The organism is Acinetobacter sp. ANC 5378, assembly GCF_013004315.1.
Classification (GTDB): domain Bacteria; phylum Pseudomonadota; class Gammaproteobacteria; order Pseudomonadales; family Moraxellaceae; genus Acinetobacter.
Genome location: NZ_JABERK010000010.1, coordinates 1 through 57,671, shown reverse-complemented (window position 1 = coordinate 57,671; position 57,671 = coordinate 1). Strand labels below are relative to the sequence as shown.

At 40.9% G+C, this 57,671-nt stretch carries 49 protein-coding genes; 25 read left to right on the top strand and 24 right to left on the bottom strand.

Going from position 1 to position 57,671, the window contains the following annotated elements; genetic code table 11:
• Positions 1-437: 437 nt before the first annotated feature.
• Together HLH16_RS02665 and HLH16_RS02660 are read left to right on the top strand one after the other, a co-directional pair.
• The gene (locus HLH16_RS02665) at positions 438-1,061 is read left to right on the top strand and encodes a class I SAM-dependent methyltransferase (RefSeq protein WP_171528197.1); all 624 of its coding nucleotides are present in this window, start codon (positions 438-440) and stop codon (positions 1,059-1,061) included.
• A 40-nt stretch (positions 1,062-1,101) separates the two neighbouring features.
• Positions 1,102-1,563: a hypothetical protein gene (locus HLH16_RS02660; RefSeq protein WP_171528136.1), complete on the top strand. Its 462-nt coding sequence runs from the start codon at positions 1,102-1,104 to the stop codon at positions 1,561-1,563.
• 109 nt (positions 1,564-1,672) lie between these two features.
• Here the strand turns inward: HLH16_RS02660 and pta are convergent, their stop codons facing one another.
• The 4 genes from pta to HLH16_RS02640 all read right to left on the bottom strand — a co-directional run bounded on the left by pta (position 1,673) and on the right by HLH16_RS02640 (position 7,193).
• Positions 1,673-3,814 carry a phosphate acetyltransferase gene (pta, locus tag HLH16_RS02655; protein WP_171528135.1) on the bottom strand — a complete coding sequence of 714 codons (2,142 nt, stop codon included), beginning with the start codon at positions 3,812-3,814 and terminating at the stop codon, positions 1,673-1,675.
• A gap of 56 nt (positions 3,815-3,870) precedes the next feature.
• A complete protein-coding gene (locus tag HLH16_RS02650) occupies positions 3,871-5,091 on the bottom strand; it encodes an acetate/propionate family kinase (RefSeq protein ID WP_131290336.1) in 1,221 nt (406 codons plus the stop codon).
• 312 nt (positions 5,092-5,403) lie between these two features.
• Entirely contained in the window at positions 5,404-5,805 is a 402-nt protein-coding gene (locus HLH16_RS02645) for a hypothetical protein (protein WP_171528134.1), read from the bottom strand.
• Positions 5,806-5,927: 122 nt separating this feature from the next.
• Complete coding sequence (locus HLH16_RS02640; RefSeq protein ID WP_171528133.1) at positions 5,928-7,193, bottom strand: glutamate-5-semialdehyde dehydrogenase; 1,266 nt, start codon at positions 7,191-7,193, stop codon at positions 5,928-5,930.
• 302 nt (positions 7,194-7,495) lie between these two features.
• Between HLH16_RS02640 and HLH16_RS02635 the strand changes: the two genes are divergently transcribed.
• Positions 7,496-8,827 (top strand): alpha/beta fold hydrolase, encoded by a 1,332-nt coding sequence (locus tag HLH16_RS02635; RefSeq protein WP_171528132.1) that lies wholly within the window; start codon positions 7,496-7,498, stop codon positions 8,825-8,827.
• Between the two features lie 28 nt (positions 8,828-8,855).
• Here the strand turns inward: HLH16_RS02635 and HLH16_RS02630 are convergent, their stop codons facing one another.
• The gene (locus HLH16_RS02630) at positions 8,856-9,716 is read right to left on the bottom strand and encodes a class I SAM-dependent methyltransferase (protein WP_171528131.1); all 861 of its coding nucleotides are present in this window, start codon (positions 9,714-9,716) and stop codon (positions 8,856-8,858) included.
• Positions 9,717-9,898: 182 nt separating this feature from the next.
• Positions 9,899-10,921, bottom strand: coding sequence for a beta-N-acetylhexosaminidase (nagZ, locus tag HLH16_RS02625; RefSeq protein WP_171528130.1), 1,023 nt, complete (start codon positions 10,919-10,921; stop codon positions 9,899-9,901).
• A 200-nt stretch (positions 10,922-11,121) separates the two neighbouring features.
• Here nagZ and HLH16_RS02620 point away from each other — a divergent pair, with 200 nt between their 5' ends.
• From HLH16_RS02620 to HLH16_RS02585, 8 genes are all read left to right on the top strand, one after another.
• Positions 11,122-13,320: a carboxy terminal-processing peptidase gene (locus HLH16_RS02620; protein WP_171528129.1), complete on the top strand. Its 2,199-nt coding sequence runs from the start codon at positions 11,122-11,124 to the stop codon at positions 13,318-13,320.
• A gap of 478 nt (positions 13,321-13,798) precedes the next feature.
• A complete protein-coding gene (locus HLH16_RS02615) occupies positions 13,799-15,868 on the top strand; it encodes a bifunctional diguanylate cyclase/phosphodiesterase (protein WP_171528128.1) in 2,070 nt (689 codons plus the stop codon).
• Between the two features lie 124 nt (positions 15,869-15,992).
• Complete coding sequence (locus HLH16_RS02610) at positions 15,993-17,585, top strand: peptide chain release factor 3 (RefSeq protein WP_131290311.1); 1,593 nt, start codon at positions 15,993-15,995, stop codon at positions 17,583-17,585.
• 108 nt (positions 17,586-17,693) lie between these two features.
• On the top strand, positions 17,694-18,518 hold the full coding sequence (locus HLH16_RS02605) for a hypothetical protein (RefSeq protein WP_171528127.1): 825 nt from the start codon (positions 17,694-17,696) through the stop codon (positions 18,516-18,518).
• A 67-nt stretch (positions 18,519-18,585) separates the two neighbouring features.
• A complete protein-coding gene (locus HLH16_RS02600) occupies positions 18,586-19,563 on the top strand; it encodes an RsiV family protein (protein WP_171528126.1) in 978 nt (325 codons plus the stop codon).
• Positions 19,563-20,384: a TatD family hydrolase gene (locus HLH16_RS02595; protein WP_171528125.1), complete on the top strand. Its 822-nt coding sequence runs from the start codon at positions 19,563-19,565 to the stop codon at positions 20,382-20,384. Before HLH16_RS02600 ends, HLH16_RS02595 begins: the two co-directional genes overlap by 1 nt.
• 176 nt (positions 20,385-20,560) lie before the next feature.
• On the top strand, positions 20,561-21,295 hold the full coding sequence (locus tag HLH16_RS02590; protein ID WP_171528124.1) for a Bax inhibitor-1/YccA family protein: 735 nt from the start codon (positions 20,561-20,563) through the stop codon (positions 21,293-21,295).
• 161 nt (positions 21,296-21,456) lie between these two features.
• A complete protein-coding gene (locus HLH16_RS02585) occupies positions 21,457-22,263 on the top strand; it encodes an enoyl-ACP reductase FabI (RefSeq protein ID WP_131290296.1) in 807 nt (268 codons plus the stop codon).
• 80 nt (positions 22,264-22,343) lie between these two features.
• On the opposite strand, the gene HLH16_RS02580 is transcribed toward HLH16_RS02585, so the two are convergent.
• From HLH16_RS02580 to rsgA, 5 genes are all read right to left on the bottom strand, one after another.
• On the bottom strand, positions 22,344-23,204 hold the full coding sequence (locus HLH16_RS02580; RefSeq protein ID WP_171528123.1) for an IS982 family transposase: 861 nt from the start codon (positions 23,202-23,204) through the stop codon (positions 22,344-22,346).
• 190 nt (positions 23,205-23,394) lie between these two features.
• Positions 23,395-23,850 (bottom strand): protein-export chaperone SecB, encoded by a 456-nt coding sequence (secB, locus tag HLH16_RS02575; RefSeq protein WP_131290293.1) that lies wholly within the window; start codon positions 23,848-23,850, stop codon positions 23,395-23,397.
• 38 nt (positions 23,851-23,888) lie between these two features.
• Positions 23,889-24,143 carry a glutaredoxin 3 gene (grxC, locus tag HLH16_RS02570; protein ID WP_086175788.1) on the bottom strand — a complete coding sequence of 85 codons (255 nt, stop codon included), beginning with the start codon at positions 24,141-24,143 and terminating at the stop codon, positions 23,889-23,891.
• Positions 24,144-24,165: 22 nt separating this feature from the next.
• Positions 24,166-24,573, bottom strand: a complete 408-nt coding sequence (locus HLH16_RS02565; RefSeq protein ID WP_131290290.1) for a rhodanese-like domain-containing protein — start codon at positions 24,571-24,573, stop codon at positions 24,166-24,168.
• Positions 24,574-24,666: 93 nt separating this feature from the next.
• Positions 24,667-25,725 carry a small ribosomal subunit biogenesis GTPase RsgA gene (gene rsgA, locus HLH16_RS02560; protein WP_171528122.1) on the bottom strand — a complete coding sequence of 353 codons (1,059 nt, stop codon included), beginning with the start codon at positions 25,723-25,725 and terminating at the stop codon, positions 24,667-24,669.
• Between the two features lie 125 nt (positions 25,726-25,850).
• On the opposite strand from rsgA, the gene orn reads away from it, so the two are divergent.
• The 3 genes from orn to HLH16_RS02545 all read left to right on the top strand — a co-directional run bounded on the left by orn (position 25,851) and on the right by HLH16_RS02545 (position 28,271).
• Positions 25,851-26,408 carry an oligoribonuclease gene (gene orn / locus HLH16_RS02555; protein WP_131290284.1) on the top strand — a complete coding sequence of 186 codons (558 nt, stop codon included), beginning with the start codon at positions 25,851-25,853 and terminating at the stop codon, positions 26,406-26,408.
• A 167-nt stretch (positions 26,409-26,575) separates the two neighbouring features.
• The gene (locus HLH16_RS02550) at positions 26,576-27,361 is read left to right on the top strand and encodes a tRNA threonylcarbamoyladenosine dehydratase (protein WP_171528121.1); all 786 of its coding nucleotides are present in this window, start codon (positions 26,576-26,578) and stop codon (positions 27,359-27,361) included.
• A 400-nt stretch (positions 27,362-27,761) separates the two neighbouring features.
• On the top strand, positions 27,762-28,271 hold the full coding sequence (locus HLH16_RS02545) for a pyridoxamine 5'-phosphate oxidase family protein (protein WP_171528120.1): 510 nt from the start codon (positions 27,762-27,764) through the stop codon (positions 28,269-28,271).
• 126 nt (positions 28,272-28,397) lie between these two features.
• On the opposite strand, the gene HLH16_RS02540 is transcribed toward HLH16_RS02545, so the two are convergent.
• Positions 28,398-29,441, bottom strand: coding sequence for a hypothetical protein (locus tag HLH16_RS02540; protein ID WP_171528119.1), 1,044 nt, complete (start codon positions 29,439-29,441; stop codon positions 28,398-28,400).
• 156 nt (positions 29,442-29,597) lie between these two features.
• Here HLH16_RS02540 and pheS point away from each other — a divergent pair, with 156 nt between their 5' ends.
• The 3 genes from pheS (at position 29,598) to HLH16_RS02525 (ending at position 33,406) form a co-directional block, all read left to right on the top strand.
• Entirely contained in the window at positions 29,598-30,578 is a 981-nt protein-coding gene (gene pheS / locus HLH16_RS02535; RefSeq protein ID WP_171528118.1) for a phenylalanine--tRNA ligase subunit alpha, read from the top strand.
• A 153-nt stretch (positions 30,579-30,731) separates the two neighbouring features.
• Positions 30,732-33,113, top strand: a complete 2,382-nt coding sequence (gene pheT / locus HLH16_RS02530; RefSeq protein WP_171528117.1) for a phenylalanine--tRNA ligase subunit beta — start codon at positions 30,732-30,734, stop codon at positions 33,111-33,113.
• Positions 33,110-33,406 carry an integration host factor subunit alpha gene (locus HLH16_RS02525; protein WP_004649746.1) on the top strand — a complete coding sequence of 99 codons (297 nt, stop codon included), beginning with the start codon at positions 33,110-33,112 and terminating at the stop codon, positions 33,404-33,406. Before pheT ends, HLH16_RS02525 begins: the two co-directional genes overlap by 4 nt.
• A 190-nt stretch (positions 33,407-33,596) precedes the next feature.
• Here HLH16_RS02525 and HLH16_RS02520 read toward each other — a convergent pair whose 3' ends face one another.
• From HLH16_RS02520 to trxA, 3 genes are all read right to left on the bottom strand, one after another.
• Positions 33,597-33,857, bottom strand: a complete 261-nt coding sequence (locus HLH16_RS02520; protein WP_131290270.1) for a hypothetical protein — start codon at positions 33,855-33,857, stop codon at positions 33,597-33,599.
• A gap of 420 nt (positions 33,858-34,277) precedes the next feature.
• Positions 34,278-35,546 (bottom strand): transcription termination factor Rho, encoded by a 1,269-nt coding sequence (gene rho, locus HLH16_RS02515; RefSeq protein ID WP_131290267.1) that lies wholly within the window; start codon positions 35,544-35,546, stop codon positions 34,278-34,280.
• 329 nt (positions 35,547-35,875) lie between these two features.
• The gene (gene trxA / locus HLH16_RS02510) at positions 35,876-36,202 is read right to left on the bottom strand and encodes a thioredoxin (RefSeq protein ID WP_086175779.1); all 327 of its coding nucleotides are present in this window, start codon (positions 36,200-36,202) and stop codon (positions 35,876-35,878) included.
• Between the two features lie 258 nt (positions 36,203-36,460).
• Here trxA and ppx point away from each other — a divergent pair, with 258 nt between their 5' ends.
• The 6 genes from ppx (at position 36,461) to HLH16_RS02480 (ending at position 42,124) form a co-directional block, all read left to right on the top strand.
• Positions 36,461-37,981, top strand: coding sequence for an exopolyphosphatase (gene ppx, locus HLH16_RS02505; protein WP_171528116.1), 1,521 nt, complete (start codon positions 36,461-36,463; stop codon positions 37,979-37,981).
• A 50-nt stretch (positions 37,982-38,031) separates the two neighbouring features.
• The gene (locus tag HLH16_RS02500; RefSeq protein ID WP_171528115.1) at positions 38,032-38,856 is read left to right on the top strand and encodes an acetyl-CoA carboxylase carboxyltransferase subunit alpha; all 825 of its coding nucleotides are present in this window, start codon (positions 38,032-38,034) and stop codon (positions 38,854-38,856) included.
• Positions 38,793-40,142 (top strand): tRNA lysidine(34) synthetase TilS, encoded by a 1,350-nt coding sequence (gene tilS, locus HLH16_RS02495; protein ID WP_171528114.1) that lies wholly within the window; start codon positions 38,793-38,795, stop codon positions 40,140-40,142. Before HLH16_RS02500 ends, tilS begins: the two co-directional genes overlap by 64 nt.
• A 28-nt stretch (positions 40,143-40,170) precedes the next feature.
• Positions 40,171-41,001 carry a pyrroline-5-carboxylate reductase gene (gene proC, locus HLH16_RS02490; protein WP_171528113.1) on the top strand — a complete coding sequence of 277 codons (831 nt, stop codon included), beginning with the start codon at positions 40,171-40,173 and terminating at the stop codon, positions 40,999-41,001.
• A gap of 27 nt (positions 41,002-41,028) precedes the next feature.
• On the top strand, positions 41,029-41,598 hold the full coding sequence (locus HLH16_RS02485) for a YggT family protein (protein ID WP_067721822.1): 570 nt from the start codon (positions 41,029-41,031) through the stop codon (positions 41,596-41,598).
• 79 nt (positions 41,599-41,677) lie between these two features.
• Positions 41,678-42,124 (top strand): DUF2314 domain-containing protein, encoded by a 447-nt coding sequence (locus HLH16_RS02480; protein ID WP_171528112.1) that lies wholly within the window; start codon positions 41,678-41,680, stop codon positions 42,122-42,124.
• Between the two features lie 215 nt (positions 42,125-42,339).
• Here the strand turns inward: HLH16_RS02480 and polA are convergent, their stop codons facing one another.
• Positions 42,340-45,105: a DNA polymerase I gene (polA, locus tag HLH16_RS02475; protein WP_171528111.1), complete on the bottom strand. Its 2,766-nt coding sequence runs from the start codon at positions 45,103-45,105 to the stop codon at positions 42,340-42,342.
• Positions 45,106-45,267: 162 nt separating this feature from the next.
• On the opposite strand from polA, the gene HLH16_RS02470 reads away from it, so the two are divergent.
• Complete coding sequence (locus HLH16_RS02470; protein WP_171528110.1) at positions 45,268-47,973, top strand: DUF2339 domain-containing protein; 2,706 nt, start codon at positions 45,268-45,270, stop codon at positions 47,971-47,973.
• Positions 47,974-48,075: 102 nt separating this feature from the next.
• Here HLH16_RS02470 and HLH16_RS02465 read toward each other — a convergent pair whose 3' ends face one another.
• Together HLH16_RS02465 and HLH16_RS02460 are read right to left on the bottom strand one after the other, a co-directional pair.
• Positions 48,076-49,002 (bottom strand): mechanosensitive ion channel family protein, encoded by a 927-nt coding sequence (locus HLH16_RS02465; RefSeq protein WP_171528109.1) that lies wholly within the window; start codon positions 49,000-49,002, stop codon positions 48,076-48,078.
• 8 nt (positions 49,003-49,010) lie between these two features.
• Positions 49,011-49,832, bottom strand: a complete 822-nt coding sequence (locus HLH16_RS02460) for a DUF432 domain-containing protein (protein WP_171528108.1) — start codon at positions 49,830-49,832, stop codon at positions 49,011-49,013.
• A 99-nt stretch (positions 49,833-49,931) separates the two neighbouring features.
• Here HLH16_RS02460 and gspE point away from each other — a divergent pair, with 99 nt between their 5' ends.
• Entirely contained in the window at positions 49,932-51,419 is a 1,488-nt protein-coding gene (gene gspE / locus HLH16_RS02455; RefSeq protein ID WP_171528107.1) for a type II secretion system ATPase GspE, read from the top strand.
• 162 nt (positions 51,420-51,581) lie between these two features.
• Here gspE and HLH16_RS02450 read toward each other — a convergent pair whose 3' ends face one another.
• The 6 genes from HLH16_RS02450 to HLH16_RS02425 all read right to left on the bottom strand — a co-directional run bounded on the left by HLH16_RS02450 (position 51,582) and on the right by HLH16_RS02425 (position 57,261).
• Positions 51,582-53,096 carry a hypothetical protein gene (locus HLH16_RS02450; RefSeq protein WP_171528106.1) on the bottom strand — a complete coding sequence of 505 codons (1,515 nt, stop codon included), beginning with the start codon at positions 53,094-53,096 and terminating at the stop codon, positions 51,582-51,584.
• A gap of 110 nt (positions 53,097-53,206) precedes the next feature.
• On the bottom strand, positions 53,207-53,632 hold the full coding sequence (locus HLH16_RS02445; protein ID WP_171528105.1) for an organic hydroperoxide resistance protein: 426 nt from the start codon (positions 53,630-53,632) through the stop codon (positions 53,207-53,209).
• A gap of 116 nt (positions 53,633-53,748) precedes the next feature.
• Entirely contained in the window at positions 53,749-54,573 is an 825-nt protein-coding gene (locus tag HLH16_RS02440) for a carbon-nitrogen hydrolase family protein (RefSeq protein ID WP_171528104.1), read from the bottom strand.
• 23 nt (positions 54,574-54,596) lie between these two features.
• A complete protein-coding gene (gene gigB / locus HLH16_RS02435; protein WP_086192859.1) occupies positions 54,597-55,115 on the bottom strand; it encodes an anti-anti-sigma factor GigB in 519 nt (172 codons plus the stop codon).
• Positions 55,116-55,228: 113 nt separating this feature from the next.
• Positions 55,229-56,197 (bottom strand): RsbU family protein phosphatase GigA, encoded by a 969-nt coding sequence (gene gigA, locus HLH16_RS02430; protein WP_131290227.1) that lies wholly within the window; start codon positions 56,195-56,197, stop codon positions 55,229-55,231.
• Between the two features lie 110 nt (positions 56,198-56,307).
• Positions 56,308-57,261, bottom strand: coding sequence for an MlaA family lipoprotein (locus HLH16_RS02425; protein WP_171528103.1), 954 nt, complete (start codon positions 57,259-57,261; stop codon positions 56,308-56,310).
• Positions 57,262-57,671: the final 410 nt, after the last annotated feature.

The following is a 57,671-nucleotide window of genomic DNA, read 5'->3' as shown; positions in this document are numbered from 1 at the left end:
TTAACTTATTGAAAATTATTTAATTAATATGATTATTTTGAGCTGTCTTAAATATGGCAATATTGTCATAAATTTGTCATAAAACTTTTACATAATGAGCTCGTCAAATCTAGAGTGTTATAAGTGTATGATTACTGCAGTAGTTTCAGTCGTTGGTTTTTCTTTATATATCGCAGCGACATGGTTTTACGGTCAAAAAGAAGATCAGGCTTAAGCTCTATCTTCTTTTTTTTGCTTTAAATTTTATCAAAATAAAAACATTCTAAATCTTCAAATCTTCAAATCTTCAAATCTTCAAATCTTCAAATCTTCAAATCTTCAAATCTTCAAATCTTCAAATCTTCAAATCTTCAAATCTTCAAATCTTCAAATCTTCAAATCTTCAAATCTCGATCTAAATCTGCGTATACTCTTTTAAAAATATGAAAACATTGATGATGAAAGATCAGTCTGAACTTGCGCAAAATATTATTGAAATTTATAAAAAACATGCACGTACATGGACAGTATTACGTGGTCAATTCCTTTATGAAAAAGCATGGTTGGATCATTTTCTTTCGCTCATTCCAGAACATTCAACAATCCTTGATTTAGGCTGTGGTTCAGCGAAACCCATTGCAGCCTATTTAATTGCCCAAGGTCATTCCGTGGTCGGTGTGGATAGTTCCGATGTCATGATTGAAATGGCACAACAAAACTTTCCTGAACAGCGCTGGATTCAGGCAGATATGCGTCAGATAGATTTAGGACAAAATTTCCAAGGCATTTTGGCGTGGGACAGTTTTTTCCATTTGACTCCTGATAATCAGCGCAAGATGTTTGTTCAGTTTTCTAGATTAGCTGAAACAGGTACAGCTTTGATGTTTACCAGTGGGCCAAGTCATGGTGAAGTGATAGGGGATATGTTTGGTGAGGCTTTATATCACGCCAGTTTGTCGCAAGATGAATATCGACAATTATTAAAAGATTATGGTTTTGAAGTGGTGAAGATGGTCGCGGAAGATCAGGACTGTGCAGGACATACCGTATGGTTGGCAAAGAAAATTGATGAAAAATTCTAAATAAAAATGTGGAACAATAATTAAATAAAGAGCAGTTGGCATGATTAGAATATTATTATTAGGCTACATAACTTTTGGCTTGTTATATTTATTTGTTAAGTTTTGGCCGATTTATTTAGATAAGCCTTTTGATAAAGCACTCCATATATACTGGAATCTAAAGATATTAGATCAACCGTTGAAAGTAAGCTCAATATTTCCTTATAGTGATACTGTTTGTATATTAGGATCTTATCAAAGTCTCACTGATCCCGAATTCCATAAATATTTTTCGAAAAAAATACTCAACGATAACCAAAAGTATTTGGGAAAAATAGCATCTTATCCTGATCAGAGTCTTTACCTCGTAGGCTTTAGAGACAATAAAATTCAGCAAATTTTTAGGTCAAGTTTTTTTGACGCTAACAGTAAAATTCCCTGTATGAAATCTGATGGAAATATTTTTCTCGTTAAAACGAATGATCCAACTATAAGAAAGATAAGAGTCGCCTTAACCGATTAATTTCAGCTAAATCATCCGCTATTTAAAAATAATGGTTGTTATATGGAATCCGCATAAAAAAACCACCCAATTTTTCAATCAGGTGGCATGGAGAACTTGATTTTAAGCGTTATTGAGCAGCTTGTTGCTCTGCCTGAATCGCAGTCAAAGCAATTGTGAACACGATGTCATCGACCAATGCCCCACGTGACAAGTCATTCACCGGTTTATTTAAACCTTGCAACATTGGTCCTACACTCACCACATTCGCAGCACGTTGTACGGCTTTGTAAGTGGTGTTACCGGTATTTAAGTCAGGGAAAATAAACACATTGGCACGACCGGCAACAGGTGAACCTGGTGCTTTTGATTGACCTACACTTTCAACCGATGCCGCGTCGTATTGCAATGGACCATCAATCAGCAAATCAGGACGACGCGCTTTAGCAATACGTGTTGCTTCAGCCACTTTCTCTACATCTGCACCCGTACCAGAAGTACCAGTGGAGTAAGAAATCATGGCAATACGTGGGTCAATACCAAAGGCTTTTGCTGAATCTGCCGATTGAATTGCAATTTCAGCCAGCTGTTCAGCATCCGGATCAGGATTGATTGCACAGTCACCGTAAACGTAGACTTCATCTGGCAACAACATAAAGAACACAGAGGATACTAGTGAGTAATCAGGAGCCGTCTTAATCAGCTGGAATGCAGGACGAACTGTATTCGCTGTGGTGTGTACTGCGCCAGAGACTAGTCCATCAACTTGATCGAGAGCAAGCATCATGGTACCCAGTACAACGGTATCTTGCAGTTGTTCACGTGCTTGTAATTCGTTAATTTTACCTTTGCGCAACGCCACCATTTTTTCGACGTAATTGATGCGAATCAGATCCGGATCGATAATTTCAAGATCATGCGGCAATTCGATATTACGTGCTTTGGCAACCTCAATCACAACTTCAGGTTTCGCCAATAAAACACAGTGTGCGATACCACGCGCTTGGCAAATGGCTGCTGCTTGAATGGTACGTGGTTCATCACCTTCTGGCAGGACAATACGTTTTTTCGCCGCAATTGATTTTTGAACCAATTCGTGGCGGAAAGCAGAAGGGGACAAACGTGGTTTGTATGAACCATTCAGGATTTGTACCAGCCAATCCAGATTAATGTGACTGGATACGAAGCGCGTCACCTGTTCTGCACGTTCAGTATCATCGACTGGAATTTCATTACTTAAATTTGAAAGACTTTGAGCAGTTTCAAAGGTGCTTAATGAAGTATGCAGAATCGGTAGGCCATTTTTAATTGCAGCTTGGCAGAATTCTAGAACAGTTGCATTCGGTTCATGGCGTTCTGTCAACACTAATCCTGCTAGGGGAATACCATTGCAACTTGCCAAACTACTTGCCAATAAAACATCAATACGGTCAGATGCGCTAATGATCAGTTCACCGGCCACAAATTTATTCAGTTCATGTTCAATATTTGAAGCAATTAAACTGCTGTGTAATACACGACGCTGTGAGGCTTCACCCTTGTTAATCCATTCTGCTGAAATATGTGCTGCCAGATCAGAGATGCGCGGAACACTCAGGGTGTTACTAAACGGCACTAAACCAATCACTGGAAGATGTTCAGAACCAATATGCGCATGGGTTTTTTGAATCGCTGCAACAAATTTATTGGTGTCGCTAATTAAGCGGATACTTGGATCAAGCGTGACAGGAATTTGTGCAGAATCTTCAGGCAAACCTTTGGTGCGCATAAAGAGCACACCGGCAGTGCGGTCATTGGCAGCACCGCCTAAACGGCGTAATTGCGTATCCACTTTGTCGGCAGTCGCGACAGGGTTATTCACATCTGCATTGCTCACCACAATGACTTGGGCATCCAAGGCTTTGGCTAAAGTTGCATTAAATTCTGCTGCAAAAGCATCGCGACTGGTCGGGACTAAGCCCATCACAATAATGACATCATGCTGTTTTGCAATTTGGCGATGCAGGCGTACAGCCTCTTCAAGTAACTCATCACTTTCACCCAGACTCAGTCGCTGGATGAGATTTTCATAAGCAATCGGTTCAACCGTTTCGCTTTTGGATAAATGACGATACAGCGCTGTTGTACCATCTATTTGCTGATTTTTTTCTTGTGAAAAAGGTTTAAGAAAACCGGCTTTCACACCTTGGCATTCCAAAGCGTAAACTAGGCCTAGACTGGCTGAAGTTAATCCTACGCCTTCCCCGGTTGGAACTAATAAAATTGTTTTCATAGCTTGATTCTAAATAAAAAGGATTCAATGATGAGCATCATAAAATGTGCGATGGCTTAAGCCATCGCAACATCAGCTTCAAACTTTTTTGCAGCGAATTGACTCACCTCATTCACAACATGCTCAGTTTCTTGCGCGATGCGACCTTCTTCATCAGTAGGAACAACCCAGATTTGCGGACCTGTACCTGCATCGATACGGCCTTCCGTTCCGCGTTTCAAGTTGTCGTTTTGTTCTTTGCTTAAGTTGAAACCGAAATGAGGTAAGTAAGCCATGGTTTTTTCGCGGATATAAGCCGAGTTTTCGCCAATACCGCCGGTAAAGAACAGACCATCAAGACGTGGCAAGCCACAGCTTAAAGCAGCCAGAGATTTAGCGAGACGGTAGCAGAATACTTCAATCGCAATCGTGGCATCTTCATTGCCTTGTTGTGATGCTTCAATCAGGGTACGCATGTCATTTGAAAGATTGTCTGATAAACCGAGCAAACCACTTTCTTTGTTAAGCATCTTGTCAATTTTGTAGAGATCCCAGCCAAGGTTAGCAGCCAGGAAGCTGTGCAAACTTGGATCGACATCACCGCTACGGGTGCCCATAACAATGCCTTCAAGTGGGGTTAGACCCATAGAGGTATCCACACTTTGACCATTCCAGATTGCACAGGTCGAGCTACCGTTACCTAAATGTGCTGTTAACCAGCCACCTTGTTTAAAGCTGCCAGCCAGCTCTGAACCACGTTCAGATACATAGGCGTGACTGGTTCCGTGGAAACCGTAACGGCGGACATTGTGTTCGGTGTATAGGAATTTTGGTAATGCATAACGGAAAGCATGTTCCGGCATAGTTTGGTGGAATGCCGTATCAAATACCGCCACTTGTGGCAGGTCTGGGAAAAGACGTTTGGTTGCTTCAATACCCACTAAATGCGCAGGGTTGTGCAGCGGTGCAAGTGGCGTTGCTGCACGGATTTTTTCAATAATATCGTCAGTCAACAATTCTGCTTTGGTGAGCGTACCACCATGCACGATACGATGACCGATTGCGTCAGGTTTATAATTAGCTAAACGCTCTAAACCTACTTCTAACGCTTCTTTATGATCAGCATTCGGAATACGGATATCAACAGGTTCATTGCCTACAGTCACACCTTTAATCCGCGCTTCAGGCGTACCCAAGTTTTCAGCCAAACCATGGATGCGGAATTCTTGATCTTCAAGCAATAATGCAAATTTAATCGATGAAGAGCCGCAATTGATGACGAGTACTGATTTAGGCATGACGTATTCCTTAACTAAAAATTATCGTACTTGAATTGTTGTATTACCCCTGATCGTTGATATTCATTTTGCTAGGCATCATCCGATCTGTTTAATAGTTGTACCATGTTGGTTTTTATAGCCACAAGCTAGACTTTAGGAGATTAGACTTAAGCACTATCGACCAGTAGGATAATAATAATTAAAATTTATCAGCTGATAGATTTCATTTATTAATAAAATAGTACTGAATTGTAAAGTATGTCTTTGTATGAATTTTAAACATAGCATGGACGATCAATTTTGAGCAGAATATAAGTGTAGTTTTAATGCTTAGTTTTGATACTTTATTTCTGACCAACGTACGATCACATAAGCAATCAGTGCCACCATAAAAAACACCAGCATCATCCAGGCCAAGCCTTGTAGGGTTTCAATAATCGTCCGATAAATTTCCAGTACCCAGCGTTCTTGGGTTAGCTCGATGACAATTTTTTTGTCATTCTCGGTGTAGGTGAGGGGGGTAATGTATTTTTCCATATCGTAAATACGAATGCCGGAAGATGTACCCACGACCATGCCGGCAAATTTGGTGTATTTTGCCCAGGCTTCATGAATCGGATCGTTAATAATTCGAGCCAGAATTTGATTGATAGAATGGGAAAAAATTTTCATTACGGTAAAGGAAACCAGTAATGCCAATACAAATGTGCAGACCATTAAATAATAAAACATCGCATTTTCCCTTTTATGGTTATTTTTATCATCTTATGAAATTTAGCTTAGAGATATTGGAGTGGCTATGTTCAGCCTCATGCTTGAAGCTGAACACGGAATACTTTTATTAAGTGCAGGATTTATTGGCGAATTTGACCATCACCAAACACGATCCATTTTTGCGAAGTCAGACCTTCAAGACCCACAGGGCCACGGGCATGAATCTTGTCAGTTGAGATACCAATTTCTGCACCTAAACCATATTCAAAACCATCTGCAAAACGCGTAGATGCATTGATCATCACTGAGCTTGAATCTACACGGGCCAAGAACTGGCGAGCAAGACTATAGTTTTCAGTAATGATGGCATCGGTATGATGTGAACCATATTTGTTGATATGATCAATCGCCTCATCAATACCGCTGACCACTTTAACCGCCAAAATTGGACCTAGATATTCGGTGTACCAATCTTCTTCGCTGGCAGGTTTCACAGTTGAACCTAGAATGCGCTGTGTTTCACGGCAACCACGCAGTTCAACCTGTTTCTCTGCATACAATTCAGCAATGTTAGGCAAGAATTCTTCAGCGACTTTTTCATCCACCAATAAGGTTTCCATGGCATTACATACGCCATAACGATGGGTCTTGGCATTCAGCGCAATCGGTAAAGCTTTTTGCAAATCGGCTTGTGCTTCAACAAAGACATGGCAATTACCATCCAGGTGTTTAATCACTGGAATACGCGCTTCATTGCTCACACGTTCAATCAGCCCTTTGCCTCCACGTGGAACAATCACATCCACATATTCAGACATGGTAATCAGATGACCGACCGCAGCACGATCAGGTGTGTTAATCACTTGCACTGAAGTTTCAGGTAAACCTGAAGTTTTTAAACCATGTTGAATCGCTTCAGCAATGGCTTTATTTGATTCCAGTGCTTCAGAACCACCACGCAGAATAATGGCATTTCCAGATTTTAGCGCAAGAGATGCAGCTTCAAGGGTCACATTCGGGCGTGATTCATAAATCATGCCGACGACACCTAAAGGTACACGCATTTTACCGAGCTGAATTCCGGAAGGGCGGAAGGCTAAATCGGTGATTTCCCCAATAGGGTCAATCAGGCTCATCACATCTTTTAAACCATGCAGCATGCCTTTAAAGCGTGTGGGGGTAAGTTCTAAGCGATCAAGTAATGCACTGTCCAAATTGCTGTTACGACCTTTGGTCATATCAATTTGGTTCGCAGCTAAAATAGCAGCTTCACTGTCTTCTAAAGCAGTGTAAATTGCAGATAAAGCATTGTTTTTTGTTTGGGTAGAAGCGCTTGCTAACACGCGAGAAGCTTGGCGTGCTTGTTGTCCTACCGTTTGCATATATTGTTCAATTGAATCTTGCATAGCGGTTGATCACTTAGAAATTACACCTTTGATAGTAACAGTCTGGAACAAGACAATGAAGCATCTATCTGGAAAAAAATTTTGAAACTTTTCAAGCGATTCATATTTTTAAATTGTTTTATTTGTAAATTTAGATAAGTGGTCATGGAATAAGTTGCGTGTCAAATCATCCTCTGTATAGAATAAAAAATAATGACATTGATGTCTGATAATTAAAGCAAATGAATGGATGCAGTACAGCGCAGAAATTCTATATTTATTTTCTTGCAAAATAACAATAAGGCAAGAATGGAGGAAGGGATATGAATTCCATGATCCAAATGGACTCGGAAGTACAAGAATCAAACACGAGTTTAGGCTTTTTTGATCTTTACCATAGAAACAGTTTTAAAGAGCCTGCACGTACAACGTGGATCAATGGCTGGAAAATTGAATATATGGCGATTACTCAACCTGAAACGATTCACAATACTCCAATCGTCATTATTGGCGGGGCATTTCAAAATTTCAACTCTTATAAATATTGTGTAGAACAGTTGCTCAGTGCAGGTCCAATCATCCTCATTGATTTACCGTCTATGGGCGCCAATCAACAAATTACCAATCGTGATACCGGCATTTCTGCAGGAACTTTGGAATTACCGGATTTGGCACGTATGCTCGGTGAATGGCTGGATATAGAAAATTTGTCCAAAGTGTCAGTAATGGGGATGTCGCTAGGTTCCGTGGTCGCTTCAGGCTTGGCACATCAACGCCCTGAATTGATTGACCGCATGATTCTGATGGGCGTGATGCAAAAAAACCGTAAAAGCTGGCGCATGTTGCTGGAAGAATCCTTGCATTTAATGAAAGAACAACGCATGGACGAGTTCGGTCAAGCGGTGATTCTGTATTTGGTCAATCATGCCAAAATTGATCAAACCAAAATGTCACCCACTGCAAAACGTTTATTTTTTAAACAGATGGCTGAATTTACTGCAACCGAGCAAGATCGCTATGAAATTAACTGTAGCCGTTTACTACGTTTAACTGATGTGCCAATTCCTGAATGCAAAGTACTAGTAGCTTGTGGTCAATATGACAGTTTTACCTTGCCTCATGAAAATGCAAATTTTGCCTTGCAATGTCCAGACATGGAATTTGCCATGATCGCCAATGCAGATCATGTACCGCAATTACAGCGCCGTAAGGAAACCATGAATTTGTTTGCAACTTTCTTGCAAGGTCAGTCGATCCATACTGTGGATGGTGTTATCCCGATGACACGTGCACAGTTACTGACCTTAGAGCGTCGCGGTGAAGAACGTATTGCGGTACAAAGCCCAATGACGGTATTGACCCATCGTCATTCAGAGTTACAATTGCCCACTCATATTATTGATCTAAACTTCTTTGGGGTTTTACTTGAATTTGCTGAAGGCTTAACTGCAAAAGTTGAGCAATATCCACGTGATTTGGCTTTGCATTTGGAAGATGAAGAAGGTCAATTCAAGATTGAATGTTTGATTTTTGAGGTAGATGCAACACAAATCCGTGCCTTATTTAAACATGGCAGCTTTGAAGTGGCAGAACGCTTATTGCGTTATGTACAACGACAAAAAGAAGCGATGCTGGTACTGGAATCAGTCAGTTAGGCGCTTCCTTATCAAGATGGAAACAGCGTTATTCAACGCTGTTTTTTTTGCTTGCATGAATCATCCAGACCAAATCTCCCAGGTGTTCATCACTAGGTGATTCATTTGTCGACTGCTCTTGAAAATACTGTTGAGGTTGAACAACCGTGATATTTTCAAAACCTGCTTGCTGGAAAAAATCCTGCGCTTGCTGAGGATGAGTAAAATGAAAGCTAAATGCACTCTTGGACATCCATTTCAGTAATTTACTGCTGGCCCAAATAAAATTGGCCAATTTATTTTTGACCGGTTCCGGATAAATATCGGTCAGGTAATGCAGTTCTTTAAAGTCCTGACCGTAATGTGTAATCGCTTGCAGTAACTGCAATAGCATGTCTTTGTTGAAGTAGTTAATCAAACCTTCACTAATCACCACCAATGGCCGAGTGGGGTCAAATACGTAAAAAGTTTGCTCAAAATCAGCAGTGAATAAATCCACCGATAAAACTTCCGGACTATTGGCATCAATCTGTTTCAAGGCTTGAGTTTTGACTTTTGCCATACCGGGTAAATCAAGTTCATGATAATCAATATTGGGAAACTTTTGTCGAAAGTTCCAACCGCGTGGTGATAAACCACTTGCGATTTCAAGTACCTGTAAATCTGGGAATTGCTCAATCAGTTGGGTAAGATGCTGATCAATCATGCGATGGCGTTGTTTGAGCGTGGTACGCATACTGCCGCCGACAAATTTTTCAGCCCAACTTTCTAAAGGGTGAACCAGTTTGGCGAGCATTTTGCCTTTAGAGGTTGCAAAAACGGGGTGTGAGATCCCCATAGTGTACCAAATATAGCCGGTGTAATGCGCAGTAAATGAAATGTGTCGATGTTCTGAAAGCTGTTGTGTCATATCATCCTGACCTGTATGTTTTTGTAGTTTTAAATATATAAGTGAGTGTTGGATAGGCTTCTTATATGACTGATTCGTATCTTTTAAAAGCTAATATCAGCCAATATATGCAAGAAGTCTCTGATTTTATTTTTAATTATCATAAAGAAAAAGGAACACCTTGTCGTGTTCCTTTTATCGCATTAATTCAATGAATTTTTAAAGTTTTCGATCGTATCCCGAACCTGTTTCCATTCAGTACCCAAGTTCAGTGTTTCGCCAACCGTAAGTTCAGGAATTTTACCACGCATACGTTCTAGACGTTCTTGATTCGGTAAAGGCAAGTCATGAATCCCTTCTAAAGCAAGACAAGCCGCTGAACGGTCGTTACAGACCAAGCCCATGTCACAACCGGCTTTAAGGGCAGCTTGAATACGTGCATCAGCACCACCGACCACGCAAGCCGCTTGCATGGTTAAGTCATCCGAGAACAGTACGCCATCAAAGTTGAGTTCCTGACGCAAAATGTTTTGAATCCAGTAGGGTGAGAAGCCGGCAGGGTTGGGATCGACCTGATCGTAAATCACATGCGCTGGCATGAGTGCATCTAGTTGCGGCATCAGCTGAATAAAGGTCTGCATATCCTTGTTGTAAATTTCATCATAAGCACGTGAATCGACAGGTGCTGCCACATGCGAATCGGCTTTAACGGAGCCGTGACCCGGAAAATGTTTACCGGTATTGGCCATGCCTGCACGCTTCATGCCTTTCATAAAAGCACTGGCAAGCGGGACAATATCCTGAATATTTTTGGCAAAGCCACGGTCGCCAATCACATCGCTGACATCGTTTAAGTCCAATACTGGGGCAAAACTGAAATCAATCCCGACGGCAAGCACTTCAGTTGCCATCAGCCAACCACATTGTTCCGCTAAATCAACTGCTTTTTCAGGTTCGGTTAGATAGAGTTCACCCAAACGCCCCATTGCAGGAAGCAGGGTAAAGCCCTGTCTTAAACGCTGTACGCGACCGCCTTCCTGGTCCACGGCAATTAAAATATCGGGTCTGATACGACGCATATGATCTGTTAAAGCACGAACTTGTTGTGGTGATTCTATATTTCGAGCAAATAAAATCATGCCACCTACTTGCGGTGTTCGTAATAGTTCAATATCTTCTTGAGTAAGTTCTGTGCCAGCGATGTCTAGCATCAATGCGCCAATCATATCGGTGTCCGTGTTGGAATTTTATAAAGAAAAAACAATACCCGAATTCTGCAATGATTTGCTACATTTTGACAGTACAGAATATGATAAAACTACACGACATACACATATTAAGTTGTTTAAGATTTTGAATATACTGCATTCATGTTGAAAAATGACGTTGGAATATTGGTCAAAGACCAAGGAAGTAAGAATTATTTATGAAACTTCAGACATTAGCTTGTGCAGTTGCAATTGCGACTGGAGGGTTTTTCTTTACTCATGTAGTAAACGAGGCAATTGCTGCAAATACGACTGTTGCAGTTTCTCAATCTATACAGCCAACGCAAGAACAAGCGCTTGTATCACGCCAACTGGCGACTTTGGTTGACCGTCAGCATTATTTAAATCAGCGTTTAGATGCGGCTACCTCTAATCGAATTCTTGATTTTTATTTAGATAGCCTAGATGCAGATCATTCATTATTTTTAGCACCTGAAGTTGAACAATATAAGAAAAATTATGGTGCCAATTTTGGTGCTGCACTAAAAGCTGGGGATTTATCGGGTCCATATTTAATTCATGCCCAATATCGTGAACGTTTAAAACAGTTTTATCAATTCATGTTGGCTGAGTTGAAAAAGCCGCAAAACTTGAAACAAAGCAATGTCTATATTGATACTGATCGCGAAAAAGCACCTTATTTCAAGTCTGCAGCAGAACAACGTGCACATTGGCAAAAAATGCTGGTGTCGCAACTCATCAACTTAAACATTAGCAAAGAAGAAGAGTCTGCGAAGCAAAAAGCGTTAAAAGCTGATCCGGCTTTAGCCAATGGACAGGATTTAGCCAGCCCAGAGGATTTAACTCCAGTTCAAACCTTGACCAAGCGTTATACCCGTCAACTTGAACGAATTAGCCGTGTTAAAAGTGACGATGTCTTAGACAAAACTTTAAATGCGATGATGTTGACCTATGATCCGCACAGTAACTATTTCCCGCCTGTAGATGCAATGGAATTGAACCGTCAAACCACCTTGCAATTAGAGGGGATTGGGGTTTCGATTCGCCCTGAACGCGGTAATGAGGATTACACCAAGATTGAAACCATCGTCGAAGGTGGTCCGGCCAGTAAGTCCGGTCAGATTAAATCGGGTGATCGTATTATCGGTGTTGCGCAAGACGGCGAAAAAATGGTCGATGTCATTGGCTGGGCAAGTAACGAAGTGGTTGGTTTAATCCGTGGTAAGCGCGGAACCAAAGTCAGCCTGCGTTTACTGGGTGCCGGTGCATCAATGAGTCAGGCACGTACCGTGAGTTTGGTTCGTGATGTGATTCAGGAAGAAGATGCCGGTGTACGTTCACGTACGGTTGATATTAAGCGCGATGGTAAAAACTATACCTTTGGTGTGATTGAAATTCCATCGTTCTATTTAAACTATCGTGCGCGCCGTGCAGGTACCGATTATCGCTCGGTTTCTGAAGATACCAACAACGCTTTAAAAGCTTTGGCTGCGAAAAATGTGGCAGGGATTATTATTGATTTACGTAATAACCCGGGCGGTTCACTTGAAGAAGTTGCACGCATGTTGGGTCAGGTGATCAAGTCAGGTCCAGTGGTGCAAATTCGTGATGGTAGTGGCAATGTCAGCGTGTTTGAAGATGATGATGGCGGTGCACAAACCTATGCAGGTCCACTTGCAGTTATGGTGAACTTGGCGTCAGCATCAGCCAGTGAAATTTATTCTGCGGCTATTCAGGATTATGAACGCGGTATCGTGATTGGTAGTACCACTACCGGTAAAGGTACAGCGCAAGTCCAACTGGATACTTTGGCGCATGGTCAAGCGACCTTAACGCAACGTAAATTCTATCGCGTTACGGGTGGTAGTACCCAAAATAAAGGCGTAGTGCCCGACATTAAACTGGTGGATATCTACAACGAAGAGTTTGGTGAACGTAAAGCCAAGAATGCCTTGAAATGGGATACCATTCCAACTGCACCATTCAAGCGTGAAGGTTCTGTACAACCGTATGTGCAAAACCTGGCGCAAATGTCACAACAACGCGTAGTGGTTGATCCGCAATTTAAATATCTGGAACAACGCAAAGCGATTGCTAAAAAAACTGAAGAGCAAAAACGGGTTGTTCTTGATATTGATCAGCGTAAAGCGGAGTTGAATACGCTGGAACAGAAAACTTTAGAGGCAGAGAATCAGCGTCGTGCGGTGACAGGTCAAAAGCCTTATGCCAATTGGGAAAGCTACCAGGCTTCTATGGATGCATTGGTTGAGTCACGTGCAAAAATGAAGGTAACTCAACGACCTTATTTACCTGAAGAAGAGGCGTTTGTCACAGAGTCTGCCAATATTTTATTGGATTATGCGAAATTACAATCTGCTAAAGCGGCTGCAAACTAAGTTTAAGCATTACGCACTATCTTTTTAAATATGCAAAAAGCCAGTCAGTTCATCTGACTGGCTTTTTATTTGTCTGTGTATTGGTGGTTTTGAATTTGAAATAGCTCATTTTAAAATAAAGGGATAGACAACAAGATGTAATGCATCTGATTGGACTTTTGCTTGTCATTGGCCACCAGATTTTTTAGCAGCGCGGAGTTAGATGGAAAAATATGGAATGCCTTGAACCACAGGAAATATGAACAGTGTGGGGATAATGATCAAAAGTTTGATCTATCTTTAATTAATTAAATAAATAAATTAGTAAAAAAATGAATAGAGTAATAATCACTTGACCAAAATAGAATAGTATTAGATGCTTGTTTTAATTGATTGTTTTTATAAGTACTCTTTAATGAACGAAAAACTTTTGTGAAAGGATAAATGGTATTAATAACGTGGATTAAAACAAGAAAGATAACCTATATGGAAGCTTAATATGGCTCATATAAATTATGATCTTAGTCTCGTGGTAGGTTCAATTATTGTTGCTGTTTTGGGCTGTTATTTTGCAGTGTCGATTGAACAATCATTATTCCGTGGCTTAGGTCAGAAATATGAAAAAATTCTTCTTGTTATAAGTGGTTGCATGTTGGGTGCTGCAATTTGGTGTATGCACTATATGGGGGTGCTCGCCTGTGATTTACCTGCTGAGTATTCTTTTGACTACGGCCTTACTTTCCTTTCTTATGTGATCGCGTTTATCGCATCTACCTTTGCGGTTTGGCTAACCACCCGAGCAACCTTACCATTTTTACGTCTTGTTTTAGGCGCGATCCTGATGGGCTTGGGCATTGCAGGGATGCACTATACCGGAATGATGGGTTTGATCGTTGATCAACATCAAATTTATTATGATCCACACTTAACCATTTGTTCAGTCTTGATTGCCATTATTGGTTCTGGTTTAACGTTTTGGCTGACCTTTAAATATAAAAAGGCAGTACATAAATTGCCGCATATTAAAACCTCTATTGTTTTCATGATGGCACTCACCATTGTGGGTATGCACTATACGGGTATGGCCTCTGCCGCTTTTTATGCGATTGATGCGAATCCACTGGTTTCAAATGATAAAACTGGACAAGGGTTAATTTTATTTAGCATCATCTTTGTAAGCAGTTTAATCCTGGTTGCTGCATTCACCGTAGCTTTATTAGAACTACGCTTGGAAGCGCGCAATAAACAGCTTTCTAAAGCCAATCGTGAGCTTGCCAATCAAGCCGTCCAAGATAATTTAACCAAGTTGCCGAATCGTTTATTCCTGGCTGAATATTCACATTTGCTATTTACTGAGCATCGTTATCGAGATGATAAAATTGCATTTCTTTATATTGATTTAGATCGCTTTAAGGCAGTAAATGATGTATTTGGTCATCATGTGGGTGATCAATTGCTGGTGCAACTCGCTACACGCATTCAGCGCATACTCACAGAAAAGGAAAAACTTCTTCGTATCGGTAGCGATGAATTTTTGATGGTTCTTGAAAGAGCAAGCATTGAACAGGCGATCGAAAAGTCAGAAAAAGTATTGCGGCTGATCCAAGACAGTTTCTTGATTGCCGGCAAAGAAATTAATATTTCCAGTAGTATCGGCATAGCGATGTATCCAAATCATGGAAATAATTTACAAGATTTGCTGATCAATGCCGATGCTGCAATGTTGATGTCTAAATATCAGGGCAGAAATACCTATTCGGTGTTTAATTACAGTGTTGATCAACAAGAAACCAAAAGCCAGACCAAGTTGATCAATGATTTATACAAAGCGGTTGAAGAACAACAATTTATTCTATTTTACCAACCTAAATTTACCACCAGCAGCCATGAAGTTTGTGGTGTGGAAGCATTGATCCGTTGGAATCATCCCAGTTTGGGACTGTTGACCCCGAATATGTTTATCGATGGTGCTGAAAAAACCGGACTCATTATTCAAATGGGCTATTGGGCACTTGAGCAAGCGTGCAAGCAGATTCAGATTTGGGAGCAAAATGATTCAAACTATTTCCCGCTCGCCGTGAATTTATCGGCGGTACAGTTTGAACATAAGCATTTGTTTTCAACTCTTGAGCGCTTATTTGATAAGTATCAAATTCATCCCAATCATTTAGCGATTGAAATTACCGAATCTACCGCGATGCATCATATTGATGCCAGTATTCGCAGTTTTGAGCGCCTGCGTCAGATGGGCATCAAGCTGGCGATTGATGACTTTGGAACCGGACATTCCAGCTTTTTATATTTAAAGAACTTGCCTGTGGATGAATTGAAAATAGATCGAGAGTTTATTCGTGATCTGTGCAAGGGTTCAAAAGATGAAATTATTTTGGAAAGTATTATCCAGTTAGCGATTAAATTAGGTTTGGTGGTTACCGCGGAAGGGGTGGAAACGCCAGCGCAGGCAGACATCTTGACCCGTTTAGGTTGCCAGCAATTGCAAGGATATCTGTTAGGAATGCCGGTGAATGTTGATCGATTGGAAGAGAGCAGATACGCGCTGCCTATTTAAGCTTGCTGAGCTTTGAACAAGTTTAGTTCATTTCAAAAGTTTGATGATCTGCTACAATATCGCCAAATTTTTATATTGATCAGTTCTGATCTTTTACACTGCCATTCTGCAGTAGGTATCTTTCATGAGTTTTAAAGACGAATTAGCGGCACAGGTCGCGAAGCGACGGACGTTCGCGATTATTTCCCACCCCGATGCTGGTAAAACCACCATGACAGAAAAACTGTTGTTATGGGGTAAAGCGATTCAGGTTGCTGGGATGGTCAAAAGCCGTAAGTCAGACCGTGCTGCAACTTCTGACTGGATGGAAATGGAAAAAGAACGTGGTATTTCCATCACCACATCGGTTATGCAGTTTCCTTATAAAAAGCATGTGATTAACTTACTTGACACTCCGGGACATGAAGACTTCTCGGAAGATACTTACCGTACTTTAACTGCGGTTGACTCTGCACTTATGGTGATTGATGGTGCAAAAGGTGTCGAAGAACGTACCATTAAATTGATGGAAGTGTGTCGTATGCGCGACACACCGATCATTTCTTTCGTCAACAAAATGGACCGTGAAATCCGCGAGCCGTTAGAATTGCTTGATGAAATTGAAAACGTGTTAAAAATCCGTTGTGTGCCACTGACCTGGCCAATGGGTACAGGACGTGATTTCGCCGGTGTCTATAATCTTTTAGAAGAAAAATTTTACGTCTACAAAGCCGGTTTTGGTTCAACCATTACCGACATTGAAATCCGTGAGGGTTATGATTATCCAGACTTGCGTGAAAAAGTCGGTGATCTTGCTTTTGCTGCTTTTGAAGAATCTTTGGAACTGGTGCAAATGGCCAATGATCCGATTGATCGTGAGCTATTCTTGCAAGGTAAACAAACCCCAGTCTTGTTTGGTACTGCTTTAGGTAACTTTGCGGTGGATCATGTTTTGGATGCTTTCATTAAGTGGGCACCTGAACCTAAAGCGCATCCAACCAAAGAACGTACTGTAGAAGCCACTGAAGAAGGTTTCACCGGCTTTGTATTTAAAATTCAGGCCAATATGGATCCGAAACATCGTGACCGTATTGCATTCATGCGAATCTGTTCAGGTAAGTATGAGAAAGGTTTAAAAATGAATCATGTCCGTCTGGGTAAAGATGTACGGATCAGTGATGCATTAACTTTCTTGGCGGGTGAACGTGAACAGCTAGAAGAAGCTTGGCCAGGTGACATCATTGGTTTGCATAACCACGGTACCATTCAAATCGGTGATGCTTTTTCATCGGGTGAAAATATTCACTTCACTGGTATTCCACACTTTGCACCAGAAATGTTCCGCCGTGTACGTCTTAAAGATCCGCTTAAATCAAAACAACTGCAAAAAGGTTTGAAAGAGCTTTCGGAAGAGGGCGCGACTCAGGTATTTATGCCGCAAATTAATAATGATTTGATTGTCGGGGCAGTCGGTGTACTTCAGTTTGAAGTGGTAGCGTATCGCTTGAAAGAAGAATACAAGGTTGATTGTGTTTATGAGCCTGTAAACATTAATACCGTACGTTGGGTTTCATGTGATGATGAAAAGAAATTCAACGAATTTAAGAAAAAAGCGCATGACCAGCTTTCGATTGATGGTGGCGGTCATTTGACTTACCTGGCGCCAAGTCGTGTGAACTTGCAACTCATGCAAGAGCGTTATCCGGATATTCAATTCCGTGCTACACGCGAACACTAAACATAACGAAAAATAAAACAGCTTCTTTATGAAGCTGTTTTATTATGTAAAATCATTTATATAGATACATTTATATAGATCAGTCACTTTAGAAAAAGAGTTGTAAGCATGAATGGGAAAATAGTGGGTGCATCAGTGATCGCCATTGGTTTGATACTCAGTGCCTGCGATGCTTCAAAAAAAGAACAACCAGACCCATCACATGAAAAATCTGAAACTTCTGTATTCAAAACCGAAAATGCAGAAGTTTTGCCGTATTTAAATATTCAAGAACAAGATGCAAAAATTGCTTTACCCTTTTGTGAAACCAAAAATTGTATCGATCTGAGTATTCAAACCGTACATACCGAAGATGTCTGGTTAAATGACTGGATTGCGAAAAGCCAGGCGTTGGTGATTCAAGATCAAATCGGCATGAAACAAAATATGAGCCTGCAACAAGCCATCAATGCGTATGTGAAAAAGTCGGATGCATGGCAAGCCGAATTCTCCAAAAATAAAGCTTATGAGCTGTCGATGTATACGCGAATTGCCTATCAGCGTAATCAATATGTGTTGATGCAATTAGGCGTAGATACCAATCAAGAAGGCATTAAGGTTAAGGAACGTTATTATTTCTTTGTGGCCGATCGTAAAAAACAGAAAGCTGTCACTTTATTGCATGTGATTGAACCGAAACAGCAAAACACTATGAATAGCATTGTGCAGCAAGCTTATCAAAAATGGTTAAAGGAACAAACGGCTGAAGTGAAGCAGAAGGCGCCGAAAAAACTGTATTGGGGACAAGCCGACTGGTTCTTTGATCAGGAAGGGATTGGTTTACATTATCGTACCCATGAAATTGTTCAGGATGGAGCACAACTGGATATTTATTTAACCCAACAACAAACGCAACAGTTATTGAAAGTTGATGTTTATCAGCATATGTTCTAGTTATCTATTTTAAATACAGACATCTAACAGAAGTCACTTTATCCGATTAAAGTTATAGGTCAGCCTCATGTTGAAAAATAAAACAATATTTACCATCAGTATTCTTGCGTCAGCGATTGCATTGAGTGCATGCCAGCCTAAACAGACCGAACCTAAACAGGATCAAACACCGGCATCGGAAGCGGTTCAAGCTGAAGTATTAAAATTGGCGGGGGATTCTGAAAAGTTAACTTTAGATTTGCCTGAGTGTGATGGCAATAGTTGTCCTGAAATTTCGATAGAACGTCTTTCCAGTAACCAGGCCTTTATTGATGAATTCATTGACCAGCAAATTTTAAAACAGCTGGATCATATTTTAGATATTTCTCCGAAGTTGGCAAAAGAAAAACAACAGGCAACAACAGCAGAAAATCCGAAAGATTCAAAAGCTCAGGATCAAGCTGCTGAACAGGCCGCATCAGTAGCTATTGAAACGCCAAAGCAAAAACTGGAACAACAAGTTGCACCTTATTTAGTGAATTTCTTGTCCTTGGATAAGGAGTTAAAGGCTTTAAGCGCCAATCACCAAATTAGTTTAATGATCAAGCCGAAAATCTTAAATGCAGATTTGCCTTTAGCGACTGTGGTTTTGAATTCGAGTAGTTATTTGGGTGGGGCACATGGTTCATCATCGCAGCGCTACTATAACTTTGACCTGGAAAAGAAAAAACAGGTTGAGTTGAATGATATTCTGGCGCCAAATCAAAAAGCCGCTTTGGAAAAGAAAGCCCATGAAGTGTTTAAAACTTGGGTGATTGAATCCAAGTTGGCGAATAGTGTTGATGAATATGAACAGGCATGGAAATTCACCTTATCGGATAATTTTTATTTATCCAGCCAAGGTTTGATTTTGCAATATGGCGAATATGAAATTGGCCCTTATGTGGTGGGATTGCCACGTTTGACCATTCCTTATGATCAATTGCAAACTGTGCTGAAGAAACAGTATTTACCTCAGGTTGAAGCGCCGGCAAGTACAGCTACGGCAAATAAAGCTAAATCTTAATGCCTTATCCACTGTTTGATACCCATACCCATTTTGATGTTCCCGATTTTGATCATGATCGGGAGCAACTGGCGCATGCTGCAAAAGCAGTGGGGGTGGAACGGTTAATTTTGATTGGTTTTGTGCAATCCCGCTTTAATGATTTAGTTCAAAGTCAGCATTTTTTAAATCAATTACCGGATGCACCCAAAAGCTATTTAGCTCCAGGTCTGCATCCGGTTTATATCGAACAGCATCAAGCATCTCACCTTGCCGATTTAGAGCGACTTTTAAAAACTGAAGCATGCGTGGCCATTGGTGAAATTGGTTTGGATAGCTTTTTAAAACAGCACAAGCAAGCAGACGCTTTTCAAAAGCAACAAGATTTTTTCTCGGCACAACTTGAATTGGCGCAACAATTTGATAAGCCTGTGTTATTGCATATTCGTAAATCGCATGCTGAAACCTTGTCTATCTTGAAGCAGCATCAATTTAAATTGGGTGGTATTGCGCATGCCTTTAGTGGCGGTATAGAAGAAGCCAAGGCTTTTATTAAACTGGGTTTTAAAATTGGTATCACAGGACAAATTACCAATCCCAATGCCAAGAAATTACATGCCGTGGTTCAGGCGATTAGTGCTGAACATTTGGTCTTGGAAACTGATTGTCCCGATATGACACCTTTATGTTGTCAAAGTTCAACCGAGCAGCGAACCCGCAATACCCCGGTCAATTTACCTTATGTTTTAGCCGGATTGGCACAATCTCTTCATCTTGCACCAGATATTCTTGCCCTACAATTATGGCAAAACTCGCTCAATGCTTTACAGCTTGATGCTTAAAAAATGTTATAAAATAATCTTTTATCCATAAATATTCGTATTTGATTACAGAGTTTGCTATGAATATATTTTGTTGAGTCATCCTGTTTTTATGGAATATTGAAAAGATCCATTTTCTATGGTTAAAACCTGTCTATACTATTTTAAAAATCTAAATGAAAAATAATGAGTGAATTATGCAAAGTAATAACCCCATTTTAACCCGGGTGGAAACCCACAGTGATTATAACCAAACCATGACGGTGCAAGGCGCGATTCAAAAATCTGTGTTATTGACAGTCATTGCTGCTGCAGTAGGTTTGTCTCTGTTTTTTTATAGCTTCATCAGCTTAAATTTATCACTGGCCTATGCGGGTGCAATGGTCGGTGCGATTGGTGGATTGATCTTGGCACTCATCGCTACATTTAAGCCGAATACAGCACCGGTATTGGCGATTCCTTATGCCTTATTTGAAGGTGCCTTTTTAGGGGGAATTTCGGTGATCTTCCAGGTGAAATTTCCAGGCGTACCTTTACAGGCGTTACTGGCAACCTTTATTACCACCTTGGTGATGTTTGCCTTGTATCGCTTTCAAATTATTCGTGCCACAGAAAAATTTAAAGCCGTGGTTTTGTCAGCCTCCATTGCGATCGCAATTGTCTTTGTGGTGCAAATTGTCATGCGTCTGGCATTCGGTTCGAGTATTCCTTACATCTTTGAAAGTAACTGGCTCGGTATTGGCTTTGCTGCATTTGTTGCAGTGATTGCTTCTTTAAACCTGATTCTCGACTTTGACCTGATTGAATCATCAGCTGCACAATACACCCCGAAAGCGATGGAATGGTTGTGTGGTATTGCCTTGTTAGCGACTTTGGTCTGGATGTATTATTCATTCCTGCGTTTGCTCAGTTTGTTACAAGGCGATGATTAATCATCTTAAAAGTAAAATGCATCTAAATAAAAATGCTCCCAGATCGTGGGGGCATTTTTTTATGACTTTTACAGAACATGGTAAAAAAAGGCGCATTATGCAATTTCGCAAATGCTCCAGACTTGGCATTATGCTTGTAAATTATTTTGAGTGAGATTCACATGGCACAAGGACTATTGGCGGGTAAGCGCTTTTTAATCGCAGGTGTTGCAAGTAAGTTATCAATTGCATTTGGTATTGCTCAAGCCTTGCACCGTGAAGGTGCGGAACTCGCATTTACTTATCCAAATGAAAAATTAAAAAAACGTGTTGATGATTTTGCTGAACAATTTGGTTCAACGCTGGTTTTCCCTTGTGACGTGGCAGTTGATGCTGAAATTGACCAGGCTTTTGCAGATTTGGCAAAACATTGGGATGGTCTGGACGGCGTGGTTCATTCAATCGGTTTCGCACCAGCGCATACTTTGGATGGTGACTTTACCGATGTGACCGACCGTGAAGGTTTTAACATTGCCCACGACATTAGTGCATACAGTTTTGTTGCAATGGCACGTGCTGCGAAACCTTTACTTAAAGTTCGCCAAGGTTGCTTGCTGACGTTGACTTACCAAGGTTCTGAACGTGTGATGCCAAACTACAATGTCATGGGGATGGCTAAAGCCTCATTGGAAGCAGGGGTGCGTTATTTAGCGTCAAGCTTGGGTAGCGATGGTATTCGTGTGAATGCCATTTCAGCGGGTCCAATCCGTACATTGGCTGCATCAGGCATTAAATCTTTCCGTAAAATGTTAGATTTAAATGAAAAAGTTGCGCCACTTAAACGTAATGTCACGATTGAAGAAGTGGGTAATGCTGCATTATTCCTATGCTCACCTTGGGCAAATGGTATTACTGGCGAAATTATGTATGTTGATGCTGGCTTCAATACAGTCGGTATGAGCGCAGATTTAATGATGGATGGTGAATAATCATCTGTCAGTTCCCTCTTCCACAGGGAGAGGGTTAGGGTGAGGGAGTTAATAAATAACCTGAATCCTGCTTAAGCCAATCATTCCATGACTTGAATGGTTGGCTTGTTTTGATGACATAATTGGTAAGCACATAAAGAAGCATAAATTCCAGCTAAGTATCCTTCAATGCTTCTCGCTTTACTCGTCACCAAATGATATTTCCCTTTTAACAGGCTGAATAAAGTCTCTATTTTATTGCGTTGTTTTAAGTGATATTCATCTGTATTGGATAAACTAACAGCTTGCATATTCTTTCGGTGATAGGTAATTAAATCAGTACCTTGTGCTTTTAATCTGCTCTTTAATTCCTGACTGATATAGCCACGATCAGCATATAGCTTGGCTTTTAATCCTTCTACCAACCGTTCAACCATTTTAATATCTGCTGTATGCCCATTCGATAAAGCTGTACTGACCATGTCTCCTGACTGATTCATGATTAAATGCAGCTTACAGCCAAAGAACCATCCCATTGAACTTTTACCACGTGTTGCAATCGCTGCTAGAGATTTATGCCGTTGAATGCGCTGATTTTTGCATACAGGTAGTGTCGTCGAATCGATCCATAAATAATGACTCTGACAATCTTTCATCAAGGCAAAATGTAAAGCATGGAGTGCCAATTGATGTGCTCTGATGAGATGAATCATTCGTTGGTAACACGGTAAATATCTAAACAGTTGACTTTGATTTTGCTTTAATGAAAAGAAGAAGGCTTCGAAGTTATTGAAATGAGAGCATTTATACCAAATAGCGATAAATACAATTTCTGAAATTTTCAATTGAGAAGACCGCATTCTCAAACGCTTGTTGTTGTGTTTTAAAAATTGCCAATAGCTTGCTTCAAATTTCTGAAAAAAGTCATCAATGATGCAGAAGAAATATGTAAAATCGAACATGGTAGCTGAAGGCATAGGTGGTGTGGTAACTCCCTAATGGTTTTCAGCCACCTTTTTTTCAAGCTAATTTCTTATCCGCGATTCAGGTTAAATAACCTCTCCCTGACCCTCTCCTCTCAGGAGAGGGAATAAATTGAGAATAAAAAAGACCGCATATGCGGTCTTTTTTATATCAGGTTGGCTTAAATGATTAAGCCTGACCTTCAGCGGCGGCAACTTGAGCACGTTGCATATTCGCTTCGAATTCAGCATCGAAGTTAATTGGGGTAAGCAACAATTGCGGGAAGCTTCCTTTAGTCACCATGTCATTTACCGCTTCGCGTAAGAATGGGAACAGAATATTTGGGCAGTATGCACCCAAGATATAAGGAAGACGTTCTTCTTCAACGCTATCAACCAAGAAGATTCCAGATTGTGTTACATCAACGATGAATGCAGTTTCACCTGCGTTATTCGCTTGAACAACCACTTGTAATGAAACTTCATAATGTGTCGCATCAATTTTTTCTGCAGAAGAAGACAGATTGATATTTAATTCAGGCTGCCATTCTTTGGTAAATACTTGAGCCCCAGGTACTTCAAAAGAAATATCTTTAGTATAAATACGTTCAAGTGCTAATTGTGCTTGAGCTTGTTGTTCACTCATTTTTTAATCCTTAAGATGAGGGTGACTTAATGAAAGTATTAAGCCAATAATTCGTTGAGTTTTCCTTCACGCTCTAAAGCATAAAGTTGATCAAAACCACCGATAAATTGGTCGTTAATAAAAATTTGTGGAACAGTACGGTGATTGGTGCGTTGCATCAGTTCAACACGTACTTCAGGCGCTTCGTTAGATAAATTAATTTCTTTATATGCAACGCCTTTACGCTCAAGAAGTTGTTTTGCGCGAACGCAGTAAGGGCATACAGTCGTTGAATAAATAGTTACTTCAGCCATTAAAATAATCTCCTTAAGCGAATTACTTGCTTTTAATCAGTGGTAAGCCTTGGACTTTCCAGTTGTTGATACCGCCGTCTAAACGGTAGCTATCAGCATGACCCACTTGTTGCAAAGCTGTACCTGCGATTTGACCGAGGTTACAAATAAACACCAGTGGACGATCCGAAGATTTTAACTCTTCAAGATGGCTTGTAATTTGGCTATACGGAATGTTGCGGCTACCGCTGATATGACCTTCACGGAAGTCTTTGGCATCACGTAAATCAATCAGCATGGCATTTTTAGCTTTGACTAAAATACCCAAAGATTGTGGTGAAATCTTACGACCATGGCGTTGTCCTTCTAAAACGAAGAACAAAACGATGAGAACCCCAAGTGTTCCAAACAAGAAGGGGTGATTCCCCATAAATTCCAACCAACGTTCCACAAGTCACCTAAGTACAATTTTAAATTGCGTAGAGTATAGCTCATAAATATGGCGATCAAAATCACCGCTTCAAGGGCTAAGGGTTAAGAAAAACTAATTTTTTTGCTGAGCTTCAGCAATTTCATCGGTTAAACGTAAATAACTGTCTAAACGACGCTGCAAAATTTCACCCGATTGCGCTGCCTGACGCAAAGCACATTGTTTTTCGTGTTTATGGGTACAGTTACGGAACTGGCAATGTCCAAGCAGATTTTCAATTTCAGGAAAACCTTGCTGAACTTTGTCTGGATTCAAATGCCATAAGCCAAATTCGCGAATTCCGGGCGAGTCAATCAGTGCTGCACCTTCACCAAACGCAATTAAACGGGTAGAGGTGGTGGTGTGCTGACCCAGTGCAGAGTTTTCCGAAATGATATTGGTCTTTTGCGCAGCATCAGGAACCATGGCATTAATCAGCGAGCTTTTCCCGACACCGGACTGTCCCACAAAGGCCACAGTTTCACCCGCCAAACGATTGGCTAGTTCCGATAAATCACCACCAGATTGTGTTTGAATGATTTCATAACCTAAGGCCTGATACTCTTGCATAAGGGTCAAGATCAGATCATTTTCTTTAATCAAATCAGATTTATTCAGTACTAACAGTGCAGGAATTTCTGCATCGGCACACGCCACGATATAACGGTCGATTAAGCTGGGAGCGACTTCGGGGAAGGATGCAAACACAATCACAATCAAGCTGACATTAGCGGCGACCGGCTTAACTTTATGGTAGCGGTCAGGACGTGTCAGCAGTGATTGACGTGGATGAATCGCAGTAATAATGCCGAGTCCAGTATTTGGGTCGGCCTGCCATTTGACACGGTCACCGGTGACCAATGCTTCTAAATTGGTACGTGTATGACAGCGCCAGACACTGCCGAGTTCAATCGGCTTCCAAAAAGGTTCTGGTTCACCTGCGAGTACTTCAGGTTTGATCGGATGCTCATCAGGCGTTGATAGGGCTTGAACCTCAAGTTGACGACCATAGTGCTGTACCACCAAGCCTTCTAAATCACTTGAAGTGTCGAGTTCTTCTTGACGTGTTTGATGTTGTTTCTGAATGCGACGTTGCTGCTGTTCAGTTAAACGACGTTTACGAATTAAAGCCATTCATATCCTAAAAAAACCATGAACTAAGGATGTCAAAAATAGCATGAAGCGGGGTGCGAGTTACAGCCAAGATGCAATAAATTTGCTACTATAGCCGTTTTTAAGCCTAATAAGATTGCACATTTATGAGCAGCACTCCTGATACTCGCCTCATTTGGATTGACCTTGAAATGACAGGTCTAGATACAGATAACGACCAAATTATTGAAGTTGCAACAATTGTGACGGATGATAATCTCAATATTTTGGCGGAAGGCCCTGTGCTTGCTGTGCATCAGTCAGATCGCGTATTAAATGCGATGGATGAATGGAATACGCGTCAACATGGACAATCGGGTCTGATTGAACGTGTACGCCGTAGTAAACTCACTGCGCAAGACGCCGAACAACAAACCTTAGAATTCCTGAAAAAATGGGTGACGCCAAAATCATCACCAATGTGTGGTAATTCTATTTGCCAAGACCGTCGTTTCTTGCACCGTTTAATGCCGGAAATGGAACAATTCTTCCATTATCGTAATCTTGACGTATCTTCAGTAAAAGAGTTGGCGAAACGCTGGCGTCCAGAAATTATGAGCGGCTTGAAAAAGAATGCCTCACATTTAGCCATGGATGATATTCGTGATTCGATTGTTGAATTAAAATATTATCGTGAGTATTTCTTTATCATGAATAAAGATTGATCCTATCGGATGAATAAAAAGAGGCGTAAGCCTCTTTTTTTTATCGTTAAAAATTCTCTTTATTTCGTCTTTGATCAGGGCTATTGAATAGACTTAAAGATATAGATTATCGCATTGAGGTGGAATTTGATAAAATGCGCCGGTGTTTTTTAGATACCAGATGACGAATGACTGATCTTCCTGAAGATGATGAATATGAGCGCCGCTTTGCAGGTGTGGAAAAAATTTATGGAGATGAAGCTTTTCGTCAGTATGAACACAGCCATGTCATGGTCATTGGAATTGGCGGTGTCGGTTCTTGGGCCGTCGAAGCTTTAGCACGTACCGGCATTGCTGAGCTGACGATCATTGATATGGATGTGGTTGCTGCATCCAATATTAACCGTCAGTTGCCTGCCATGAGTTCGACCTTGGGACGTGAAAAAATTGAGGTGATGGCAGAGCGTTGTCATTCGATTAATCCACGTATCAAGATCAATCTGGTGGATGATTATTTAACACCCGAGAATGTCAAAGAACTGTTAGAAAACAAACCTGATGTGGTTCTCGATTGCATTGATGATGTCAAAGCCAAATTGGCGTTAATGCTGCATTGCCGATTTAATAAAATTCCATTGATTGTGTCAGGTGGTGCGGGTGGTAAGCTGGATCCCTTAAAAATTCGAGTTGCAGACTTGTCTAAGACAGAACAGGATCCGATGTTGGCAAAATTACGCAGTCAGTTACGTGCCAAGGGGATTTGTAAAAAGCCCAAAGAGAAATTCGGTATTACCTGCGTATATTCGATTGATAATCCATTCTCAAGTGCCGATGTATGCCCAAGTTCCGGCTTACGTTGTGGCGGTTATGGTTCAGCCGTGGTGGTCACTTCAAGTTTTGCCATGGTGGCTGTGTCAGAGGTATTGAAAAAGCTGACAGTTAAAAAAGCGAAAACGGAAGCATCAAAATCATGAGCTAAACCCGAGTCTGTTGATCTTTAAGCTGAGCATTAAATACATTTGAACGCTCCTGTTAAATTTCAGCAGACATTGCTGCTATTCATAAAAATTAAAACATTTGAAGCAGAGACATTTAAGCAAGTTAAAAATAGTTCAGGTATGTGAGCAACTGTAAAATTTATTGCTAATCAGCCTTTAATCAATCTAAAGATAAATTCGACTTCTTAACTCTCTTTATAAGCAAATTCTTTTTCGTTGTTTCTTATGATCTTTAAGCCAATCTTTTATTATTCAAATGTATAAGTTGAGTAAGGTGGGATATCCAAAGTGAAAAATATCACTACTCTAGTAAAGAAGAGAATACACAAAATTAAATAATTTCTTATTTCTAAAGTTTAGCTTCAGGAGAAGAGCAATGACGGATAATCATAATCGCGAAAAATTATGGCAACTAATCAAGGAAGTACGATATGCCATGATCAGTCATACGACTGAAACCCAGGAATTACATTCACAACCGATGACCATGTTGAATTCCGAGAAGACGGAGAAGATAAGCGAAGGTCACAGTCTGTATTTTATCATGAGTGATAGCAATGATCTGGTGAATGCAGTCAATTCAGGGCGTAATAAAATTGGATTATCTTATGCCAAACCCGCTGACGGCATTTATGTCTCGATTAGCGCACATGCCCATATCAGCACAGATGCAACCTTGATTGATAAGATCTGGAATCCGTGGGCTGAGAACTGGTTTGAAGGAAAGGAGGATCCGAGCATACGCATTTTGGTTGCTGAAGCGGTGAGTGCGGAATATTGGAACGTGACCGACAATAAAGTGACTCAACTTTTTAAACTGCTTAAAGGCAGTCTTACTGGTCATGCCGACGGAGTAGAAACGGATCACAAAAAACTAGACTTATAATCCGCTTATCTTTCAGCTTATTTTTAAGGCTAATAAAAACAAAAAATAAGAAGAACATGTATAGATAAGAGACGTGTTCTTCTTTTTATAGCTATTGAGCTGAATTTTTTAGCATCTTTATAAAATTTAAAGTCCAAAATAATAAGCCAACAGACAAATCACGATGGTCAACAAAATCAGTTTAATCACCCCCGATGCACCGACTTTATGTGAAGCAGCTGCTTTGTGGGTTTTTAAATGGGGTGATGTGGGCGAAGTGGCATGTGCACCGTCTAAAGGATTGGCAATTTCTACTTTACTCAGTTTTACAGACTGATAATGATTGGAAACTTTGACAATAAATTTGGCTCTTAAATCATCCAGTTTTTGCGAAAAATGACGCAAGTTGAGTTGTTCTTCAGGACTCAATTCGCTGCCATCAGCATGAAACGGATGTTGCAGTTTGTGCTGAATGTAAGTCGATAAGGCTTCTAAACGATGTAAGGTGGTATGGGCATAATCGGCTTGGTATTCACTTGGTAGTAAAGGCAGATATTTACTTTCAAGCAAAAGTGAGCCATCGGCATTTTCGGTCTCAGCTTGAGGGATGCCGTAATAAGGAAAATCCCGGTTTGCGGGTTCGCTAAAGCCTTGTGCAAATTTGCTGTCAAATAATTCGTTATCGGTATAGGTCTGAATATCATCCCAATTCGGCTGTTGTAAATCGGCATCGATACGTTTTGCAAGCTTGGGATTTAACTCAAAACGCCAAAATGTTTCCTGACGGCATTGTTCCTGTTGGGGTTTAGGCGCTTCATAGTCATTGTCAGCGCTATACCATTCGGGTAATTCTTTACCAAAAATCCATGCGGTTTTTTTGTTATGTTCATGGCTGACAATAAAATGTGGAATCGCGAGTAGCTCTACATTGGCATTCGGATTTTTTTCGTCAGTTAAAAGACTCGAACTATGCAAGCTAATACGGTGACTGCCTTGTTTTTTCAGGCCTTCAAGCCAGATTTGAAAATGTTGCGCCAGTAAATGTTGTGACATGAGATCACGGAAACGCAAGTTATGCTGGTTAAAAATGGAATGCTGGACCCAATGGTTAAAGCTTAAATTCTGGCTGAGATACTCATTACCATACGTTACCAAAGTCAATTGTTGTTTCCAAATTGGATCGAGTGCCATTGTTATTGATCTCATGAATAATGGCTTTATCTTATACTTTTTATAAATCTGGATGCCAATCTAATTTTCCTCTACAGGGAACTTCATCAATACGTTCAAAAACTGTTAGAATATGGGGTTTTATTATATTTTTAAATTGTTGCTTTGAGAGTTACTATGTCACTGGAAGCCCTGACCACTGAAGCGCTCGCTGCGATTGCAGCAGCTCAAGACCTTGCTACACTCGATCAAGTACGAGTGCAATTTACAGGGAAGAAAAGCCAGCTCGCGGAACAATCGAAGGCACTCGGTAAAATGGATCCTGAAGAACGTAAAGTTTTTGGGGCGAAAATTCACGCTGTACGTGAAGCCATTACGGGTGCATTAATGACACGCCAGGCGGAATTACAAAAAGCTGCACTAGAACAAAAACTTGCTAGCGAAATGATCGACATTACCTTGCCAGGTCGTGGTCAAAGTGTGGGGAGTATCCACCCGGTGACTCAAGTGCAAGAACGTATTTGCCAATTCTTTACCAAAGCAGGTTTTACGGTTGCGACAGGTCCTGAAGTTGAAGATGATTATCACAACTTTGAAGCATTGAATATTCCGGGTCATCACCCGGCACGTGCCATGCATGACACGTTCTATTTTGATGTGAACCATTTATTGCGTACCCATACTTCGGGTGTGCAGATCCGTACCATGGAAACTCAACAACCGCCGATTCGCATTGTCTGCCCGGGCCGTGTCTATCGCTGTGACTCGGATCAAACCCATTCGCCAATGTTCCATCAAATTGAAGGCTTATACATTGCGGAAAATACCAGCTTTGCGGAACTGAAAGGTTTGTTGATTAACCTGTTAAATGAATTCTTCGAAAAAGATTTAACTGTACGTTTCCGTCCATCTTACTTCCCGTTCACTGAGCCAAGTGCCGAAGTGGATATTATGGATGAACGCGGTCGTTGGTTAGAAGTTTTAGGTTGCGGTATGGTGCATCCGAACGTGCTTCAAGCAGCGGGCATCGATCCTGAAAAATACAAAGGTTTTGCTTTTGGTCTGGGTGTAGAACGCTTTGCAATGCTTCGCTACGGTGTGAACGACCTGCGTATGTTCTTCCAAAATGATGTGCGTTTCTTACGCCAATTTGCTTAATGGTTTAAATACAGATTTAACAATTTAAAGGTTTATAGAAATCCCCCTAAATCCCCCTTTAAGAAAGGGGGACTTCCACAGTCAAAAATAGATTGCGTGGCTTTCCCCTCTTTTTTTAAAGAGGGGTTAGGGGAGATTAAGGAAATTGAATTTATGAAAATTAGCGAAAATTGGTTACGCACTTGGGTCAACCCAGCTATTGATAGTGAAAAACTGTCTGATCAATTGACTATGCTTGGTCTGGAAGTTGATGAGTTGGCTCCAGCAGCTAAACCATTTACAGGTGTGGTTGTAGGTGAAGTTCTGACTGTAGAACAACATCCTGATGCAGATCGTTTACGTGTAACCACAGTAAATATTGGATCAGGTGAGCCTTTACAAATTGTCTGCGGTGCGCCAAATGTACGCGCAGGTATGAAAGCGCCAGTGGCAACCATTGGTGCAGTATTGCCGGGTGATTTTAAAATCAAGAAAGGCAAGCTTCGTGGTATTGAATCACAAGGGATGCTTTGTGGTGCTTCAGAAATCGATTTAGAAGATAAAATCGATGGTTTGTTAGAGCTTCCAGCAGATGCACCTGTAGGCGTGAACATTCGTGAATACTTAGACCTTGATGACAATGTCATTGATATCAGTATCACGCCAAACCGGGGTGACTGTTTCAGTATTCGTGGTATTGCCCGTGAAATTGGGGTAATCAATCAACTTCCAGTCACTGCACCTGAAATCAAGGAAGTGGCTGCGACCATTTCTGATGAGAAAAAAGTTGTTATCGATACTGAAGGTTGCCCACGCTATTTAGGCCGTGTCATTAAAAACGTCAATACCAAAGCGGCGACACCGGTATGGATGGAGCGTGCGCTTGCTCGTTCAGGCATTCGTCAGCACAGTATCCTGGTCGATATTACCAACTACGTCTTAATTGAATTGGGTCAACCACTTCACGCATTTGATGGCGGCAAGGTTCAAGGTGCAGTACATGTGCGTCAGGCAACGGCTGCTGAGAAACTGGTTCTATTAAACGAACAAGAAGTTGAATTGACTGAAGATGTGATGGTGATTGCAGATGATGCAAAAGCTTTGGCGATTGCCGGCATCATGGGTGGTCTATCTTCATCAGTTACCAATGAAACCACTGAAATCTTCCTTGAATCTGCTTTCTTCGCGCCATTACATATTGCTGGCCGTGCACGTCGTTATGGTTTACATACCGATGCATCGCAGCGTTATGAACGTGGCGTAGATTTTGAATTGCCATTGATGGCCATGAACCGTGCATCTCAGCTGATTGCTGAATTGGCAGGTGGTGAGTTTGGTCCAATTACGGTTGCAGAAAAAACTGAACTTCTACCAAAACGTGATGCAATTGAATTGAATCAAGCTCAAGTAGATCAATTGTTGGGTTATCGCATTGAAAGTGACTTTATTACTGATGCATTACAACGTCTCGGTTGTGTCGTAACGGTAAAAGCACAAGGCGAGTGGAGCGTTGTTCCTCCTTCACACCGTTATGACATGGCCATTTATCAAGACCTGATTGAAGAGGTGGCGCGTATTCACGGCTATGACAATATTCAAATCAGCCTGCCTGTGATCGATGTAAAACTTGCAAAACATCAAGATCAGTTTGAATTGCCTCAACTTCGTCAAACATTGGTAACTTTAGGTTATCAAGAAGCGATCAGCTTTAGCTTTGCCGATGCCAAACTTGAAAAACAATTGAATCCAAATGTTAATCCATTGATGTTGGCAAATCCGATCTCAAGTGAATTGGCTGCGATGCGTTCGACGCTGTTATCAAGCTTGATTCCATGTGTACAGTACAATATCAACCGTCAGCAAAGCCGTGTACGTTTCTTTGAGCTGGGTTTACGTTTTGATTATCAGGATGCAAAAAGCATTCATGATTTAAAACAGATTCCGACTTTGGCTTTAATCGCTGTGGGTGCTAAAACCGCTGAATCTTGGCATGGTAAAGCACAACCGATGGATTTCTTTGATCTTAAAGGTGAAGTTGAGGAAATTTTGACAGCAGGACGTGTTAAAGTGGAATATGTACGTTCAGAGCATAGCTGGTTACATCCTGGACAATCGGCTGAAATTCTAGTTGATGGTCAGTCGATCGGTTACCTGGGGCGCTTACATCCGTCTTTGGAAGATGAACTCGATTTGGGTATGACTTGGGTTGCTGAACTGGACCAAAAGGCTGTTTTGCAAACTTATGTATCTAATTTTACAGAATTATCACGTTTTCCATCAGTAAGACGTGATATTGCGCTTTTAATTAATGATAAGATTAATGTTAGCGAAATTCAGGGACTTATCGAAAAAACGGGTGGAGAGCTGCTAGACTCGACATGGTTATTCGATGTGTACACTGGACAAGGAGTAGAAGAAGGGAAACGCTCACTGGCATTTGCACTTCTCTGGCAGCATCCAAACCGTACATTGGAAGATGCTGAAATTAAATCAGGTATGGATAATATCCTTCAAGTGTTGGAAAACACTTACCAAGCGACATTGAGGGCTTCATGACAGCACTAACAAAAGCAGAAATGGCTGATCATTTAAGTGAGCTCACGAGTTTAAACCGTCGTGAAGCTAAACAAATGGTCGAATTGTTCTTCGATGAGATTAGCCAAGCGCTAATCTCAGGCGAGCAAGTAAAACTTTCGGGGTTCGGTAACTTTGAGTTGCGTGATAAACGTCAACGTCCAGGTCGAAACCCGAAAACGGGTGAAGAAATTCCAATTTCTGCACGCCGTGTAGTCACATTCCGTGCAGGGCAGAAATTCCGCCAGCGCGTAGGAAATGAGCAGATCGATTGATCTGCTTTTTTTATTTTAAAATTTGCGAAACTCTATCACTTGAGTGAGGGGGAAGTAGGTTGATGGCTATGACTGGAAGTAAAGTTGTAGCTGAACATAAGATTGAATAATTTTTATTTTACTGATCTTTATTTTAGCCATAAAAAAAGAGAGCCAAAGGCTCTCTTTTTTTACTTAATAATCGTAAAGATTATTGAGCTTTAGCAGCAGAAGCAGCATCAGTTGCAACAGCAGCAGCATCAACAGCTACAGAAGCAGCAGCTTCAGCAGCAGAAGCAGGAGCAGCTTCAACAGTAGCAGCAGAAGCAGCAGCTTCAGCTTCAGAAGCAGCAGCTACAGCTTCAGAAGCAGCAGCTTCAGCAGCAGGAGCTTCTTCAGTTTTTTTAGCACAACCAACGAAAGCTAAAGTAGTAGCAACTGCAGCAGCAATAGCGATTTTTTTGAATAACATGGCATCACTCTCTAAAATATGAGATTAAAAAAAACCTATGTTAGCCTGTTGAGTGCTTTTATTCTTCCTAATATTTGTTAGGCAGTAACAATGCAAAGGCAGTCTAACTGGTCTGCAAATATGCTATCACTGCATCTTTTGAATTACTACTAGGGAGCAAGCGAAAAATGCAAAAAATCATGAGAAATGAGCAATTTATTAACAGAAAATAACAATCAAGTAGAGGGTTTATATTGGATAAGTACTAAATAACTTGCTAAAAACTATGGTTTTTTTTGTATGAATATTTTAACAATCATAAGCTTGCATAAAAGTTTACAAAGAAAAAGGTCAATTGTAGCGTTATGTAAGTGAAGTCAACCAAATAAAAAGGCTATCGTTATAGATAGCCTTTTATACATAAGATAATAATGAATCGAATTAGCTGGTTGCTTTACGTTTCATTTGATCGAAGAAATCATCATTGGTTTTGGTTTCTTTCATACGGTCAAGCAAGAATTCCATTGCTGCCAATTCATCCATCGGGTGAAGCAGCTTACGCAGAATCCAAACTTTACGTAAGTTATCTTCACTCATGAGACGTTCTTCACGACGTGTGCCTGATTTCTTGATATTCATGGCAGGGAATACGCGTTTTTCAGAAATACGGCGATCAAGGGTAATTTCTTGGTTACCAGTACCTTTGAATTCTTCGTAGATCACGTCATCCATTTTGCTGCCTGTTTCAATTAAGGCAGTAGAAATGATTGTCAGTGAACCACCTTCTTCAATATTACGTGCTGCACCGAAGAAGCGTTTTGGACGTTCAAGTGCATGTGCATCCAAACCACCGGTAAGTACCTTGCCTGATGAAGGAATAACCGTGTTATATGCACGTGCCAAACGGGTGATCGAGTCAAGCAAAATCACAACGTCTTTCTTGTGTTCGACCAAGCGTTTTGCTTTTTCAATCACCATTTCTGCAACTTGAACGTGACGAGCAGGTGCTTCATCAAATGTTGATGCCACCACTTCACCACGAACCGTACGTTCCATTTCAGTTACTTCTTCTGGGCGTTCGTCAATGAGAAGAACGATCAGGAACACTTCAGGGTTGTTACGCACAATCGACTGCGCAATATTTTGTAGCAACATTGTTTTACCGGCTTTAGGCGGTGCAACAATAATTGAACGCTGACCTTTACCAATTGGAGCCACTAAGTCAACCACACGTGCAGTTAAATCTTCCGTGGTACCGTTACCCAGTTCCATCACCAATTGTTCAGTCGGGAACAACGGGGTTAAGTTTTCGAACAAAATTTTGTTACGTGAGTTTTCAGGCGTGTCGTAGTTAATTTGATTAACTTTTAATAAAGCAAAATAGCGTTCGCCTTCTTTTGGTGGGCGAATCGTACCGGTGATGGTGTCACCTGTACGTAGGTTAAAGCGGCGAATTTGAGATGGGCTGACATAAATGTCATCAGGACCTGCAAGATATGAACCTGCTGCAGAGCGGAGGAAACCAAAACCATCAGATAGAATTTCTAGAACACCATCACCAAAAATCTCTTCGCCATTCATTGCATGGCGCTTTAAGATGGCAAAAATGATGTCTTGCTTACGGTTACGAGCCATTCCTTCTAGGCCCATAAACTCGGCAATCTTGATGAGTTCGCCAATCGGTTTTTTCTTGAGTTCAGTTAAATTCATAGGGGGTCAGGTAGAATCAAAATTCTGGAATACAGATGAGGAAAGGGAGCAACATTCAGCCGCGTGCACGCAATAAAAGTAACGTAATTGTATTTGCACAATAACAATTCAGAGGTCTGATTCATTGTTTCGAAGAAAAAAGTGTAAAAACAATTTCTGTTGCCGAGCGGCGATCTTATGTGTTGTGTCTTGTAAGAAAATTGCGGATTGAAAATCCTTTATTCCTTGAACATGCAATATAAGAGAGAATACACGTTTTGTCAATTTATAGACGAAAAAAATACGCTATCCGGAGATAGCGTATCGGATTAAATTGTACTGTTTTTGAATTAGATGTTTTCTTCAATAAATGCAGTCAATTTAGATTTTGGTGCTGCGCCTACTTGCTGAGCGACTACTTCACCATTTTTAAACATCAAAAGTGCAGGAATGTTACGGATGTTGTAATTCACGGCAGTTGCTTCACAAGCAGTCACGTCAACTTTAACAACTTTAACTTTGCCTTCGAATTCTGTAGAGAGTACTTCTAATACAGGTGCAATGGCTTTACATGGTGCACACCAACCTGCCCAGAAATCGACAAGTACAGGAACGTCAGATTGTAAAACGTCAGCTTCAAAGTTTGCATCAGTTGTGTTTACGATATTGCCAGACATGGATATGCTCCAGATAAAATTTTAAGATAGTTCTATATCTATAAGTATTACATAGCCTCGTTTAACTATGTAGTGGGATATGTAGATTTTCAAACATTATATTGAGTTTGTCTAATTGATGCTCACGATATTGATAATCGTGTCATGCAATTGTCAATTATAAAAACATAAAAACTGATTCATTTGAGCTGATAAATGGCTTTTAAATTGGATGCATGTGAATTACTCTAAGCATAATTCTTATAGGTTCGTTGAATAATGTCTGATTTTTTGATTGATGAAGAGTTACTTGCTGCCATCGATATGGGGTCGAACAGTTTTCATCTTGCTATTGCACGTGTAGATCATGGCGAAGTAAAGAAAGTTGCTTCAATGTCAGAAAAAGTACAATTGGCTGCTGGTCTGGATGAAAACAAAAACCTGACTGAAGCCGCACAGCAACGGGGGTTGGCTTGTTTGGCACGCTTTGTCGGACGCTTAAGTTCAGTACAGGCGAACCGGATGCGAATTGTAGCGACCAATGCTTTACGTCAAGCCAAAAATGGTCATGAATTTATCCAAAAAGCTGCGGAAATTTTACCCAAACCGATTGAAATCATTGCCGGTCGTGAAGAAGCGCGTCTGATTTATTTGGGTGTCTCGCATACCATGGCCAATAGTGGTCGTCGTCTGGTGATTGATATTGGTGGTGGTTCAACTGAACTCATTATTGGTGAAGAATTCGAGCCAATTCATACCGAATCTTTGCAAATGGGCTGTGTAGCATTTACTAAAGCTTATTTTAGTGAAGGTGAAATTAATCAGAAAAGTTTTGATAAAGCAGTCGTTGCTGCACGTAAAGAACTTTCAGGTATTGCCAACACTTACAAAACAGCGGGTTGGGATACGGTTGTCGGTTCAAGCGGTACCATTAAAGCCTGTCGTCAAATTACCGTCAATATGGGCTGGAGCGATGAGAAGGAGAACTTGACTCGCGAAGGTCTAGAAAAACTCAAAGAAAAATTACTCAAATTTAAACATATCTCTGAAGTCGATTTTGATGGTTTAAAAGAAGACCGTCGAGCAGTTTTGCCAGCAGGGGTTGCCATTTTATATGCTGTGTTCGATGTACTCGAGTTGGATAAGCTGGTGTATTCCGATGGTGCATTACGCGAAGGGGTGATGTATGACCTGCTGGGGCGTTTCCAGCATGAAGATATTCGTGACCGAAGTGTACAAGCTTTAATGGGACGCTATAACGCAGATCCAAAACAGGCTGAACGGGTGGTGAAATCTGCGCAGTATTTATTTGATGGTGTCGCTAAGGTGCTCAATTTAAACAGTGAAGATAGTGATTTGTTGCGTCGTGCAGCCTATTTACATGAAATTGGCTTAGCGATTAGTCATGCGGGTTATCACCGTCATGGGGCGTATTTATTACAACATTCAGATATTGCCGGCTTCTCGCAAATTGACCAAAACCACCTTTCACACTTAGTTGCACATCATCGTCGCAAGTTACGCAGTGACGGCCGAGTGGATGTGATGAAGGTGGGCGGTAGCAAATTAGTTTACCTAAGTCTATTGCTGCGTTTAGCTGTTTTGCTAAATCATAGTCGTAGCGATGAGATGCTTCCTGCCATTGAATTAAGTGTCGACAATGAGCAACAATGGCAATTAAGCGTTTCTGGCGATGCCAAACAATGGCCTTTGCTTGTAGCAGACTTGCACGATGAACAAGTGCAGTTCAAGCATTGGGATATTGAATTGAATATTCAGTCGGAACAATTTATCTATTAACAAGTTACTGGTTAACAAGCTATTGTTAGTTTTGGGATAATGGTCGACCTATGAAAAATAAAGCTGCTCAATCTAAGGCATGGACAACGGTTCAAATTGCACGTCATCCGGAACGTCCGCAATTTTTGGATTATGTTGGTGAAATCTTCACTGAATTCGATGCTTTACATGGTGATCGGTTGTTTGGTGATGATGGTGCAATGATCGGTGGCTTGGCACGTTTTAATGGTCAGCCAGTCATGATTGTTGGACAACACCGTGGTCGCAGCACTCGTGAAAAATTGCAACACAACTTCGGTATGAGTAATCCTGAAGGCTATCGCAAATCACAGCGTTTGCTGGATATGGCTGAACGATTTAATCTGCCAGTATTTACTTTTATCGATACCATGGGTGCATATCCAGGTGTGGGTGCAGAAGAACGCGGTCAAGCCGAAGCGATTGCCACCAGCCTTGCGCAACTTTCAAGCTTGAAAGTGCCTGTGATTGCAACAGTATTGGGTGAGGGCGGTTCTGGTGGTGCACTGGGTATTGGTGTGGCAGACCGTGTAGTGATGCTGTCTCACAGTATTTATTCAGTGATTTCACCTGAAGGTTGTGCATCCATTTTATGGAAAACAGCGGAAAAAGCGGAACAAGCCAGTGAAGCATTGGCATTGACTGCTGAAAAACTACAAAAAATGGGTATTGTGGAATATGTAGTGGATGAAGGTGAAGGTGCGCATTTGCAACCTGAACAAGTCATGCAAGCTCTTAAAGATGTGTTACAACAGGCTTTAGAAGAATTGCAATCGATGGGTGTGAATGAAAGATGCGAAGCACGTTACCAGCGTTTAATGAAGTTTGGCAGCGACAATTTAGGTCTGGCGTCTTAAATCAAATCCAGTGCTTTCCTTCAGAGAGCACTTTTTTAATTGGATGTAGTGGCGGCATGGATTCCATGCTGCTGCTGCATTTAATGTCTTATTTATATCCTGAAAAAATCCGTGCTATCTATATAGATCACCAGTTGCAAGCAATGAGTGCAGATTGGGGACAGTTCGTATCTGATCAATGTGCTGTGCTGAATGTTCCTTGTATTGTAGAAACAGTCAAGGTGCAAGCGGGCAACCTGGAACATCAGGCACGTAGCGCACGTTATCAAGCCTATTCAAAACATTTAAAATCCAATGAAATTTTAGTTCTGGCGCATCATCAGCAAGATCAGGCCGAAACTTTAATGTTGCGTTTGCTCTCCGGTGCAGGCGTACATGGTCTGGCTGCCATGAAACAGGTCGATGTTCGTGAGCAATTTACGATTTGGCGACCGCTGCTGGAGATCTCACGTGAGCAGATTTGCCAATGGGCAATACAACTCAATGTGCAAAATATTCAAGATCCCACCAATTTAGACACCCATTATGATCGCGCCTGGTGCCGTCATGAATTATGGTCAGTGCTGCAAAACCGTTATCCTAAAATGCAACAGGCACTCAGTCGCACCAGCTATTTAATGCAAGATGCTGACGAAATTCTGCAAGAAGTATTACAACAAGATTTAGCATTTTGCGGATCAGCAACAAAACTTGATTTAAAAAAATTATGCCAATTATCAAACGCGCGTCAAAGACAACTGTTATCCGCCTGGATGAAAGGACAGGATACTTATCGACCAAGTTTTGAAATGGTGGAACGCGTATTGCACGAAGTGATTGAATCCAAGTCCGATGCACAGGCCGCATTGCACTGGAACCAATATTATTATGTGCGTTATCAGCAAAAACTTTATCGTTTAAGTCCTGAAGAATATCTGGCTGAAAAAAATCAAAGCCATATTTCCGAACAAACCGTCTGTCTGGAATTAGGTCAAAAAGTGAAAGTCCTTTCAGGAGAGTATCTTGCTGAACCAGAAAAAATAGGTTTATCAGCATCATTGCTAGCTAAAAAACTGAATTTGGTGATGCGCCAAGGTGGAGAAAAAGTTCATTTGTATGGACGAGTGGGGGCTTGGCCGTTAAAAAAAGCCATTCAGGAAGCACAAATTTTTCCTTGGCAGCGTTATAGAATTCAAATATTAAGCATAGATAATGTTATGCTTGGTGTTTTTACACCGAAAGGGTTTTGGTTGGCTCAATCTGAATATTGTGAAGTCGGTGGTTGGCAACCAAATTTGATCTCTTAGTTAAAAAATTCTAATTCGAGTATGATTCATGAATGCAGCTTTAAATTGTAATATTTGTTTTATTGGTGGCGGTAATATGGCTCAAGCCTTAATTGGCGGACTTATTTCGCGTGGTTTGCCGCCAACACGTATTACAGTTTCTGATCCGGTGGAAAAAGTCCGTCTTTTATTAGAAGAAAAAGATGTGCATGTCACCGATGACAGTATTGCTGCCATTCGTGATGCCGATATCGTACTTTTTGCGGTGAAGCCACAAGTGTTGGCCAGCGTATTAAAACCACTTAAAGGTTTATTTGACGGCAAATTGGTGATGTCGATTGTTGCAGGGGCAGAAATTGCAACCATCGCAAATCTGTTAGACACTGATCGAATTGTTCGTGTTATGCCGAACACGCCTGCTTTGGTACAAACTGGGGCACATGGTTTGTATGCAAATGACGCGGTTAATGCAAAAGATCGTGAGCTTGCAAGCCAGGTTTTAGCAGCAACCGGTTTAACCCTTTGGGTAAATTCAGAAGCGCAGATTGATGCAGTGACTGCCGTGTCTGGTTCTGGTCCAGCCTATTTCTTCTATATGATGGAAAGCATGATTCGTGCAGGGAAAAACTTGGGCTTAGATGAGAAAGTGGCAACAGCCCTGACTTTACAAACGGCTTTAGGTGCTGCACAAATGGCAATCACCAGTGCAAACACACCTGCTGAGTTGCGTAAAAATGTGACTTCTCCAAACGGTACAACACAGGCTGCACTCGAAGTATTTGATCGTGCACACATCTCTCAAAATATTCAGGCCGCTTTGGCTGCAGCTCAAAAGCGCAGTCAAGAACTTGCTCAAGAGCTAAGTGAAAGTAGCAAATAACTCGTTTTTATTTAGGAAAGTTCCAGTATGGGTGCAAACTCTGCGCTAATTTTTGGCATTATCATTAACGTAGCGATTTTGCTCGTGTTCTTCCGTTTTCTCATGCAGTTGGCAGCGGTGAATGCTTATAATCCAGTGGTCATGTCTACGGTAAAAGCCACGAAAATCGTTGATGTTTTTGGTCGTATTTTTCCCACTGTAGCAAAAGGTCGTGTCAATTTAGCGGCCTTGGCATTGGTGGTACTGTTATATTTACTCAAGATTTTTGGGGTGATGTACCTTTCAGGTGCCATGCCGAATAGTCCTGTGCATTTGGTGATTTTGACTTTTGTCACCATGATTCAGGACTTGATCCGTTTCTGTCGTTATTTAATTTTTGCGACGATTATTTTAAGTTGGGTAGTGATGTTTACACAGTCACGTTCACCTTATATTGAAGTGATTCAAGAACTGGCAGAACCACTTCTTGCACCATTCCGTCGTATTTTGCCGAATATGGGGATGATTGATTTATCTCCAATCATTGCATTTTTGACTTTGTATATTGCTGAAATCATCATGAATCAAGTGGCGATTGTGCTTTTGACTGGACTATAACATTCAAGTAGTAAAAAAGGACTCTATGGAGTCCTTTTTTATTGTGAAATAAAATACTTTTAAATCAGGATATTGGTGAATGAATAGCGAACTTGAACCTCAATTTATGCTTATTGATCATGAAGCTGATGCATATTTGGCAACCATAAAAATCGCAAGAGAATCATTGAATATTTTTAAAGAAAATTTAGAAAAAGTATCTGAATGTGATTTTGCATGCGTCAAATTTTATATTCCAGTCAGCCTTGATTCCGAAGAGGGTGCGAATATCTGGCTGATGACGCCATTTTTTGAAGATCACTTTTGCTTTGCACGTCCTTTTGAATTGCCAGAAGAATTTACATGGATTCAGATTGGACAGTGGCTGAAATTCAGTGAGTTTGATCTTTTGGATTGGTATATTTTAAAGCAGAATGGGGAAATGATAGGAGGATATTCATTACGCCATCAGCGTTCCAAGCTTTCTGCAGAACAGCAGGTAGAATTTGATCAGCGTGTAGGAGTAACCCGATTTATTGATTTATAATCTTTTTCTATGATGAAATAAAAATATATTTGATTGAATAAAAAGGATTTTTTACGATATATCGTGTATGTAGTTTAAATGGAAAAGTTCTTCAAGTTGATTAAAGAACTTCTCTCTTTTGGATTGAAAATACATTTTGAGGAGGCTCATCATCTATAAAGATGAAAAATTAATTTCCCCGAACCCCTCTTTATAAAAGAGGGTAAATTTCTGGATTAGTGTGCCTCATCCCAATTCATGCCTTTGCCCACTTCCACAATCAATGGAACTGAAAGTTTCACTACAGATTGCATCACTTCAGCCAGTTTCGGTGCCAGTTCATCGGCAATGTCGGCATCGACTTCAAATACCAATTCATCGTGTACCTGTAACAGCATTTTAGCCTGATCTTTCGGTAACATTTTATCGACTTCAATCATCGCCATTTTAATGATGTCGGCTGCACTACCTTGTAGCGGTGCATTGATTGCAGCACGTTCAGCGCCTTTACGAACCATCATGTTTCGTGCGTCGATATCCGGTGTATAAAGGCGACGACCTAAAATCGTTTCAACAAAACCTTGTTCCAAAGCCACCTGACGCGTACGTTGCATATACTCATAAATGCCCGGATAGCGGTGGAAATATTGCTTGATATAGTCTTGCGATTCTTGGCGGGTAAAGCCCAGTTGACGAATCAAACCAAATTCAGACATACCATATAAAAGACCAAAGTTGACGGCTTTGGCTTGACGACGTTGATCATTGGTGACATCTTCAAGCGCAATCCCCAATACTTCAGCCGCGGTACGGCGATGCACGTCTTGACCATGCTCAAAGGCATCGACCAAGGCTTCATCCTGAGAAAGATGCGCCATTAAACGTAATTCAATTTGTGAATAATCAGCTGCAAGCAGTACACGGCCTTCAGGTGCAATAAAGGCTTTACGAATCTGACGACCAATTTCTTCACGCACTGGAATGTTTTGCAGGTTAGGATCAGTCGATGACAAACGGCCTGTTGCCGTTAAAGCCTGATGATAACTGGTATGCACACGCCCGCTGTCATTGTTGGCCTGTTTTTGTAGACCATCGGTATAGGTGCTTTTGAGTTTGGAAAGACCACGATATTCCAAAATTAAAGCGGTAATCGGATGGTCAATTTTTTCAAGGATACTTTCACTGGTACTGTATTGGCCAGTCGCTGTTTTTTTGCCACCTTTGAGTCCAAGCTTGTCAAATAGCACTTCACCGACCTGTTTGGGTGAGCTGACATTAAAGCTTTGTCCTGCCAATTCGGTAATTTGGTTCTCGAGGTTTTGAATGGTATTTGAAAATTCTACACTCAACTGATCCAGGAATTTCAGATCAAGTTCGATGCCGTTTTCTTCCATAATGGTCAGAACACGCGCAACCGGCATTTCAATATTGAGCAAAATATTGTTCAGCTCAGGGATAGCCTGTAACTTTTTAGACAAGACTTCGTATAAGCGATAAGTGACATGCGCATCTTCAGCCGCATAATGTGCAGCTGTTTCAATATCAATTTGATTAAAGGTTTTTTGTTTAACCCCTTTGCCGGCAATTTGTTCAAAGGTGGTGGTCAAATGACTCAAATATAAACGCGCCACATCATCCATGCCGTGACGGGTCGCCACAGAATTTAAAACATAGGATGCTAGCATGGTATCAAAATACCAGCCTTGCAGTTCAATGCCGTGATTTTGCAAGATGTGAGCATCATATTTCAAATGATGTCCAATTTTTTGGATTGAATCATCTTCTAAAATGGGTTTGATTTGCGCAAGGATGGTTTCACGATTGAGTTGTTCCGGTGCATCTTCATAGTCGTGTGCCAGTGGAATGTAATAGGCATCGTTGGCATCAAAAGCCAGTGAAAAGCCGACCATTTCAGCGACACGATAATCCAGACTGGTGGTTTCAGTGTCAAATGCAAAACGTTTGGCGCTGCTTAAGCGCTGGAAAAGTTGGATCCAGTCTGCTTGAGTTAAAATGGTATGATAAGTGGCTTTACCAAGTTGATCATCTACACTGGTGATATCTGCCTGATCTTCAGTTTCAATGACGACTTCTGAATGTGCAGTTTTTTCAATCACTTTAGAGGTTTGTTTATAAACTGAATTATTCGGATTGTTTGGATGATCCAGAGACTGTAACTGGTTACGGAATTCAAGTTCGGTATACAGGCGACGCAGTTCTTCGACATTTGGATCAAGAAGTTTAAGATCTTCATAAGTGAGGCCCATATCCAGGTCGCAAACAATACTGGCTAATTGATGATCCAGGGTAATGCCTTCAACATTGTCTTTAATGTTTTGACCAACTTTACCTTTGATTTGATCGACATTTTCTAAAATGCCGCCAATTGAGCCGTATTCAGTCAAAAGTTTAGCCGCAGTTTTAGCACCCACGCCCGGTACGCCACGAATGCCATCCGAGGCATCGCCCATCAGGGTTAAATAATCGATAATTTGATTCGGCCAAACCCCGAATTTTTCAAACACGCCATCGACATCCATCGGCTTGTCTTTAAAGCTGTCTTCCAGTGTCACTTTGTCGGTGACCAACTGCGCCATGTCTTTATCGCCAGTCGAGATCAGCACTTGATAGCCTTTGGCTTCGGCACGTTTAGCCAAGGTACCAATCACGTCATCCGCCTCAGCACCTGGAAGGGTATACAAAGGAATACCCAAAGCACGGATCAGGTTGTGAAGATAGGGAATCTGCTGAGACAGTTCATCCGGCATACTTGGACGGTCACCTTTATAAATCGGTGAAAGCTGATGACGGAAAGTCGGTTCAGGGGTATCAAAAATCACCGCCATATGGGTCGGTTGAATACGACGCATCAACTTTTGAATCGCAGAAATGGCACCACGAATTGCGTTGGTCTGTAAACCAGTCGAAGTGGTTAGTGGTGGCAGTGCATGGTATGCACGAAATAAAAAATATGAGCCATCGACCAAAACAAATGGTGGCATTGAAGGATTCCTAATTCAAATATCGGGCTTATTGTACGTGATTTTGCACATGAACATAGCCACATCATCAAACAAGCATGTTACCGAATATCTGATGAATGCTTAAAAATCAAAGTCCGAGCTGTTGTATGATCAGGTCAAAAGGATTGAGATAAAGAAAAGATGCACAAAGGGCAGAGCGAAATCCGGATGATTTGGCTGATGGTATTGATTATTGTCGGGGTGGGGTCTTGGTTTTTAGAGGTACGGATATTCACCTATTTATGTGGCTTAGCCTTTGTCATGAGTGTGATGCAATATGTCGATGCCATTCAGACACCGGCAGTGAAAATTGCTGCAGAAACAAATCTTTCGGTTCAAGAAAGCTCTAAAGTTCCTTTATATCTTTGTTCAATTGTTGCCCTTGTCGGTGGTGCAATGGAGTGGAGTTTTGTCGTGGGACTGGGCATCACGGCGTGGATTTTTTTCTTTCTGAGGTGGTTGCGCCATTTAGAAGGTTTATTAAGCCAAGTACAAACGCGATTACATCAGACGCCAAGAAACCTATCTTCTACTGTTGAAAATCCATCCCCTCAACTTCCTGAATCTCAAACTGTCTCACCTTCATTGGAACTGATTGATCAGTTAAAACAGTGGATCTTTCAAGGAAATCCTGTTTTAAAAGCAGCAATATTGGTACTGGTGATTGGCATCGTATTATTGCTGCGTTTTGCTACCGAACATTGGCAACTCAGTCTTGCACTGAAGCTGGCGATTGTTGCGGGCATCAGTGCCGCAGTGACCGGACTCGGTTACTGGTTGCAGACTAAAAACCGCAGTTTTGCACTGGCCTTAGAAGGCTTGGGTTTAGCGGCATTATTTTTGACCCTATTCTTTGCTTATTACAATGCCGTGATTCTTACTCTAGGCATGGCTGCCTTGTGCTTTGCTGCCATTATGGGCGTGACACTCGCTCTAAGCTTAAAACAGCAATCAATTGAACTGGCACTGATGGCGCTGATCATTGCTTATATTGCGCCATTTACCCTACCGGTTCGTAATGCCACCGCCATTGAACTGATTGCCTATTATGTGGTGATCAATCTTGCCGTTGTCGTGTTAAGTACATTACGCCCCTGGAAAATCCTCAATCAAATTGCCTTTTTAATGACCGTGATTGTCGGGGGAGGCTATGCCTTTTATCAGGGGGAGGAATCCGAACGAAATACGTTAACGCTATTGGTTGCTGTGCATACCGCAATATTTGTCTGGCTGAGTTTTCGTTTTAGCCAGCTGATTGCCAAAGATGATCTTACCCAATTTAAACTCAAACCTGCTTTGGATATTGCCCTGATTTTTGGCGCACCGATTGTCGGTTATATTTTTATTTATTTAATGTATTTTGATGAAATGCTACGACAAGCTGGTGCAAGTCTGGCTTTTGCAGCCGTTTATGCAGGTTTGTATCAATTGTCGAAACGCAATCAGGCAGTGCAGCTAATTTCACAAAGCTATTTTAGTTTAATGCTGATTTTCCTGGCCCTGATTCCACCGATTCTTTTACACAAGCAATGGAGTGTCATTGGCTGGGCAGTGGAAGGGCTGATTATTTTTACTTATGCCTTGTATCGCAAGTCTGAGATCAGTCGTTATCTTGCAATGGGCTTATTGATTGTTGCCGGATTATCCAGTTTGTATTACTTGGTGGAGCTGAATGAATTTCCACGAGATATGTATTGGGGGCTGTGCCTGAGTTATTTTGCCGTGGTTTTGGTCGCCAATAGCCGAGAATCTTTTAGGAATCAGCTGACCAATTCAACCATCGCTTTTCACTGTTTGCAGATGCTGTCTGCAACCACGATGTTTATTGTGCTGTTGCTGGATGAAATTGACAGTCCTCGCCAGCTTGTGATGAGTCTGTTGATTGTCAGTGGATTCTATCTGCTGATGAATGAAGTCATGTTACGTTGCAAAGCCACATGGTCATGGTTATTTCCCAAATGGTTGGGTTTAATTCCAGTCTTTGTTTTTGCTCTCATTATCGTGATTGATCAGAGCAAGCAGGGAGTTATTGTTTGGTTGTCTATGTTTGATCGGGTCGGTTTTGCACTCTCTGGCTTGATGCTGACCGCATTATGGCTGCGTCCGATGTTGGGTGTGCGGACTGAAAAAGAGTGGGGCAGTTTTGGGACGCTAACCAGTCTCGCCATGACTAGCTTAACTTTTTTTCCGAGCATGCCTTATATCAGTGTGGTGATTTTGCCTTTGCTGTTCTGTGCCTGGTGTTATTGGCAGGTGGATAATCCAGACTGGAAAATGTTCTGGCAAGCGCGAAGTAGTTTGCTGCTGATGGCAACCTGGATTGTCTGTTCGCAACTGTTTACCGAGCAGGCTTTCCAAAGCTATTTTCTACCGATTATTAATCCATTTGATCTGGTGAGTATCGCCATGTTGGCGTGCTTTATCTGGATGCTGTCATTGCAGGTTAAATCGGGCTTAGATAAAGGCATCGTGGCAGTGCTGATGGTACTCAGTCTACTTTGGCTCAGTAGTTATATTGTGCTACGCGCATTACACGTGTATTTAGGTACGCCGTTTAACGAACTTGCTTTATGGGAAGATGGCACGGTTCAACTGAGTCTGACTTTGCTGTGGGTGAGTTTGGCTTTTATGACCATGAGCTTCGCCAGTCGCAAAAAATTGCGTTCAGTCTGGATTTTGGGTGGCAGTATTCTGGTGATTGTGACCTTGAAGTTGGTGCTGTTTGATTTGTCGCATATCGGAACCTTAACCCGGGTGATTTCATTCTTGGGCGCAGGTTTTGTGATGTTGCTGATTGCCTATATTGCCCCGATTCCTGAAAGTTCTTTGCCGCAAAAATCCCCCTAAATCCCCCTTTGATAAAGGGAGACTCGAATCTAAATAAGTATTTGATTTGATTCTCCCTCCTTTTATAAAGGAGGGTCGGGGAGGATTAAATTATAAAAATAATTATTTCAACCTCGCCTCACGCTTCACTTCTTTAGCATTTGCATACGGATCAATATCTTCTTCATTTAAAGGCTGAACATTTGCAGGTCGATCAACAAAGCCCATTTTCGGCACAGGAATTTCAATATGATTGTCCAAGAAACCATTACGAATACGTTCCTGCATTTCGTCACGAACTTTTAAAAAGTTTTCACGATCACACCAAATCGCAAATAACAGTTCAATGGATGATTCTCGGAAGGCTGTTACGGTCACTGCCGGTTTAGGGTCAGCCAGAACCAGAGGGTATTTATTGGCAACATCAAGCAGGACTTCACGAACTTTAATGATGTCTTCATGAAAGTTGATGGCTAGAGTAATTGGAATACGCCGAATGGGAAACTTGGACAGATTATAGACGGGTGCACGAATCAGTTGTTCATTCGGAACACGAACATAGACATTGTCCTGAGTTAGCAGTTTGACCGAGAGCAAGTCAATCGAAATCACTTCACCCTCAATGGTATGTCCGCGAATCAAGGTCATTTGCACGGTATCGCCAATTTCAAAAGAACCTTCACCAATCAGGAACAAGCCACTGATTAAGTTGGAGGCAGAAGTTTGTGAAGCAAAACCCAAGGCTACCGTCAAAATACCGGCAGCACCTAAAAATACACTCAGTTTAAAGCCAGCTTCTTTAAGGCTTGCCATCACAAAGATCAGGAAGATGAAATAGAAAATACCGCGTCGCCAGACCAGACTTTGATGCGCATTAAAACGTGAGCCAATGGTGCGAATAAAGGCATTCGAGACAAAGCGGGCAATCAGGAAGCCAATCAGCGATAAGATCACGGCCACTAAAATTTCAGTGAGGCGTTCCGTATTGATATTGGTAAAAATGCTTTTGACGCTTTGGGTAATTTCTTTCGGAATATTTGAATCTGCCATATTACCCCCTAGAAAAATGAATCAAACATATTAAACAAAGCACTGGCTGGAGCACGTGGCGGATGCAGATACATTACTTCACCTGCATGCGGTGGGGTACGGTTTTCAATCCGAATTCGCGGCGGTCGATCCGAACCTTCATGCAAGACTTTAATTTGTGAAGTCCATAACCGTCCGGTACTTTCACTATAGAATAGGGGGAGTGCTGAAACTGGCACATTCATCCGGTCAAAACGTAATTGTTGATGACTGGTATTGTGAAATTCAATCGGGGTGACCGCACGAAAAGCCCGTGGTTTTAACTGATGCAATTCAGTCCGACCATCGACCGAAGTGGCATAGCAAATTTCACCGGTACGATGATTAGGTCCAAACCAGGTGTCTTTCGGTAAAATTACCGGAATATCAAACAGCGGATCTTTTTGTCCTTCGACAAAACCGGCAATCCATAACGGTGTGCTGATATACAGCGTCCCACGTTGTCCGGCAGGAATATAAATCGGATCAACCGGTTTGATCACCACGGAACGATCTGCCAAGCGCGGCATAAGCTGCAACTTATTTTGCGTTGACTTGAACATATAGCGTTCTACTTTGACCGGTTGTGGAAAACCAAAATTGGGATCTTCAATTTCATGCCACTTTTGTTCATAGTCGTACTGAACTGGAGGGCGATGAAATTCCAGCCGCCATTCTTGTAAGCCACGGGTAAGACGAAATAACAGTGAACCAAATTGCCATGCTTTGGGCTGATTCAATTCAAAAGTGTGTTCACCCCACCATTTTAAATTCGGGTGCTCTGGTTCGATCAATTCATTGTTTTTAGACAACGGCACATTTCCTTTATTGCTTAATCAGTAAAAACAGACTTCACGCTGTCTTATGCTTAGAGTACACTCAAATCAATTTATTCATCATTATAAACTTTGATGCAACTACTTAAACAATTACAAATACCTTATAGTTTTGCCAAGCGTCATGGCGTATTGCTGCGTTACGAGGGTGATCAGGCCTTTATTGTGCGCCGTGAAAATACGCCATTGCTGGCGATACAAGAAGCCCGTCGATATTTAGGTCATGCTGCGCAGCATCAATTATGTAGCGAACAAGAATTTCATCAATTGCTCAGTTCAAGCTTTGCCGGAGATACTGGCGAATCGCAACAAGTGGCTGCTGGTCTGGAAGATCATCCCGATTTACTCAGTTTGGCAGATTCGGTGCCTGAAGCTGAAGATCTGATGGATCAGGAAGATGATGCACCGATTGTGCGACTGATTAATGCATTATTGTCTGAAGCGATTCGCGTCGGTGCATCTGATATTCATATCGAATCTTTTGAAAAAAAATTATCCGTACGCTTACGTGTCGATGGGCAACTTCGAGAAATTGTGCAGCCTCGCCGTGAGTTGGCACCACTTTTAGTGTCACGTATTAAAGTCATGGCAAAACTGGATATTGCCGAAAAACGCGTGCCGCAAGATGGTCGCATGTCGTTAAGACTGGCTGGTCGTGAAGTGGATGTCCGTGTTTCAACTCTACCTTCATCGCATGGTGAACGTGTGGTAATGCGTTTGCTCGACAAACAAGCTGGACGTTTGAATATGACGCATTTGGGCTTGATGCAACCGGATTATGAACGTTTAACCCATCTGGTGCATCGTCCACACGGCATTATTCTGGTGACCGGACCCACCGGTTCAGGTAAAACCACCACTTTATATGCGGCATTATCCGACTTGAATGATGGCTCAAAAAACATTTTGACTGCCGAAGATCCGATTGAATATCAGCTGGAAGGGATTGGGCAGACTCAGGTGAATACCAAAGTGGATATGACCTTTGCCCGTGCTTTGAAAGCCATGCTGCGACAGGACCCTGATGTCGTGATGGTCGGTGAGATTCGTGATCTGGAAACTGCGGAAATTGCCGTGCAAGCCTCATTAACCGGTCACTTGGTGCTTTCAACCCTACATACCAATACGGCAATTGGTGCAGTCACCCGTTTAAAAGATATGGGTATTGAACCCTTCTTGTTAGCCAGTTCTCTGATTGGCGTGATTGCCCAACGTTTGGTGCGAACCTTATGTCCACGCTGTGCCACATGGCATGAGGCAGATGCTTTTGAAACCGAAATTTTCAAGCATTTACAAACAGACACTCTATTAAAATTACCGCAACCGAAAGGTTGTGATCACTGCTCGCATACCGGTTTTATGGGGCGTACTGCAATTTATGAAATTGTCCCTGTCGATGATCAAATGCGTCGTTTGGTACACGGTAATGCTGCGGAATATGAGATAGAAACTTATGCACGTAAACAGTCGGGTTCAATCCGCGATGATGGTTTGCGCAAAGTATTAGCGGGTAAAACCACTCTGGAAGAAGTACTGCGTGTCACCAATGAAGCGGCCGAATAGGCCGCTTTATTTTTGGATAGTTTATATACTCTTTACCTAAACCCTAATGGTAAAAGGCTTAGAGAATAAACAGAATAGAATTACTGAAGTTGAATTTTTCCATTAGCTTGCTCTTTCGAAAAACTCATGTTAGTGGTTAGGCTTTTTTTATCGTTGAATCCTCTAACTGTCTGAATTCCAGCTATCAAGATCAGTGAAGTTAATTATCCTTTTATTCCTTGTTATAACTGGGTATCTAGAAATAACAAAGTGTTCAATGTCATTAATTCCTGTTTTTGAGGTTATGAGACTTTCCCTGTTTTCTTCTTTGATGAGTGCTTTTTCATAATAATTACAAAGTCGTTGATTAAACCTACCGATTTTCTTATAGTCATAGTTCACTCTTGATATATCAATATAATTGTTTTTACATTGGAAATTATAAATTTTATTATCTTTGATTGTAATTAAGTCGAATTCTTTATGATTTATTCTAGTAATGCTTGTCGGTGTATAGCCTTTGGCTTCTAAAATTTTTGAAGCCTTATCTTCAAAAATAAATCCTGAATGGATTTGAAAAGTTCTATTTTTTAAGAGAGATTGGGATAGTGTTCTATATACAAAGCGGGTAAGCAAAACTACAGTCGTATAAAACTGTCCATCAATTTTTTGAAATGGCGAATAATTATTTAGATTATCGAAATATTCGGATGAAGTGATATGAAGTTTCAAGGATTTATACTTGATTGAAATGTTAGTAAATTTATCTTCCTCAATTACAACATGAAAGTCACCTTTAAGATAAATCTCTATTTCATTTATTAGTAATGAAAGTTCTTTGGACTCTATATTATTTTGTATTTTATATTTATTAAATGCTCCTTCAAATAATATCATTGCATTTATAACTTCACTGAATGAAAAAATTTTATTATGTGCTTTAGGTAACATTTCTTTCGATATAATAGTTTCAGGTCGTAAATCCATTTGGTCAATTAACGAAAGTCTTTCAGGTTCCATAAAGAAACCTTCCAGATGGTTATATTCAAAATTTCTCTTTGCAATAATCCCATTTGAATCTATTTCAAAGTCGGTTAAACAATTATTTAAGAGCAAATTGTAATATGCGGTTGTTATATTGGTTAAACAGCTATCGAGCGGATACTGTAAAAAATTCAATGTATCAAGGTAATTGATAACTTTTTTACCTTTTGCAACTTTTGGAATGAGTCTGAGTGTAGTTATATAATAAGCTCGTCTTGATTGTAGATATGCTATTGCATTTTTTGTATTGTTTAATCGTAAATTATTTCCTGTTTGGCTGAATATTCCTTGTAATTGGTAAGATGAGTCAATAGCTATGCACATCATAGCTAATTGCTGAAAGCGAATAGCAACATTTTTATCAAATTTATTTTCTAAGATAGAAAGAACAATTTTGAGTTTCGATAAATTATTAAGATCAAGAAAATTGAAGTCTAAATTTAAAAATAGATTTACTTCAATCTTATTAGATAGCTCTAAGGGAATGTTAATAATCTCGTCAATAGAACGAACTATAGATCTCCAATGGCTATAAAGATAATTTGGGTCATAATCGGCAATTGTCGAATAAAAGCTCTCTATGTGATATTTTATAGATGCAGAAAAAATTTTATTAATTTCTTCTTTTGTTAATTTTTCGATGGGTAATTTCATTTGAAATCAGTATTAAGCAGGTTTTTTTGTGTGGTCATATTAATTTAAACTGCTTTATAAATTAAATCCACTTAAAAGTTTCTGACTTTTAGGTGGATTATTTATTAAAATCAAACAATCACATTCAAAGTCACATTAATATTATTACGTGTCGCATTGGAATAAGGGCAAACAATATTCGCAGCATCCACCAATTTTTGTGCTTCGGCCTGATCCATACCTTCTAAATGAATATTCAAGGTTACTTCAATCCCGAAACCCGTCGGGATTGGACCGATACCGACTTCGCCTTCAATATAGGCATCTTTAGCGATATTGAGTTTATCGCGGTTGGCGACAAATTTCATTGCACCAAGGAAACATGCTGAATAACCGGCTGCAAAAAGTTGTTCCGGATTGGTACCACCACCCGCACCACCCATTTCTTTAGGTACGGCTAATTGGACATCCAAAATTCCATCGGATGAGATTGCACGCCCATCACGTCCGCCGGTTGCTTTCGCTTTTGCTGTATAGACCGCTTTTTCTAAAGGCATTTTTATGATCCCTGAATTTAATATGAGTGGTTATCGTGTGGGATTTTGATGAAAGAATAAGCAGTGATTTTGTAATTTTTATAAAGCAGAAATTTCAAGTTTAAAGCTGAATTGAATTAGAAATTAATAATTTTACGGTGCTGAATTAAAGGCATAGATGTACGAATAGCCTCTTGTTCAGTAAGGTCAAAAGGAACAGTAATTAAACTTGCACCTTCGCTATCAATGATATCTAAAATTTGACCACGACTATTGCTTGCACCGGCATGTCCCCAAGTTTGACGCTTTTCACCATGCCAGCCTTGTTGAGCTGCGCCTAAGACATAACATTGGCTATCGATCGCACGTGCTTGCAACAGTAACTGCCAATGCATTTGACCAGTGGTGTAGGTAAACGCCGCGGGTGCAGTCAGTATATTTGCACCTTGACTACGTAAAGTGAGTGCCAGTTCAGGAAAGCGTAAGTCATAGCAGACCATCAGACCAATATTACCGAAGGGTGTTTTTGCAACAACGATATCTGTGCCCGGTTCAAAGAATTTAGATTCCTGATATCCACCGACAGCATCACCCACTTGTACATCAAACAAATGAATTTTGTCATAACGCGCTTCAGTACCTTCTGGACTAATACATAAACTCACCGTACGTACACGACCATCAGTAATAACAGAGCCATCTGGACGGAACGGGCATGGGAGAGTGCCCGCCACAATCCAGATTTGATACTGATGGGCAAGTTTTTCCAAGCGCTGTTGAATCGCTTCGAATTGCGCTGCCGTCTCGCGTTGTTTCCCACCCGCAAAACAGACAAAGTTTTCAGGGAAAACAATCAGCTCTGCACCATCAGCTTTACTCTGTTGTATCAATGACTCGATCACGATGAAATTGGCTTCAATGTCATCTTGGGAATTCATTTGTACAACAGAGAGTAAAGTCATGTGATGGCTCTAAATAATAATTTTTATACGTTTTGTTGAGATACTTGTTCTAAAGTATCTTGTTCTTTTTGTAATTGTTTCACCAAAGGCTCAAACATATTTTGGTTACTTTCATTCAACTTCATCAGTGTTTTATGTGCATCTAAAACAGTGGTTAACATTGCGTTATGAGTAATGTGTTCTTCAATTAATTCGCGGGTACATACTTTTGGATCACCGCAGTAATTTAAGATCACAAAAACCTGACCCAAGCCCATGCTATTGGCCAAGGTAGTAATATCTGGATTGGTGGATAACATAACTGCCTGAATTTGGTGAGTCTGTTTCAGCTTTAAACCAAGCTTGGCAAGTACACCTAAAACAGTGCTGTCAATAAATGTAGTCTGGGTTAAATCTACGATTGCCCCAACGACATTTGATTGCTGTTCAATTTTACTAAGGAGTTTGTCTAGACTGATACAAGATTGGGCACGCACTTCGCCAATAAGCTTAAAAATATGCGTTCCATTCAAGCTTGCATATTCAACATGACCTGTTGACATATAAATGCCATTTGCAGAGAAGGATCGTAAAATTATCACATAGGGCTACTACAGACTCAAGTGCTCAAGAGTCGTATATCGCTTAGTTGAAAGTTAACGTATTGATTATATGGTTAATTCATTCTGCGTAAACTTAGTATTGCAATATCGTCGGCAACATGTTCAGGGGCTTGGAAGGATTGATTTTGTAAATGGAAGACTAATTTTTCAAATTGTTCATTCAGCCCACCATCGTAAGGTTCAAGTGCACCATCTGAACAAATAATAAACCGGGCCTGACGATTCAATACACATTCAAATTCTTCAACTTCAAGATCTTCAGTGAGTCCTAAAGGAAAGCTGCTGGTATTTAAAATGCGTGGCGGTTGGTTCGGTTCAAAGATAATTGCAGGTGGATAATGTCCGGCACTGGACCAACGTAGCTGATGCGTTTCTAAATTTAAAACCCCGGCAATCATCGTAATATGTTTTTCGATATTTTCTTGAACCAGCATCCCGTTGAGCTTTTTAATTAACTCGCGCGGTGTTTTAGAGCGACCATGAAAGGCAGCCATCCAGGAGGTTAATAAACTGCTGGTGACTCCATGCCCAGAAACATCAGCCAGATAAAACATAATTTCTTTATCGCTGATTTTCCAGTAATCATACCAATCACCTGACAGGTATGCAGAAGGTTGAAATAAGGTTTCAACCTTATAATTCATCAGTTCGATCGGATTAGGAAGTAGGCACTGTTGCAAATGTGCAGCTGAGGGAAGGTCGCGACTATCTTGATTACGTTTATATTGCGCATCAATTTTGAGTAATGAGGCTTCGGGATCGCTGGGCAATTTGTTCCAGATCCAACCGGCTAAAGCACCTAGCTCCCAGGCTTGGGCTAAAGCTGTGCCTTCATTTTCAAAAGCCAGCACAATCGTGGGGAGTGACCATTGATAAGTCAGATAGTCCTGTACATCTGCAATCGCTAAAATTGTGGGATCATACAAATCAATATCATCTATGTGAATCATTTGCACACTTGGAAGTGTACTTAGAACCTCATCTAAATAAGGAATATTGCGAGTCGGTTGAATGAAATACATAAAGAAATTGTATAATCCTTAAGGTAATAACGTATAGCTGTACTATAACAAGCTAATGATCAGCAAAGAAAGATACTCTGCTGATCATATTTTTAATCAATGGCAAAGACTTATTTAGTGGTTGTGTCTACATCATCATTTTGCATTTCATCTGGGTTGTTATTTTGATTATCTTCTGGCACGTCATTTTCAGTGCTATCGAGATCATCTTCAATGAACAGGCTTTCAGATTCTAGCCCTTTTTTTTCTGCAATTGCGAAATTTTTACGTTGCAAGTAAATATCACGAATTGCAGCATATTTATCACCTTGCAACACATCTTCTATATCTAAAAGTTGTGAGCGGGCATCAATGCCACCTAAAGCTTGGTCGGCCCAATAAATTCCGTCATGATCTTCCAGAAGGTATTTTTGTGGGCGGGCTTGACTGTCTACTAGGGTGCCCAATCCATCACGAAATGTACTTGGACCGAAAACGGGTAACACTAAATATGCCCCAGAAGGGATACCGTAATAGCCTAATGTGGTACCAAAATTTTCTTCTTCAGCAGTTAATCCCATACGTCGAGCTGGATCTGCAAAACCTAAAGTAGTGATGGTATTAATCGTAAATCGTCCTAAAGATTCTGCAGCACGAAGAGGACGACCTTGAATGAGCTGATTTACCACATTCCAAGGTTCGCCCAAGTTTTTGCGAAATTGACGATACGACCCACGTACATCAGTGGGTACTTTTTCTTTATATTGAACGGCTAAAGGGCGGGCCACATGACGATCTAGAACATCATTAAAAGCAAAGATCTGTCTATTCAAGGGTTGCAAGGGATCTTTTTGACTTTCAGGCTGGGTTGCATTTGCATTTACTTTTAAATCTTTCGCTTTAATATTTTTTAATTCTTTCAAGGCTTCAAGACGAGGATTTTGAGCCGTTTGGATTTTTTTTGTGGAAGCTTCTACGTTTTTAGTTGCAGTAGATTCAGAATTTTCTATCGCATCATTTGCGAATACAGGGGAAGTAAGTCCAAAAGAGAAAAGGCTAACCCAAACATAATGAAAGTGACGCATAAAAAATCCTAGAGCTTTATCGTAAGCTGGTGCTTAAAGCTAAAAATACCGAATAAAGTATATTAACAGTTCTTTGAGACATGGTATTAAAACAAATTTGATCAAAATATGTAGGAAAAAAGACGAAATGATTAAAATATACTCGTATGATAAGTAAAGTTGAAAAAAGGGGTTGCATAGTAAAATAAATCCCCTATAATGCACATCCATCGGCGGTGATGTTGATTAAAACTTGTTGAGAAACAAGGATTTAGCCTAAAGGGTTTGAATCTGGAAGTCTTGGAGAAGTTTAAAAATAATCAATAAAACCTGTTGACTTTTTAGAGATAGAGAGTAATATAGCCGACCTAGCTTGCTGCTGACGAAGTAGCAAGAAGATCATTAAGAGATTATGAAGAACAACTTGTGTG

Bases quoted from the DNA above. Each gene is read 5' to 3' on its own strand.
- HLH16_RS02440 (WP_171528104.1), bottom strand. From the start codon at position 54,573: ATGACTTTACTCTCTGTTGTACAAATGAATTCCCAAGATGACATTGAA.
- polA (WP_171528111.1), bottom strand. From the start codon at position 45,105: ATGCCACCATTTGTTTTGGTCGATGGCTCATATTTTTTATTTCGTGCA.
- HLH16_RS02465 (WP_171528109.1), bottom strand. From the start codon at position 49,002: ATGGCAGATTCAAATATTCCGAAAGAAATTACCCAAAGCGTCAAAAGC.
- HLH16_RS02445 (WP_171528105.1), bottom strand. From the start codon at position 53,632: ATGCCTTTAGAAAAAGCGGTCTATACAGCAAAAGCGAAAGCAACCGGC.
- HLH16_RS02520 (WP_131290270.1), bottom strand. From the start codon at position 33,857: ATGTTATTCAAAAAAATCGCTATTGCTGCTGCAGTTGCTACTACTTTA.
- ppx (WP_171528116.1), top strand. From the start codon at position 36,461: ATGTCTGATTTTTTGATTGATGAAGAGTTACTTGCTGCCATCGATATG.
- HLH16_RS02540 (WP_171528119.1), bottom strand. From the start codon at position 29,441: ATGGCACTCGATCCAATTTGGAAACAACAATTGACTTTGGTAACGTAT.
- HLH16_RS02635 (WP_171528132.1), top strand. From the start codon at position 7,496: ATGAATTCCATGATCCAAATGGACTCGGAAGTACAAGAATCAAACACG.
- HLH16_RS02630 (WP_171528131.1), bottom strand. From the start codon at position 9,716: ATGACACAACAGCTTTCAGAACATCGACACATTTCATTTACTGCGCAT.
- HLH16_RS02500 (WP_171528115.1), top strand. From the start codon at position 38,032: ATGAAAAATAAAGCTGCTCAATCTAAGGCATGGACAACGGTTCAAATT.
- pheS (WP_171528118.1), top strand. From the start codon at position 29,598: ATGTCACTGGAAGCCCTGACCACTGAAGCGCTCGCTGCGATTGCAGCA.
- HLH16_RS02450 (WP_171528106.1), bottom strand. From the start codon at position 53,096: ATGAAATTACCCATCGAAAAATTAACAAAAGAAGAAATTAATAAAATT.
- proC (WP_171528113.1), top strand. From the start codon at position 40,171: ATGAATGCAGCTTTAAATTGTAATATTTGTTTTATTGGTGGCGGTAAT.
- gigB (WP_086192859.1), bottom strand. From the start codon at position 55,115: ATGTCAACAGGTCATGTTGAATATGCAAGCTTGAATGGAACGCATATT.
- HLH16_RS02645 (WP_171528134.1), bottom strand. From the start codon at position 5,805: ATGTTTTATTATTTAATGGTCTGCACATTTGTATTGGCATTACTGGTT.
- nagZ (WP_171528130.1), bottom strand. From the start codon at position 10,921: ATGATTGGCGCATTGATGCTAGACATCGCTGGCACAGAACTTACTCAA.
- orn (WP_131290284.1), top strand. From the start codon at position 25,851: ATGAGCAGCACTCCTGATACTCGCCTCATTTGGATTGACCTTGAAATG.
- gigA (WP_131290227.1), bottom strand. From the start codon at position 56,197: ATGTATTTCATTCAACCGACTCGCAATATTCCTTATTTAGATGAGGTT.
- HLH16_RS02470 (WP_171528110.1), top strand. From the start codon at position 45,268: ATGCACAAAGGGCAGAGCGAAATCCGGATGATTTGGCTGATGGTATTG.
- HLH16_RS02600 (WP_171528126.1), top strand. From the start codon at position 18,586: ATGTTGAAAAATAAAACAATATTTACCATCAGTATTCTTGCGTCAGCG.
- HLH16_RS02660 (WP_171528136.1), top strand. From the start codon at position 1,102: ATGATTAGAATATTATTATTAGGCTACATAACTTTTGGCTTGTTATAT.
- secB (WP_131290293.1), bottom strand. From the start codon at position 23,850: ATGAGTGAACAACAAGCTCAAGCACAATTAGCACTTGAACGTATTTAT.
- rho (WP_131290267.1), bottom strand. From the start codon at position 35,546: ATGAATTTAACTGAACTCAAGAAAAAACCGATTGGCGAACTCATCAAG.
- HLH16_RS02640 (WP_171528133.1), bottom strand. From the start codon at position 7,193: ATGCAAGATTCAATTGAACAATATATGCAAACGGTAGGACAACAAGCA.
- HLH16_RS02610 (WP_131290311.1), top strand. From the start codon at position 15,993: ATGAGTTTTAAAGACGAATTAGCGGCACAGGTCGCGAAGCGACGGACG.
- HLH16_RS02480 (WP_171528112.1), top strand. From the start codon at position 41,678: ATGAATAGCGAACTTGAACCTCAATTTATGCTTATTGATCATGAAGCT.
- pta (WP_171528135.1), bottom strand. From the start codon at position 3,814: ATGAAAACAATTTTATTAGTTCCAACCGGGGAAGGCGTAGGATTAACT.
- pheT (WP_171528117.1), top strand. From the start codon at position 30,732: ATGAAAATTAGCGAAAATTGGTTACGCACTTGGGTCAACCCAGCTATT.
- tilS (WP_171528114.1), top strand. From the start codon at position 38,793: ATGCGAAGCACGTTACCAGCGTTTAATGAAGTTTGGCAGCGACAATTT.
- HLH16_RS02620 (WP_171528129.1), top strand. From the start codon at position 11,122: ATGAAACTTCAGACATTAGCTTGTGCAGTTGCAATTGCGACTGGAGGG.
- rsgA (WP_171528122.1), bottom strand. From the start codon at position 25,725: ATGGCTTTAATTCGTAAACGTCGTTTAACTGAACAGCAGCAACGTCGC.
- HLH16_RS02545 (WP_171528120.1), top strand. From the start codon at position 27,762: ATGACGGATAATCATAATCGCGAAAAATTATGGCAACTAATCAAGGAA.
- trxA (WP_086175779.1), bottom strand. From the start codon at position 36,202: ATGTCTGGCAATATCGTAAACACAACTGATGCAAACTTTGAAGCTGAC.
- grxC (WP_086175788.1), bottom strand. From the start codon at position 24,143: ATGGCTGAAGTAACTATTTATTCAACGACTGTATGCCCTTACTGCGTT.
- HLH16_RS02615 (WP_171528128.1), top strand. From the start codon at position 13,799: ATGGCTCATATAAATTATGATCTTAGTCTCGTGGTAGGTTCAATTATT.
- HLH16_RS02525 (WP_004649746.1), top strand. From the start codon at position 33,110: ATGACAGCACTAACAAAAGCAGAAATGGCTGATCATTTAAGTGAGCTC.
- HLH16_RS02650 (WP_131290336.1), bottom strand. From the start codon at position 5,091: ATGCCTAAATCAGTACTCGTCATCAATTGCGGCTCTTCATCGATTAAA.
- HLH16_RS02590 (WP_171528124.1), top strand. From the start codon at position 20,561: ATGCAAAGTAATAACCCCATTTTAACCCGGGTGGAAACCCACAGTGAT.
- HLH16_RS02580 (WP_171528123.1), bottom strand. From the start codon at position 23,204: ATGTTCGATTTTACATATTTCTTCTGCATCATTGATGACTTTTTTCAG.
- HLH16_RS02665 (WP_171528197.1), top strand. From the start codon at position 438: ATGAAAGATCAGTCTGAACTTGCGCAAAATATTATTGAAATTTATAAA.
- HLH16_RS02595 (WP_171528125.1), top strand. From the start codon at position 19,563: ATGCCTTATCCACTGTTTGATACCCATACCCATTTTGATGTTCCCGAT.
- HLH16_RS02550 (WP_171528121.1), top strand. From the start codon at position 26,576: ATGACTGATCTTCCTGAAGATGATGAATATGAGCGCCGCTTTGCAGGT.
- HLH16_RS02485 (WP_067721822.1), top strand. From the start codon at position 41,029: ATGGGTGCAAACTCTGCGCTAATTTTTGGCATTATCATTAACGTAGCG.
- HLH16_RS02425 (WP_171528103.1), bottom strand. From the start codon at position 57,261: ATGCGTCACTTTCATTATGTTTGGGTTAGCCTTTTCTCTTTTGGACTT.
- HLH16_RS02605 (WP_171528127.1), top strand. From the start codon at position 17,694: ATGAATGGGAAAATAGTGGGTGCATCAGTGATCGCCATTGGTTTGATA.
- gspE (WP_171528107.1), top strand. From the start codon at position 49,932: ATGCAACTACTTAAACAATTACAAATACCTTATAGTTTTGCCAAGCGT.
- HLH16_RS02585 (WP_131290296.1), top strand. From the start codon at position 21,457: ATGGCACAAGGACTATTGGCGGGTAAGCGCTTTTTAATCGCAGGTGTT.